Origin of the sequence: Achromobacter pulmonis, from assembly GCF_021733725.1 — a bacterium.
GTDB classification, from domain to species: domain Bacteria; phylum Pseudomonadota; class Gammaproteobacteria; order Burkholderiales; family Burkholderiaceae_B; genus Achromobacter; species Achromobacter pulmonis.
Genome location: NZ_JAIFOT010000001.1, coordinates 626,303 through 680,396 on the forward strand (window position 1 = coordinate 626,303; position 54,094 = coordinate 680,396).

Below are 54,094 nucleotides of genomic sequence, written 5' to 3' on the forward strand. Positions count from 1 at the left end.
TGACCGCCGTCCATGACAGCCACGCAGCTGTTGGTCGTGCCCAGGTCGATGCCAATAATTTTGCTCATGGTCGGGTTACCTTGGATAAATCTGTGAAATTAGAGAGAAATTTCCTGTCCCCACATAACTGGGGCTGCCTACAGGGTTTTTCAAGACACCTGGCTGGAATTTTCCGCCGGCGCTTCCTGCAGGCGCCGGACCGCCGCCGTGAACTGGGGCAATCCGGGCCAACCGGTAATGCGTCCGAGCCGCTTTCCGGCTCGGTAGAACACAAAAGTGGGGACGCCATGCAGGGAAAAGCGGCGGCCCAAGGGTTCATCGGCGTACACGTCGGCCTCGAACCAGCCAAGACCCAGGTCCAGCAGGGATTCCTGGTGCAGCAACGCCGCCTGCTTGAAGAGATTGCAGTTATAGCAATCCTGGCCCCACAGGAATACGCAGCGCAGGTCCGTCCCCGGCGCCTCGACCACGGCGGCATCGAAGCCCGCGGTGTCGACATGCCGCATGCCGAACACCGCGAAAACCTGGGCCGGGTCGAACCTGGGGCCGGTCATGGCGCGCCGTCCGTTCAGCCTTGGCCGGCGGACACCACCACCAGGGCCGGACGCAGGGTGCGGTCGGCGATGGCGTAGCCCTTCTGCAGCAGCTGGATCACCGTATTGGCGGGCTGCTCCGACGGGACCGAGGAAATCGCCTGGTGCAGGTGCGGATCGAACTTGTCACCCTGGGCCGGCGCGATTTCCTTGAGCAGGTTGCGCTCGAAGGCCGCCGCCAGCTGCTTGAGCGTGACTTCGACGCCCTCGCGCAGGGTTTCGACGGTCTGGTCGGCCTGGGCCAGCGCGGCCTCCAGGCTGTCCTTGACCGGCACCAGGCTTTCGGCGAACGACTCGATACCGAACTTGCGCGCCTTGGAGACTTCTTCCTGGGCGCGGCGGCGCACGTTCTCGGCGTCGGCGCGAATGCGCAGAAGCTGGTCCTGTTGCTCGTTGACGGTAGCCTGGGCCGCGTCCAGCTGGGCCCGCAATTCGTTCAACTCGGCCTGTGCCGCGTCCTGGGCCGCGGGGGCCGCATCGGCGTCTTCGCCGAATCCGGGCGTCTGATCTACAGGCTCGTTGGGTGCCGTCATGGGGAATCCTCCAAAAAGAATGGCTTTCGCAACCATGAATGGGGGCCAATACCCCTATTTCAAGCCCGGGAAAGCAAATATTCCCCGTCGCGGGCCACCGTTGCGGCGGGACCAAACCTACGGCCAAAAGCGCTCAACCTCCAGGAAATTCCCCTCGACCTCCGGGATCCGGGCGCAAAACGGCGCCCGTTCCGATCATCGACAGGTCACTTCTTACCCGGCTGGGCCGGGGCCGGCGCGTCGCTGGCGGGAAAGGAGTCCTTCAGGGCCCGGTCGACCTCGGGATCATCTTCGGGTTCAGGATTGATCGCGATGGGGTCGCTGGCCGGAAAGGTCTCGGCCAGCGCCTCGTCCAGCTCGTGCTCGACCTGATCCTCGTCCACCGGGGTACTGACGTTCCCCTTTTTCACAATCTTGTCCGTCTTGGGATCATGCTGCATGCGCCCTCTCCTTCAAGTCCGTGGATGTGTGGGCCACCCCTGCAAGTGTCGTTCCACCAGGCTGGCCAACCCCGCGATCCAGGCCGGATCGTCATTCAGCGCCGGGATGTAACGGAACTGCCGGCCGCCCGCGCCGAGAAAGGCGTCGCGGCACTCCAGGCTGATCTCTTCCAGGGTTTCCAGACAGTCTGCCACAAATCCCGGACACACCACATCCACCTCGGTAACGCCCGAGGCGGCCAGCGCCTTGAGGGTCGGCTCGGTGTAGGGCTCAAGCCAGCGGGCGGTACCGAAACGACTCTGGAAGGTCACTTCGATCTGCTCGCGCGGCAGCGACAGGCGTTGCGACAGCAGCCGCGCGGTCTCCATGCAATCGCGGTAATACGGGTCGCCCAGTTCGATGGAATAGCGCGGCAGGCCGTGGAAACTCATCACCAATCGCTGCGGCTTGCCATGTTCACGCCAATAGGCCTCGATACGGGCGGCCAGCGGATCGAGGTAGGCCGGTTCCTCATGGAAACGCTTGGTGAAGCGCATTTCCGGCTGGTCGCGCAGCCGGCCGGCGTGATGCGTCACGGCATCGACCACGGTGGCGGTGGTGCTGGCGGCATATTGCGGATACAGCGGCACGGTCAGGATGCGTTCGCACCCCTGCGCCCGCAGGCGCGAGATGGCATCGGGAATCGACGGGTTGCCGTAGCGCATACCCAACTCCACCACCGCCTCGACCCCGGCGGCAGCCAGCGTGGCCCGCACGCCCTCGGCCTGGCGCTGGCTGTAGACCATCAGCGGCGAGCCGCCTTCGAGCCAGATGCCGGCATAGCGCGGCGCCAACTTCTTGGGGCGCAGGGTCAACACCAGGCCGTGCAGGATCGGCTTCCAGAGATAGCGCGGGATCTCGATCACACGCGGGTCCGAGAGGAATTCGCCGAGGTACTTGCGGATATCGCGCTTGGTCGGGGTATCCGGGGTACCCAGGTTCACCAGCAGCACGCCGACCTTGGCCGCCGCGCGCGGCGGCGGGTCTTCGTTGAAGGGGTCGTCCTGCTCGGTTTCGGGCAGGTAGCGTTCAGGCCAGAGATACTTGAACAGGCGAAGAAACACAAAAACTCCCCTTCCTCCGCCAGGAGGATGTCGGTTCGAATGGAACTACTGGTTGTGACTGAGGGCGTTGGACAGCAGCCGTGCCGTGATGTCCACGATAGGAATGACGCGCTCGTAGGCCATGCGGGTCGGACCGATCACGCCAAGCGTGCCGACCACCTTGCCGTCCACGCCATAGGGCGCGGTGATCACCGAGACTTCTTCCATCGGCACCAGCTGGGAATCGCCGCCGATATAGATCTGCACGCCCTGGGCGCGGCTGGACACGTCGAGCAACTGCAGCAGATCGGTCTTCTTTTCGAACAGCGAGAACATCTTGCGCAGCCGGTCCATGTCGGAGGCGATGTCGGTGACGTCGAGCAGCTTGCGCTCGCCCGAAATGACCACGGCGTCGCCGTCCTCGGCCGCCTCGGCGCTGGCCTCGACCGCCGCCTGCATCAGGCGCGAGATGTCCTCGCGCAACTGGGCCAGTTCGGTGGACAGGGTGCGCCGCACCGCGTCGAAGGACTTGCCGGCGAAATGCACGTTGAAGAAGTTGCCGGCCTCCAGCAGCTCGGCCTCGGCATAGTCGCGCTGCACGAACAGGATGCGGTTCTGCACGTCGCCGTCGGGGGTGACGATGATCAGCAACACCCGCTTGTCGGACAGGCGGATGAATTCGATCTGGCGAAACACCTGGGCGCGCTTGGGCGTCAGCACCACGCCGGCGAACTGCGTCAGGTTCGACAGCAGCGCCGCCGCCGCATTGACCGCGCGGGTGGGCTCGGCCGCCGCCAGCATGTCGCCCATGTTATGCGGTTCAAGCTGATAGGACTGCACCGCCAGCAGGGAATCGACGAACATGCGATAGCCGCGCGGCGTCGGAATACGCCCCGCCGAAGTGTGCGGACTGTGGATCAGCCCCAATTCCTCCAGGTCCGCCATGACATTGCGGATAGTGGCGGGCGACAGATCGAAGACTTTCGATAGCGTCCGCGAGCCGACTGGTTGCCCATCGGCGATGTAGCGTTCTATCAACGCCTTCAGTAAAGCGCGTGCGCGGTCATCCATACCCCGTATTTTAGGGAATCTTTTCCAATTAAGGCGATTTTTGTCCCGCAAGCCGATATGCGGCCCCATATAATCGGCCAACGGGCCCGATTCCGGGCCGATTCCGTTTTTTGATTCGCCTCGCCACCATGCACTTTCCTATCGTCGCGCTGATCGGCAGATACCAGGACGCCGGCCTGGCCACTCCGTTGAGGGCGCTTGCGCACGCGCTCACGCAGGCCGGGCGGCAGGTGCTGGTCGACGCCGACACGGCCCGCAATACCGGCCTCACGGAATATCCGGTCGCCACCTACGAGCAGATCGGCAAGGATGCCTCGCTGGCGGTGGTCATGGGCGGTGACGGCACGGTGCTGGGCGCCGCCCGCCATCTCGCCCCCTACGGCGTGCCGGTGGTCGGCATCAACCACGGCCATCTGGGCTTCATTACCGACATCCCGGTGCAGGACGCGCACGGCGCCCTGACGCGCGTACTGGAAGGCAACTTCCAGATCGAGGAACGCATGCTGCTGGAAGGCAGCGCCTGGCGCGGCGATCAGCAGATGTACGCGGCCTCGGCGCTGAACGATGTGGTGCTCAACCGCGCCGGGCGCGGCGGCATGATCGAAGTGCGGGTCGAACTCGACGGCGCCTTCATGTACACCCAGCGCGCCGACGGCCTGATCATCGCCACCCCCACGGGCTCGACCGCCTACGCGCTGTCGGCCAACGGTCCGATCCTGCACCCCGGCATGAACGCCATGGTGCTGGTGCCGGTGGCGCCCCAGACCCTGTCCAACCGCCCCATCGTCATTCCCGACACCGGCGTGCTGAACATGACGCTCACCGCCATGGGCCGCGTCGAGGTCGGCGCCAGCGTGCATTTCGACATGCAGACCTGGTCCGACCTGCAGCCCGGCGACCGCATCGTGGTGCAACGCGCGCCGTACACCATCCGATTCGTGCACCCGGAAGGCTACAGCTTCTTTTCCACCCTGCGCCGCAAGCTGCATTGGAACCTGATGCCGCAGGCCACCGACAACGTAGAGTAGTAAGCGCCCCGCCATGCTGCGCACCCTGCACATCCGCGACTTCGTCATCGTCGAGCAGACCGAAATCCATTTCGGCCCCGGCTTCACCGTCTTCTCCGGCGAGACCGGGGCGGGTAAATCCATCCTCATCGACGCGCTCGCCCTGGCGCTGGGCGAACGCGGCGACGTCAGCGTGCTGCGCGAAGGCGCCGCGCGCGCCGACATCACCGCCGTCTTCGACACCCCGCCGGCCCTGCGCGCCTGGCTGGCCGAACGCGAATTCGACGCCGACGAAGAACTGGCGCTGCGCCGCGTGATCGACGCGCAGGGCCGCAGCCGCGCCTACATCAACGGCACGCCCGCCACCGTCACGCAATTGCGCGAACTCGGCGACAGCCTGGTCGACATCCATGGCCAGCACGCGCACCAGAGCCTGATGCGGCCCGAGGCCCAGCGTGACCTGCTGGATGCCCACGGCGGCCACGGCGAACTGCGTCAGGCGGTGGCGCACGCCTGGAAGCAATGGCGCGGGTTGGCGCGGCAGCTGGAACTGGCCGAAAAGGACGCCGCCGGCCTGGCCGCCGAGCGTGAGCGGCTGCAATGGCAGGTCGACGAACTCGATCGCCTTGGCCTCGCGCCGGATGAATGGGATGCGCTGCAATCTGAACACACCCGCCTGTCGCACTCGCAGTCGCTGCTGGATGGCGCCACGCAGATCCTGGACGCCCTTGACGGCGAGGGAGATTCGGCCCATCACCGCCTGACCGCCGCCAACCATCGCCTCCAACAGATGCTGCGGCACGACCCCGGCCTGCAGGATATCCACGACGAACTCGAATCCGCGCGCATCGCCATTAGCGAAGCCGTATCCGACCTGAACAACTACGTCAGCCGCGTCGATCTCGATCCGCAGCGGCTGGCCGACGTCGAGGCGCGCCTGAGCGCGGTATTCGAAACCGCCCGCAAGTTCCGCGCCGAACCCGAGGCCCTGTGCGAATTGCGCGACGGCCTGCACGCCGAACTGTCGGCCCTGCAGGCGGCCGCCGATATCGACGCGTTGCGCGCCCAGGCGCAGACGGCGCAGGCGCAATACGAAGCCGTCGCCGCCAAGCTCACGACGGCGCGCCGCAAGGTCGCCAAGGATCTCGGCAAGCAAGTCACGCAGGCGATGCAGACGCTGGCCATGCAGGGCGGCAAGTTCGAACCCACACTGGCGGCGGCCGCGCCATCGGCCCATGGCACCGAGCAGGTGGAATTCCTGGTGGCCGGCCACGCCGGCACCACGCCACGACCGCTGGCCAAGGTCGCCTCGGGCGGCGAGCTGTCGCGCATCTCGCTGGCGCTGTCAGTCATCGCCAGCCGCGCGGCGCGCGTGCCCACCCTGATCTTCGATGAGGTCGACAGTGGCGTTGGCGGCGCCGTGGCCGAGGCCGTCGGCAAACTGCTGCGCGAACTGGGCGAACGCCACCAGGTGCTGTGCGTCACCCACCTGCCGCAGGTCGCGGCCTGCGGCAACAACCAGTTCCTGGTCAGCAAGACCGAATCGCGCGGCACCACGCGCTCGCGCATCGAGGAGCTGGACGACAGCGCCCGGGTCGAGGAAATCGCCCGCATGCTGGGCGGCATCAAGCTCACCGCCACCACTCGCGAACACGCGCGGGAGATGCTGGAAAGCGTCGGCCGCGCGCCCGCCTGAGGCGGGGCGCAGGCGTCATCCGTTCCCCCCACCGCCCTTGCCGGGCGCGATCTCCTGCACCGGGATTGCGTCCGGGAATAAAAAAAGCCCCTTCTTGAAGAAGGGGCTTTTGCCTTCACCGGACCGCGGCGAGCGCTGCCACGGTCCGGCGCGACGGCCGCTCAGCGGCCTTTCAGGCAGCTGCCGCAGATGCCGTACAGCACCATGGCGTGGCTTTCCAGCGCGAAACCGTTGTCCTTGGCGATCTTCTGCTGCCGCTTTTCGATATCCGGATCGGAGAATTCGACCACCTTGCCGCAATTGGTGCAGATCAGGTGATCATGGTGGTCGCCGTCGTTCAGCTCGAACACGGCCTTGCCGCTGTCGAACTGGCTACGGGCGAGGATGCCGGCCTGCTCGAACTGGGTCAGGACGCGATAGACGGTGGCCAGGCCGATTTCGACGTTTTCGCCGATCAGGGCACGATAGACGTCTTCGGCGCTGAGGTGGCGCTGGTCCGACTTACGGAAGATATCAAGAATTTTCAGGCGCGGGAAAGTCGCCTTCAAACCCATGTTTTTCAGTTCGCTTTGGTCGCTCATGGTGTAATCGCTCTCCGTCCGCGTGGGCATGGGCAAGGATACTCGGTCACCGCGAGCCGGCTCCCCCAGAATTCCTGCCGCCCCGCAGAACTATCCTTATGAAACCTTTATGATAACGGTTTTGTCTGCTTCCAAATAATAGGGGCGCGTAGTGTCCATGATTGCACGAATTCCTTCCCGCTCGCTCAAGACCGGTTTGGCCATCGCCGCCCTGGCCGTCGCCCTCGCCGGCTGCACGGGGGACAAGTGGGGCTTCCCCTACAAGGCCGGTGTCCAGCAAGGCAACTGGATCACCCAGGAGCAGGTCGCCCTGCTGCAGCCGGGCATGACGCGCGAACAGGTCCGCTTCGCCCTGGGCAGCCCCACCCTGACGAGCGTGCTGCACGCCAATCGCTGGGACTACCCCTACTACTACAAGCCCGGCTACGGTAAAGCCCAGGAACGCAAGTTCACGGTCTGGTTCGAGAACGACCGGCTGACCCGCTGGGAAGGCGACAAGCAGCCCGACCTGCAGCCCTATCAGTTGAACACTCCCAGCGCCGCCGCCGACGAAAAGGCCGACAAGCGCCTGAGCGAAGACGAAGCCCGGCTCAAGCAGGAAGAAGATCAGAAAAAGCGCGACGCCGCCGCCCCCACCAGCCCGATGAACCAGTACCCCGGCCAGCCCGGCAACGCGCCCGAGCCGCTGCGCTAACCCCAAGGACTTTCTTCATGCGTATTGCTATCGCCGGCGCCGGCGGCCGTATGGGCCAGATGCTGATCGACGCCGTCCTCAACGCCGACGGCCTGCAACTGACGGTTGCCCTCGGCCGCAAAGGTTCAGCCTCGCTGGGCCAGGACGCGGGGGCTCCGCTAGGCCAGCAGACCGGCGTCGCCATCACCGACGACCTGGCCGCGCTGGCCAACGCCGACTGCCTGATCGACTTCACCCGCCCCGAAGGTACGCTGGAACACCTGCATGCCTGCGCCCGGCTGGGCGTGAAGGCCGTCATCGGCACCACCGGCTTCGATGACAACGGCCGCGCCGCCATCGAAGTGGCCGCGCAGAAAACCGCCATCGTGTTCGCTCCCAACATGAGCGTGGGCGTGAATGCCACCCTCAAGCTGCTGGACATGGCTGCCCGCATCCTGAATTCGGGCTACGACGTCGAGATCTTCGAAGCCCACCATCGCAACAAGGTCGACGCCCCCTCGGGCACCGCGCTCAAGATGGGCGAGACCATCGCCTCGGCCTGGGACGTCGCCCTGCCCGACGTGGCCACCTGGAGCCGCCACGGCGATACCGGCGTGCGCAAGCCGGGCACCATCGGCTTCTCGGTGCTGCGCGGCGGCGATATCGTTGGCGACCACACGGTGTCATTCTGCGGCATCGGCGAACGCATCGAGATCACCCATCGCTCGGCCAGCCGCGCCACCTACGCCGAAGGCGCGGTGCGCGCGGCGCGCTTCCTGCAAGACAAGCACAATGGCCTGTACGACATGCAGGCGGTGCTGGGACTCTGATGCCGCCACGCCAAGAAAAGGACCCGCGAGGGTCCTTTTTTTGTTGGGCATCCCGCTCACACCATCACGGGTTCCGGCTCCAGCGCCACGCCGTAGCGCTCGGCGACCGTGTCCTGAATCGCGCGCGCCAGCGCCAGGATGTCGGCAGCGGTGGCGCCGCCCCGATTCACCAGCACCAGCGCCTGCCGCTCGTGCACGCCCGCCGCGCCCAGGCTGCGGCCCTTCCAGCCGCACTGGTCGATCAGCCAGCCGGCGGCCAGCTTGTAGCTGCCGTCCGGTTGCGGATACGACACCAGCCCGGGATGAAGCGCGGCAAGCGCATCGCGCCGCGCGGCCGACACAATGGGATTTTTGAAGAAACTGCCAGCGTTGCCGGTGACCGCCGGGTCCGGCAGCTTGGCGCGCCGGATCTCGCAGACCGCCTCGAAAATGGCCCGCGCCGACGGCTCCCCCGCCAGGCCGGGATAGCGTTGCAGGTCCGGATACGACAGCACCGGCCGCCAGGGCCGCGGCAGGCGCAAGCGCACCGCCACGATCACCCAACGGCCGGGCGGCTGATGCTTGAAGACGCTATCGCGATAGGCAAAACGGCAATCCGCCGCGCTCATGTCGACATACCGGCCTGCCTGCACATCCCAGGCCGTCAGGCTATCGAAGCGGTCGGCCAGCTCGACCCCGTAGGCGCCGATGTTCTGCACCGGCGCCGCGCCGACCGTGCCCGGGATCAACGCCAGATTTTCCAGGCCATCCCACCCCTGCTTCACGCACTCGGCCACGAAACCGTGCCAGGTTTCGCCGCCGGCCGCCTCCACCAGCCATGCGCCGGCTTCTGCCCGCAGCAGGCGCACACCGCGCAAAGCCACGCGCGCCACCAGGCCCGGCACGCTCTCGGGCAGCACCACATTGCTGCCCCCGCCCAGCACCAGCAGCGGCTCGTATTGCGCGGCAAGGGCGGACAGCCCCGGCAATTGCGCCACATCCTCAAGCGTCACGCAGGCCCGGGCCGTGGCGGCCAGGCCCAGGGTATTCAGGACGGAAAGATCCCGCGTCGAGGGGATCAAGGCAGGCGTGCTGGCAGAGGAATTTGACATGGATACTACCGGGTATGCTATATTTTCTGTCTTCGCTCATATTACTTGATTGAGCTTGGCAGCCAGATTCGCCAGGACGCCCGCAAGGGTTGACGCGGCAACGCAAAGCTCAGCGCGATCCGCCTGTCCCGGCAACTGCCCGCGGCAAGCACGATCGAAAAAAATCATGTAGAATGCGCGCCTTCTGATCGATAACCAAGTTGATCAGGCAATCGCGAAAGCGGTTGGCAATAAGAAATGGTTTGCATCTGGCAAGCGTGGAATTTCCACCCGCCAGCCCTTGCGGACCCATGCGGGAGTAGCTCAGTTGGTAGAGCGCAACCTTGCCAAGGTTGAGGTCGCGAGTTCGAGACTCGTCTCCCGCTCCAGATTCTATGGACAGTGTTCTTACACTATCCATGTTGCAAGAAAGGGCCCGCGGGCCCTTTTTTCATTTCCGAGCCGGTCATGAACGGCTCGCTCCTGGGTCGCCCGCAGCACGGCACCATCAGCTGGTTCATCCACTGCAGCGAAGACTCGGCCGCCGAAGGCTTCTACCCGCCAATCCCCGCCGCGCACCTGGCGACGCTGCCGCCGCGGATCGTCGACTACCTGCGCCTGCCCCCCAGGCGCGAAGTTCATCATTGACGACCAGGGCTACGAAGACGCATGGATGGATGCCTGGATGGCAACCTCGGCCACGGCGTCCGTCGCGCCCGCGAAATACGCTGCTATCGCCGCCTGGGTCCGCAGCCGCGCCGCCTCCAGGGCCAGCCCGCCCATCGCAGTGCCCTCCACCGAGAAGAACGTCAGGCGCTTCAAGCCGATCGTGGCAAGCGCCGCCTTCAGGTAGGGCGTCAGGAAATCCGGCTGGCGCGCCTCGGCTCCGGAGAACAGGCCGCCGGACGACACCGCCACGAAGACCGGCCTGTCCGCCAGCACGCCCACCTTGCCTTCGCGCGTCACGCTGAACGTGCTGCGCACCCGCACCACATGATCGATCCACGCTTTCAACCCCGACGGCACCGTGTAGTTGTGCATCGGCGTGGCGATGACCACGTAGTCGGCCTCGGCCAGGGATTGGATCAGTCGATCGGACTGGCGCAGCGCGCCGCTCGGATCGCCGTCGGGGTCAGCGGGCGAACCCAACGCGCGGGCATACTCGGCATCCACGTGCGCCAGAAGATTGGCATCGATCTCGATAACATCGCGGCCGCGTTCGATATCGGCACGCGCCAAGGCATCGACGATGAACTGCGACAGCCGATGGCTTTCCGATTCCGTGCCGCGCGGGCTGCAGGTCAAACGCAGGACGCTCATGCCGCTTGCTCCCCCAGCGCCTTGCTGAAGCGCATCGCGCCGGTCAGCAACCCCTGCCGGAAGTAGAAGCGCTGCGCCAGCGCGTTGGCCAGCCCAGTATCCAGCACCAGCTTAGCGCAGCCGGCCGCGCGCGCCATCCGCTCAAGCGCCTGCAGCAGGCTGGCGCCATGACGCGTGCCGCGACTCTGTTCGGTGACGACCAGGTCGTCGACGTAGAGGAAGCGGCCGTAGATCAGGTTTTCCTGGAAGCGATAACCGGCCAGCGCGACGGGCGCATCGCCCTCCCACACCGCCAGCAGGGCGTAATGTTCGGCGCGCATGCGCGCAACGCGCTCGACGAAATCGGGCGCGCCGGCCAGGTGCGGGCGCAATTCCCGCATGACCGGAAAGCAGGCGCGCAGCGCCTCGTCGGTCTCGATAGGGCGGATGTCCGGTTGACTCATGAGGATCCTGTCTTGAAAGAAACCGCCCGCCGCAAGGGCGGGCACAAGCATGATGCTAAGGACGCCATGCCATAATTTGAAGAACCATAAATTGATCTTCTAACTAGGCCATGACGCCCGCCTCCCTCGCCAATCTGCCGCCCGCCACTTCCGACGACGATCCGCTGTACCGGCAGGTCTATGAGCGCTTCCGCGGCGCCATCGCCCAGGGCACGCTCAAGCCCGGCGACCGCATTCCATCCGCGCGCGCATTGGCCAAGGACCTGGGCGTGGCGCGCGGCACCATCGAGATGGCCTACTCGCTGCTGCACGCCGAAGGCTATGTGCAGCCGCGCGGCCAGGCCGGCACCGTGGTCACGCCCGGCCTGCAGGCCCAGGCCGCGCCGCGCCCCTCGCCGCCCCCCGCCAAGACCGACCCCGACACATGGCGCCAGCCGCCGACGCTGCTGCCGTTCCAGATGGGGCTACCGGCGCTGGATGCCTTTCCGCGCAAGATCTGGGCGCGGCTTGGCGCCCGCCACCTGCGCGCCACGCAGGCGGCCGACCTGTCCTACCCGCCCGCCGATGGCCTGCCCGCGCTGCGCAATGCGATCGCCGCGCACCTGCAGGTCGCGCGCGGCATCCACTGCACGCCGGCGCAGGTGTTCATCACGTCCGGCTATCGCGAAAGCCTGAACCTGGTGATCCAGGCGCTGCTGCAACCCGGGGACCAGGTCTGGGTGGAAGACCCAGGTTACCCCCCCACGCGAGAGCTGCTGAAGCACTCGGGCCTGGCGTCGGCGCCGGTGGAAGTCGATGCCGAGGGCATCATGGTGTCGCGGGGTATCGCGCAGGCGCCGCATGCGAGCGCCGCGATCGTGACACCCGCCCACCAAAGCCCGCTGAGCGTGACCCTGTCGTTGACGCGGCGCCAGGCGCTGCTGGAGTGGGCCGGGCGCCATCAACGCTGGATCGTCGAAGACGACTACGACGGCGAATACCGCTACGTCAGCCGGCCGCTGCCGGCGCTCAAGAGCCTGGACCGGCAAGGCCGCGTGCTATACGCGGGCACGTTCAGCAAGGTCATGTTTCCCGGCATCCGCCTCGCGTACCTGGTGGTGCCCGAGGCCCAGGTGCGGCGCTTCGAGGATGTCAACCGCGTGCTCGGCAATGGCATCCCCGGACTGACCCAGGCGCTGGTCAGCGCCTTCATGCTGGAGGGTCATTTCGCGCGCCACATCCAACGCATGCGGCGGCTCTATGCGGAACGCCGCAACGCCACTGCAGCGGGGCTGGCCAAGGTATTCGGCCCCGCCATGCCGATCGATCCGCAACCGGGCGGCATGCACCTGCTGGTGCGGATGCAGGGTCACCAGACGGATCGCCCGCTGGCGCAGCGCATGCTCGAGCACGGCATCTACGCACACGCCCTGTCGCGCTGGACGAGCGCCGCGCCATGCGGCGCCGGCCTGCTGATGAGCTTCACCAACATCGAGTCGCAGGAACGCGCCGAGCAGCTTGGCCGCCGCATCCTGGAACTGATGTAGCGACGGCGCCGCCCACGGGCGAGGCGCCGCCGCCGCTTGAATCCGCCTATTTCAACCCGGCCTTGTCCAGGCCGAACGCCTCGTCGGCGGAACCTGGCTCGGTACGGAAAGCGACGTTCAGGCGGTTCCAGCCGTTGATGCCCACCACCAGGAAGGTCAGATCCGAGATTTCCTCTTCGGACAACTGGCTACGGACCTGCTGGTACACCGCGTCCGCCACGCCGTGCGGATGCAATGTGGTGAGCGCCTCGGTCCATTCCAGCGCGGCGCGCTCGCGCGGACTGAACAGCGGGGATTCACGCCAGATCGCCACATGGTGCAGGCGCAGCTCACGCTCACCGCCGATCCTGGCCTGCTTGACGTGCATGTCCAGGCAGAAACCGCAGCCATTGATCTGCGAGGCGCGGATCGTCACGAGGTCATTGAACTCCCGGATGACAGCCTTCTTTTTCAGCGCGGCGCTAAAGTCGAGGTAATGCTTGGACAGGTCGGCGGAGACCTGGAAATAATTCAAACGCTGGGTCATGTTGCGTACACCTTTGTGGAATGGATTGCGGACGACATCGCCGCATACCCTCATGGTGCCGCCAGGAGCCCCGATGAAAAAGCGCCATGAATCGGCATTTGGCCTGGGCCATATTGCCTGGGCAACACCGCCCGGGTCGCGATGCGGGCACGCCCGCTTGCTCCGGCGTCGAATTAAGGTATACTCTCGCCTCTTCGCAGTACGCAGTATCCGCGCGGGAGTAGCTCAGTTGGTAGAGCGCAACCTTGCCAAGGTTGAGGTCGCGAGTTCGAGACTCGTCTCCCGCTCCATCCGATGTGCCGTTTTCTTGAACGCGCCGCATCGTTGGATCCGCCAGCCGGATGTCTTATTGACCGGATCGCCCGGCATCATCGGCGCCGCTTTCTTCAACGACGGATTCCCGTCGTCTCCCCTCCCCAGTTCTGCTTTGCCGCCTTGCGCCTCGATGCCCGCATCGCCATCAATGCCACGCACCTTGCCCGCGCAATCTCTCGGCCCATTGCAAGGGAATCCGGGGCCCGCGCATCGTTGCGGCGACTTTTTTGCGAGACCTGCCGACAGGCCCGCACAAGTCCTAAAAACTGTGTATAATCGCTGTCTTTGGTGGACACGGCCTCTTTCAAAAAAGCGGCTAGTTCAAAAAGCGACTAGTGGGATCTGATCCCCGGTTCATCAAACGCAGTGCCCCGCGGGAGTAGCTCAGTTGGTAGAGCGCAACCTTGCCAAGGTTGAGGTCGCGAGTTCGAGACTCGTCTCCCGCTCCAAATACAAAAAGGAAGCACCGGCCTATACCGCGCTTCCTTTTTTCTTGCAGTACTGGCGCAATGGCAGAGTGGTTATGCAGCGGATTGCAAATCCGTGTACGTCGGTTCGATTCCGGCTTGCGCCTCCAGTATCTCCCCCCCTGCATCTCGTTACCCATCCCTACGCCCGGTCAATCGATTGATTGCTAAGGTGACGCCGTTTTCATTTGACGCCGACTCCATGCACAACAATCACTCATCGCGCCGCGGCCGCCCCTCCCTGCTCGCCCTGTCCGCCGCCACATTGATGGCGCTGGCGCCCTGGGCCGCCGAAGCGGATTCCGATCGACATCACCACCGCCATGGACATGGCCGCGGCGAGTACAAAGAGAAGTACTGGGACGGTGCGTGCAAAGTCGAGCGCAAGTGGAAGCGCAACGGCGAATACACCGAAAAGCGCAAATGCCGCGATGATTACCGCTACGGCTACGCGCCGCAGCCGGTGCTGGTGCCGGCCATGCCCGCGCCCGCCATCGTCATCAATCCGCCTCCCATCATCATCCGCCCCTGAACATGGATCCTTCGGTCAAAGACGCCATCGCCCGCTGGCCCGACGTGCCCGCGGTGTTCGGCTGGCTGTCGCTGGATCCGCGCGGCCGCTGGCGCCTGCATCCACAAGGACTGGCGGCACAGGGCGGCGCAGGCGAGCCCATCACCAATCCGCAGATCCTGGGTTTCATCAACCGCAACTACGAACACGACGACGCGGGCCGCTGGTTTTTCCAGAACGGTCCGCAGCGCGTGTTCCTGCGGCTGGACGCGGCACCGTATGTGCTGCGGCTGGACGACGAAGGCCGCGCGCTGCGCACCCACACCGATGAACCGGTAACCGCGATTGCCAGTTGGTGGCTGGATGACACCGGGCAGTTGTATGCCATGACCGCGCAAGGCGGCGGCATCGTGCTGGATCGCGACCTGGCGCCGCTGATGGAGCGGCTGGCCACGCCGGACGGCAAGCCGCTGCTGGCGTCGCTGGAACAGTTGGCGCCGGCGCGCCCCCTGGATGTCACGCTGCCCGGCATCTACGGCACGGCGCCGCTGCGCCTGCTCGAGCGCGGCGCCGTGCCCCTCACGCTGGGCTTCCAGGCCAACCCTGAGGCCTAAGGCCCACCGAAGGGGCGTGGCGGGCCTTGCCTGCCCGCGGCGGCCACGCCTCGGCCGCGATGACGCCCGCTCCTGCGGACTGCGTGATGCGCGAGACGCTCAGCCGCCGCGACCGCGCTTGAGCAGCGCGTACTTGCCGTCCCCCAGCAGCGCCAGCACGGCGGCCGCCACGGCCAGGAAAATCGGGTATTCCCAACCGCCGCCCGGGTTGCTGAAACCCCAGCCATTGCCAAAATGCACCGTCGACGCCACGAACAGTTGCACCGCGGCGATCACCGCGATCCAGCGCGGCCATACGCCGAGAATCAACAGCACGCCGGCGCCGATCTCAAAGAAGGTCACCGGATACGCCAACCAGCCGGCAAAGCCGATCTTGGCGAAGAACTGCGCGGTGCCGGGCAGCGTGAACACCAGCAACTTGGTCAGGCCGTGGGCCAGGAACATCACGCCCAGCGCGAGGCGGAGCAGGAGCGCGGCATACGGCGCGGTACGGGTATCGATCATTGCATTCTCCGTGAGCGAATCGCCCAGGACGGGAAGATTCTTCATGGCCGCTATTCTTGCGATTCCAAAAACAAAGATAAACCTGCAAAATCGCAACTTATTGTTCCCCTTTAAGAAACAATCATGGATACCCACACTGCCATGCAGACCTATGCCCGGGTCGTCGAACTGGGCTCGTTCGCGGCCGCCGCGGACAAGATGGGCCAGGCACGTTCCGTGGTTACACGGCAGATCGCCTACTTGGAAGAAAAGTATGGCGTGCGGCTGCTGAATCGCACCACCCGCAAGCTCAGCATGACCGACGCGGGTCGCGCCTTCTATGAGCGCGTGCGCCCCATCCTGGCCGAAGTGGCCGACCTGGAACTGTCGCTGCAGGCCGAAGGCCAGGTGCCCAGCGGCCGCCTGCGCGTCAGCGCCCCGGTGTCGTTCGGCATCCTGCACCTGGGGCCGGCCATCGCCGAATACCTGCTGCGCTATCCGGACGTGATCATCGACCTGGACCTGAACGACCGCGTGGTCGACCTGGTCGAGGACGGCTACGACGTCGCCGTGCGCATTGGCCCGCTGCAGGATTCCTCGTTGGTGGCCCGGCCGTTGGCGCCGCAGCAACTGCTGGTGTGCGCGGCACCGGTCTATCTGGAACGTCACGGCGTGCCGCGCACCCCCGAAGACCTGAAGCTGCACCGCTGCCTGCACTACGCCTACGCCAGTACCGGCAACGAATGGCATTTCGAGAAGGACGGCGTCACTCATCTGGTGCGGATCAATGCCGCCCTGCGCGCCAACAATGGCGATGTGCTGCGCACCGCCGCGCTGGCCGGACACGGCGTGATTCTGCAGCCGGAGTTCCTGGTGGGCGAGGACGTGCGCAGCGGCCGCCTCACCGCCCTGCTGCCGGACTACACCCATACCCCGATTTCCATGTACGCCGCGTATCCGCACCGGCGCTTCCTGTCGCCCAAGGTGCGCTCCTTTGTCGAGCACTTGGAAGCCCGCTTCGGCAGCGGAACGCCGATGGCGCCCGCCCGCCGCGCCAGCCGGCGCCGCAGCCGTTAGAATCGTATCCATGACCGCCAAATCGCCCCTCGAATACTTCCCCGCGCCGCGCCGTGCCAACTTCTGCAGCCAGTGCGGCTCGCCGGTGAACCGCCGGGTGCCCGAGGGCGACAACCGCGAGCGCGACATCTGCGACCACTGCGGCGCGATCCACTACCAGAACCCGCGCCTGGTGGTGGGCACGGTGCCGGTGCTGGACAACCGCGTGCTGCTGTGCCGACGCGCGATCGAGCCGCGCTACAACACCTGGACGCTGCCGGCCGGCTTCATGGAGCTGGGCGAGAGCACCGCGCAGGGAGCCGGCCGCGAAACGCTGGAGGAATCCGGCGCGCGCATCCGGCTGGGCGATATCTACACCATCATCGACGTGCCGCAGATCGAGCAAGTCCATGTCTTCTACCTGGCCGAGGTGCTGGGCCCCGAGCTGGATCCCGGCCCGGAGAGCCTGGAGGCCCGCTTCTACGACGAGGCCGAGATTCCCTGGGACGACCTGGCGTTCCGCACCGTGGCGACCACGTTGCAACGCTACTTCGAGGACCGCAAGCGCGGCACATTCGGCCCTCACCACTACACCCTAGAATCGCACCGTTGAAGCTGCCCTGGCTCGCCGCCGACACGCCGTTTCCGCCAGCCGAGTTCGCCCTGACCGATCCGGACGGCCTGCTGGCGGCTGGCGCCGACCTGTCGGCGCCCCGCCTGATCCAGGCCTATTCGAACGGCATCTTTCCGTGGTATTCCGAAGGCGAACCCATCCTGTGGTGGAGTCCCGATCCGCGCATGGTGCTGGCCTGCCAGGACTTCGCGCCCTCGCACTCACTGCGCAAGCTGCTGCGCCAGATCGCACGCCAGAAACACGACGCCGCGCCGCGCGTCCAGGTGCGGGTGGACACGGTCTTCAGCACCGTGATGGCGCAATGCGCCGCGCCGCGTGACGGCCAGCCGGGCACCTGGATTACCGCGGCGATGCGCCAGGCGTATGCCGCCTGGCACCAGGCCGGCTACGTCCACAGCATCGAAACCTGGATCGACGGCGAACTGGCGGGCGGGCTGTACGGCATCAGCCTGGGCCGCATGTTTTTCGGTGAATCGATGTTCACGCTGGTGCCCAATGCCTCGAAGATCGCGCTGGCCTACCTGGTGCGCTACCTCAGCACCCAGGGCGTGCAGTGGATCGACTGCCAGCAGCAGACACGCCATCTTGCCAGCCTGGGCGCGCGGCCCGTGCCGCGCTCGCACTTCCTGGCGCATGTCCGCGCCGCCTGCGCCGAGCCCCCCCTTGCCTGGGCACCGGGCTGGCTCGACAGCAGCGGCCGGCTGACGCCGCTGACGGCGGCGCGAACCTGACGCCTCCCCAAGAGGATGTCCCGGTCCACATGTGATCGCAGGTTAGGCGTTAATATGTACCTGTCTCCGTCACGCACTGGCCGGGACGCCACATGAGCCAGCTAAAAGAACTCCCCTTCTCCACGCTGCAGTTCTACGCAACCGCGCCGTATCCCTGCAGTTACCTGCCGGATCGCCAAGCGCGGTCGCAGGTTGCCGCGCCCGGCCACCTGATCAATGCCGGCACCTATTCGCAACTGGTCGAACAGGGTTTTCGCCGCAGCGGGCTGTTCACCTATCGACCGCACTGCGACAACTGCCGCGCCTGTGTGCCGGTGCGCGTCGACACCGCCGGCTTCGCCCCCAATCGCAGCCAGCGCCGCGCCTGGCGCGAGCACCGCGACCTGCAGTCATTCGTGGCCGAGTTGGCCTGGTCTCCCGAACACTACCGGCTCTACACCCGCTACCAGCAGGGCCGCCATCCGGGCGGCGGCATGGACGAGGACAGCCGCACCCAGTACGCGCAATTCCTGCTGACCAGCCGCGTCAATACCCGCCTGGTGGAATTCCGCGATCCGGACGGCGTGCTGATGATGGTCTCGATCATCGACGTGCTCGACGATGGCCTGTCGTCCGTCTATACCTTCTACGATCCCGACGTGCCGGGCAGCCTGGGCACCTACAGCATCCTGTGGCAGATCGAGCAGTGCCGCACCCTCAACCTGCCCTGGCTCTATCTGGGCTACTGGATCGAGGACAGCCGCAAGATGTCGTACAAGGCCAGCTTCCACCCGGCTCAATACCTGATGGACGGCACCTGGGGCGAACGTCCTGCGCCCACCCCGGGCCCCGCCTGAAGCGCGCCAGCGCGTCGCCGCGGATGTCGGGGCCCAGACCCTTTACAATCCCGCTCCATGTCGATCCTCTTCCACGCCTATCCCCTGGCCCGCCCGGCGCTGTTCGCCATGGACGCGGAAACCGCCCACGAAGTCACCCTGTCGGGGTTGCAGCGGGCCTATGATTGCGGCGCCACGCGCAAGCTGCTGCACGCGCAGCCGAAGGCGCCATGCAGGCTGATGGGAATGCAGTTGGCCAACCCCATCGGGCTGGCGGCCGGACTGGACAAGAACGGCGCCTATATCGACGCGCTGGGCAATCTGGGATTTGGCTTCATCGAGGTCGGCACGGTGACACCCCGCGCGCAGCCGGGCAACCCCAAGCCCCGCATGTTCCGCCTGCCGCGGGCCAATGCGCTGATCAACCGCCTGGGCTTCAACAACCAGGGGCTGGACGCGTTCCTGGCCAACGTGCAACGCAGCCAATGGCGCAAGCAGGGCGGCATCCTGGGGCTGAACATCGGCAAGAACGCCGACACGCCGATCGAGCGCGCGGCCGACGACTACCTGATCGGCCTGGCGGGTGTCTATCCGCATGCCGACTACGTGACGGTGAACATCTCGTCGCCCAACACCAAGAACCTGCGCGCGCTGCAGGGCGGCGATGAACTGTCGGCGCTGCTGGCGCAACTGGCGGACAAACGCCATGCGCTCGAAGACCAGTACCAGCGCCGCGTGCCGATGGCGGTGAAGATCGCCCCGGACCTGACAACCGAGCAGATCGATGCGATCGCCGAGGCCCTGCCGCGCCACGGCATCGACGGCGTCATCGCCACCAACACCACGCTGTCGCGCGAGGCCGTCACGGGCATGGCGCACGCCGACGAGGCCGGCGGCCTGTCCGGCGCGCCGGTGCATGAGCTGTCGCTGGCGGTGATCCGCCGCCTCAGGCAGCAATTGGGCGACAGCCTGGCGATCATCGGCGTGGGCGGCGTGCTATCGGGCCGGCAGGCCCGCGAAAAGATCGAGGCCGGCGCCGACGCGGTGCAGCTGTACACGGGCTTGATCTACCGCGGCCCCGCCCTGGTGGGGGAATGCGTGCGGGCGGTGGCCCGCCGGGCCTGATCGCCCCCTGCCGCCCGAAGGGCCGGGATACTTGGCCGCGAAGACCGCCTGGCGGGCCTTTGCAGCCCGGGCAGCCCCCTGCCGCCGGCCGGACGCGCCGCGCAGGAACAGGCAAAAAAAGAGGCCACCCGAAGGGTGGCCCTAATTCCAGCTCTGCTCTGTCACTCAACAGTACTACATAACTGCGATTTGCGCAGCCCTGCGCGCGCGAATACTCAGGCGCTGCGACGGCTGCGGCTGGCGACCTTGGTGGCGGCGTCGGCGGCATCCGTCGCGGCCTTGAAGGTCGCGTTGGCGGCGGCATTCATGTTGGATTCGGCGACTTCAGCGGCCTGCTTGGCGGCCTTGGTCAGCGAATCGTAGGCGCTGTTGGCGGTGGCCAGCGACGACTTGATCAGGGCGACGGCGCTTTCCGAACCCGTGGGGGCGTTCTTCGAGAACTGCTCGACGGCGTCGCTCAGTTGCTGTTGGCCTTCGGCGATTTGTTCTTCGGTCAGCTTGACCAGGTTGCCTTGCACGCCGGCAACGATGTCGTACACGTGCTTGGTGTAGGCCAGGGCCTTTTCGGCGCCCGGCTGCAGCAGGCCGGAGGCGAACGCCGCGGCTTCCTGCGGGTCCTTCACTTCAGCGGCTTGTTGCGACTTCTGGGCGACTTCGTCCAGGGTGGCGCGCACGACCTTCAGGTTCAGCTCGACCAGTTTTTCGAAACCGGCGAACACGGCCGACTGGGCGGCCACGAAAGTATTGATGCCGGCTTTTTGACGGTCCAGGACTTGTTGCGGGATAGCGCTCATAGAATTGCTCCTTTTAGGGGTCGCCGGAGGCTGTCCGGCAGGTAAGGATGGTGTCTGCGACGAAATAAGGAACGTGCGCGGAAACTGGTACTACAAGCTACCGCCGGCCCGTTTGATGCACTGCACAATTGACATTCTACGGGCCTGAAAATCGTTGTCAAGCAATATTGGTGCAACGCAACAACTATTTGCACATTAACAGTGCAAGCCCCGGACCGGGTTTGATCCAGGACAAGGATTTCCCAGGATCCGGGAAATACCGGACATGACGGCGTATCAATTCTTTTCTACACTGCTTGCACGCTGATGACAGACAAATACAAACAATAAGTCAGCGGTCAAAAACACATCGCAGCAAGCAAAACCCTGCAATTGGAGACTTCATGACCCTCATCCCCCGCACGCTATCGGCCCTGCTCGCGGCCAGCGCCATGCTCGCGGCCGGCGCCGCCCACGCGGAATTCCCGGAACGCCCCATCAACATGGTGGTGCCGTTCGCCGCAGGCGGCCCGACGGACAACGTCGCGCGTTCGCTGGCTGAAGCCATGCGGCACTCGCTGGGCCAGACCGTCGTGGTCGAAAACAAGGGCGGCGCGGGCGGCACGATCGGCACCACGCAGGTGGCCCGTTCGCAGCCCGACGGCTATTCGGTGCTGCTGATGCATGCCGGCTTCTCGACCGCGCCCTCGCTGTACAAGAATCCGGGATACGACCCCTACAAGAGCTTCGAGCCGATCGGCCTGGTCGTCGATGTGCCCATGACCATCATCGCGCGCGCCGACTTCCCGCCCAACACCATCCAGGAACTGGCCGAGTACGTCAAAAAGAACAAGGACAAGGTTTCGCTGGCCAACGCCGGCATCGGGGCCGCCAGCCACCTGTGCGGCACCATGCTGGTCGAAGCGCTGGGCGTGCAGCTGCTGACCATTCCCTACAAGGGCACGGCCCCCGCCATGAACGACCTGCTGGGCAAGCAGGTCGACATGCTTTGCGACCAGACCACCAACACCACGCAACAGATCGACGGCGGCAAGGTCAAGGCCTATGCCGTCACCAGCCTCAAGCGCGTGCCCACCCTGCCGAAGCTCCCGACCATGGACGAATCCGGCTACAAGGGCTTCGAGGTCGGCATCTGGCATGGCATGTGGGTGCCGAAGGGCACGCCCAAGCCGGTGGTCGACAAGCTGGTCAAGAGCCTGCAGGCTGGCCTTGCGGATCCGAAGTTCCAGGAACGCATGAAACAGCTGGGCGCCACGGTGCTGACCGCCGACGCCAATCCCCAGGCCCTGGAGGCCAAGGTCAAGCAGCAAGTGCCGCAGTGGGCCGAGCTGTTCAAGAAAGCCGGCGTCGAACCGCAGTAACCTGACCAGGCCCCGCCCTGGCGGGGCCTGTCGTGTCCTTCGGCAGGATGGACGCCCGGCGCGCCTCAGGGGCGCAGGGCTTCCGCCGCCATGCCCAATCCGTTGAAACCGCTGGACACCGAGGGTTCATAGCCGAGCGCCTCGGAAATACTCGCGGCGGTATCGACCAGGGCCTTGATCCAGTCGTCCTGCAGACGTTCCGCCGGCGCCGAGATCGACAGACCCGCCACCAGTTTGCCGGTGTCATCGAAAATACCGGCGGCGATGCATCGCACCCCAAGCTCCAGTTCCTCGTTGTCGCGCGCGTAGCCATGGCGGCGCACCAGCGCCAGCTCGCGCTCGAGCCGGTCGAGATCGGTCAGGCTGTTGCGGGTATGCCCGGCCAGGCCCGTGCGCAAGGCGTACGCGCGCACCTGACGCGTATCGGCAGTGGACAGGAACAGCTTGCCGGTGGAGGTCAGATGCAATGGCGCACGGCCCCCGATGGCGCGCACCACCTGCATGCCCGAGCGCTCGCTCCAGGCCCGGTCGATATAGACGATTTCATCACCCTGCTGCACCGACAGGTTAATGGTCTGGCCGGTCAGCTTGTGCAGCGAGCGCATCGCGGCGATCGCCGCTTCGCGCACATTGAGCCGTCCCTTGACGAGCGACCCCAGCTCCAGCAGGCGCATGCCTAGCTGGTAGAGGCCATTGTCCACCCGCTCGACGTAGCGCCCCACCACCAGGTCATTCAGGATGCGGTGCGCGGTGGACGCGTGCAGGCCCGTGGTCGCGGACAATTCCTTGAGCGTGACGGGATCAGGCTGCGCGGCCAGCGCGTCGAGCAGGCGCATGGCGCGCTCGATGACCTGGATGGCGATGGGACTGCCCGCGGCGCCATCGGTTTCGGCTTCCTGGGCATTGCGAGTGAAAGAAGGACGGGACATGGGACCAACAGTGGCTAGCGCCGCGCCGCCGAAAGAGACCTTACTTGCGGCAACGCAGCAAACAGTTCTTTCCCGTATTGTGAAATTTACCGGGCCATTTGGCAATCGTTTTTTTGCCCATCGGACTGCCGAGGCGCTTGACCAGGGCCATGCCTATCCATCAGATTCCCGGCGGCGCCAGCTTGCCTCCCAGGCGCAGCACTTCCGCCCGCAAGAAGGCCAAAGCCTCGGCCGCCCCCTCGGGTTCGCCCTTCACGCCCAGGTCGATATGCGGCGTGCCGCCGGCCTCGCCCACGCTGGGCAGGCTGAAGGCCCGCACACCCGGCCAGCGCGTTTCCACGGTTTGCATGGCCGGCGTGATGCGCGACTCGGGCATGCCGAACACCAGGAAGGAATGCTCGGCGTGACGACGGATATGCTGCAACGCACGATAGCGTGTATCGAGCGTCCACTCGAGCATCGGCCACGCCATCACGGGAAATCCCGGCACGAATGTGTGATCCTGGATGAAGAACCCGGGGATGCGGTTGTACGGGTTCGGCACGATCTCGGAGCCCTCGGGGAACATGCCCATCTGCAGCCGCTGCTGGTTCTCGGGCGCACTCATGTCGGCCGTGCCCTGCCCCTTGGCCGCCATCTCGGCCGTGCGCAACGCGATCGCCTGCTCGGCCTCGGGGTGCAAGGCCAGCGCCCGTCCCAGGGCGGCGGCCGCGGCCTGCCGGGTGTGGTCGTCGGGCGTGCCACCGATGCCGCCGCAAGAGAACACCACGTCGCCACTGGCGAAGCTGCGCCGATAGGCGTCCACCAGGGTGTCGCGGTCATCCGGCAGGAATTGCGCCCATCCCAGCTGCATGCCGCGGGCGCCAAGCAATTCGACCACCTTGGAAAAGTGCTTGTCCTGCCGGCGGCCAGAGAGGATTTCGTCGCCGACGATGATGAGGCCGATGCGGCGGGAGGCGGGTTCTGCTGCCATGTCCGGTTCCAGAGAGTGGGATTGAATGAGCGCGATACCGCCTCAGGCGACATCGATGGTGCGTTCCTGGCGCAGGCGCTGGAGTGCGTCCAGTCCATAGTGCGCATAGACCAGCGCCGAAAACACCGGCAGGACGATCCAGGCCGGTGGCAACAGGTTGAGCAGGGCACAGATCAGGCCGATGATCCAGAACCCGCCATTGTGGCGTTCGAGGATCAGTTTGCGTTCGGTGGGGCTGGCATGCTCGACGATGGCGTCGACCCGCATCATGCGCGAGAAGGCGAACGTCCACCAGAAGACCGGCAGCACCAGGGCCATGGGCGGCACCAGCCAGAGCGGCAGGGTGAACAGCCAGCCAAGCACGAACGCGCCCGACACCCAGACCGCGTTCCAGACACTGACGGCGGTGGCCAGTTTGCCCTGATGACGCAGGCTCGCGTATTCGCGCTGGCTCACGTGGCGCAGCACCAGCGGCATGACGAACACCGCTGCGATCGCCAGGCCCAGCACACCCGACAGCGGCAACAGGATCGATACCGCGACCAACGGCACCAGATAGAGCTTGAGCGAGAACAAGCCCATCGCCAGCAACCATTCGTCGGTGCGGTTGATGAAGTCCCAATGCGATGCCTGAGCGGCCAGCCAGTCGGTGAGCGGTGTCCAGAACAGCCAGAACAGCAGTAGCGCGCCGAGCAGCGCAATCAGGAAGGGCAGCAGCAGCGCAAACAGCATCGTCGGGTGGCACTGCGACACCAGGGCGCGCTTGAAGGCCTGCGCCACGCCCCCGGTGCTGCGAGCGAAGCGGCTGGTGCCGGTGGATTCGGAGTCAGGACGCAGGACAGGCATGTAGGCAGGAATGGCGGGTGATCATCCCGGGTATGATAGTCAAACCTGCTTTCCCGCGCTCGTATGACATTACTGGTACCCGGCTCCGATCTCACCGCCCTGCGGGCACAACTGGCCGCCTCGCCGCAAGCCTGGCTGGTCGCTTGCTTCTGCGCCGCGTGGTGTGACACCTGCGAAGAATACAAACCCAAGCTGCGGGCGCTGTCCAGCGCCCGGCCCCAGCATGTATTCACCTGGATCGACATCGAAGACCACGCCGAGCTGCTGGGCGAAGTCGACGTCGAGAACTTCCCCACCCTGCTGGTCCAGATCGGCGGGCGGGTCGTCTTCTATGGCCCCATGCTGCCCCACATCGGCCATCTCGAACGCTTGCTCGACAGCCTGGACGAGCACAGCGCGCCCGTGACGACAGCGCTGCCGGATCTACCCCGGCTCCTCGCCGCCTGAGGCCTCCAGCCGCAAAAAAAGCGCCGTGCCTGGCGCTTTTTTCATGGTCGTGGATGACGTCAACGATGCCACCACGCAGGCGTGCCCGCTACTTGCGGCTGCCGCCCAACAGCACGGCCAGTTGGCGCTTGGGCGCAGACGAATTGCCATTCTGGCGCGGCGCCTGCTCTTCGACCTGGGCCGACGCTGCCGAAGGCTCGTAGGGCTTGAGGAAGAAATCATCCACCGGTTGGCGCGTCGTGCCACCGCCCGAGCGGCGATCCGACGAACGGCCACGCTCGCGGCCGCCATCGCGCGACGACGGGCCGCGCTCTTCGCGCCGGCCGTGGCTGCGGGCGACCAGATCGGCCGGCAGTTCCAGGGTACCGCGCGGCACTTCGCGCTTGATCAGCTTCTCGATGTCCAGCAGGAAACGCTCTTCATCGGCGGTGAACAGCGCGATGGCCTCGCCCGAGGCGCCGGCGCGGCCCGTGCGGCCGATGCGGTGCACGTAGTCTTCAGCGTTGTACGGCAGGTCGTAGTTGATGACGCAAGGCACGCCGGCCACGTCCAGGCCGCGCGCCGCCACGTCGGTGGCCACCAGCACTTCGAGTTCGCCGGCCTTGAAGGCCTCGAGCGCTTTCATGCGGTCGGCCTGGGTCTTGTCGCCGTGGATCGATTCGGCCTTGACGCCGTCGCGCTCGAGTTCGCGCGCCAGGCGCGCCGTGCCGATCTTGGTGTTCGAGAACACGATGACCTGATTCAGGCCGCGCGACTTCACCAGGTGCACCACCGCCGCGCGCTTCTGGTCGCCGCTCATCTTGTAGGCGATCTGCGTGATGGTGTTGGCCGTGGCGTTGCGCGCCGCGACTTCGATTTCCACCGGATGGTTCAGGTACGAACGGCCGAGCTTGCGGATTTCGTTGCTGAAGGTGGCCGAGAACAGCAGGCCCTGGCGCTGCGCGGGCAGCAGCCGGATGATGCGTTCCAGGTCGGGCAGGAAGCCCATGTCCAGCATGCGGTCGGCTTCGTCCAGCACCAGGATGCCGACTTGGCTCAGATTCACGTTCTTCTGCTCGACGTGGTCCAGCAGGCGGCCGGGCGTGGCCACCAGCACTTCGCACCCGCGACGCAGCGCTTCTTTCTGCGGACCGATATCGACGCCGCCGAACACCACCGCGGAACGCAGCGGCGTCTGCTTGCTGTAGCGCTTGACGCTTTCGTATACCTGGTCGGCCAGCTCGCGCGTGGGCGTCAGGATCAGCGCGCGCACCGGATGGCGCGCGGGCGAGGCGCTGGTGTTGGCCAGCGGCATCAGGCGGTGCAGGATTGGCAGCGTGAACGCCGCCGTCTTGCCGGTGCCGGTCTGGGCCGCGCCCATGACATCGCGCCCTTCGACCACGACGGGAATGGCCTGCGCCTGGATCGGGGTGGGCGTGGTGTAGCCGGTTTCGGCGATCGATTGCAACAGCAGGGGATGCAGCCCGAAGTCGGAAAACGTGGGCGTGGGCGCCGCTGCTGCGGCGGTGGGTGCTGCGGATTGAGTGGATTCAGTCATCAGGGTTAGGCAAGTACCGGGACCAGTGAAAAAGAACAAAACGAGAGTGCTGCGAGCACTGCACTGCATATGCATCGGGACAACCGGAACGCGCGCCACGCTCGCGCGGCCATGTGCGAACCACCTCGAGACGCATGCGCATCGCGGGTAATCAGCACCCTGCCTTGCTGGCCAGGTGGCGCATTCTGGTTTCGATACTTATGAGGGCAGTACCAGGCCCGGATTGCTGTGGATAACTTGATTTTAGCGCAGCCGGGCGCCGGGGCGGTCAAGCCAGTGCCGGGGGGCGACTCCTTTGGCCTGGCGGAAGCTCTTGCTGAAATGGCTGAGGTTGCCGAATCCGGTGGCCAGCGCGGCATCGGTGACCCGGTATCCCGCCTCCAGCATGGACGCCGCGGCATCCAGCCGCACCGCCTTCAGGTAGGCGTGGACGGAGCGTCCGGCCACCTGGCGAAAGCCCGCCTTGAGCTTTTTCTCGCTCAGGCCAACCTCGCGCGCCAGGCGCAGCACCGTCCATTCCTCGCCGTAGCGGGCCTCGATCAGGCGCCGGGCCTGCGCCAGCTGGCGCCGCTCGCGGGCCGCCACCGGCGTCTCTCCGGCCGCGCCGCTCATGGTTTCCAGCACGATGGCCAGGGCCTCGAGCGCCTTGGCGCGCATGTACAGCCGGCGCGCGGTGGCGTCTTCGTGGCGGCAGTCCAGGACGTCGGCGGCCAACCGCAGCAGGCCGGGCGGCGCCGGAAAGCCGGCCATCAACGAACCGGCCGCCGGCACGCTGTGATCCAGCACGAACGCGCCGCGCAGGGCCGCCAGCGGCCGGCCCCCGGCGCGTAACAGCCCGGCGGATGAATAACGGATGTCCACCAGGCGGACGGCTTGCCCGCCCGGCATCTGGAAACGGCCCCGCGCCCCGCGTTCGCCCGTCTGCACCACGGCCATGCCGGAGCCGACGTTCAGCGGCACCCCGCCGTCGATCGACATGCAGGCCCGGCCTTCCAGGAAGACGGCGATGCAGAACATGGGCGGGCCCTCGGCGGCGACGTCCAGGCCGACTTCCGGCGCGCCGTTCCAGACCGACAGGGTCAGGTCTTCGTCGAACGCCTCCACCCGTGACAGCGCCGCCCATGCAGCGGGAATCGGCGCGGCGGGCAGCAAGGGGTGGCCGCAACGGTGTCCCGGCCAGTCGGTCGCGGGCGCCAGCACGCCAGTGGCGAAATCCAAATTTAGACCCCGAATTGAACAGTGCGGGTACGGAAACCGTTAGTGCGCCCCGATCCCAATAACAATAATTCTCATTAATAATTCTACTGAAATCCCGCTTCGACGACATGACACTTTCGCTCCCCTTCCGCCACACCGCGCTGACGGCCGCCCTGTGCGCCCTGGCCGTTCCCGCCGCCGCGCAGTCCCAGTCCGTCAGCGAGCTGGCCCCCATCACCGTCACCGCGAGCAAGCAGGAACAGGCGCTGCGCGATTTCAATGGCGCCGCCGTGGTGGTGCCGGCCGACACCCTGCACGCCGCGCAGGTCGACAGCACCCTGCAACTGTCGCGCGTGCTGCCGGGCGTACAGATGTCCAGCAGCGGGTCGTTCCTGTTCCCCGTCATTTCGGTGCGCGGCATCACGTCGGCCCAGGACTTCTACAACCCCGCGCTCACCGTCTACGTGGACGGCGTGCCGCAGTTGCCCACCTTCGCCTCACAGCTGCTGACCGACGTCGAACGCGTGGAACTGCTGAAAGGCCCGCAAGGCACGCTGTATGGCAAGAGCGCGATGGGCGGCGTGTTGAACATCGTGTCGCGGCAACCGGACAACGATCCCTACTTCCGCGCCGCCGCCGGCGTCGCCAGCCGCGACGGTTACCTGTTCAAGGCCAGCGGCGGCGGGCCGCTGGTCGACAACCTGCTGTACGGCTCGGTGGCCGCCGCGGTCAACGACGCCCCCGGCCGGCTCGACAACCCGGTCACCGGCGCCAGCCATGTCGGCGGCACCTCGGCCAACGCGGGCGCGGCGCGTCTGCGGTTGGCGCCGGCCGGCAGCCCCTGGGAAATGGGCCTGGCGGTCAGCGGCGAATGCACCCGCGGCAGCCAGGACGTCTACGTGCCCTTCGACGATCCCGGCAGCCGGCAAGCCGCGATTTCCCCGGACATGCCTGCGTCGCTGGCCGATCCCTACCAGAAGCGCTGCAGCGGCAGCCAGGCGCTGACCGGCCGCTACGATTTCGATGGCTGGCGCCTGAATGCGGTGGCCGCCTGGCAGCAGTTGCACTACGACCGCCACTTCACCCTCGGGCCGACCTACACCAGCCAGCCCGAGCGCTGGCGCCAGCAGATGCAGGAACTGCGCCTGTCGACCACCGGCACGCACGCGGTCGACGGCGTCGTGGGCCTGTACCGCCAGCGGGTCACGCAGTCGCGTTCCGCGCTCAGCCAGATGCAGATGCCCGGGATGCAAATCGACGCATTCACGGCCGGCTCCCGCAACACCAGCGAATCAATCGCCCTCTATGGCGACGCCACCTGGCACGCCACCCACGCGCTCGATCTGTCGGCCGGCCTGCGTTATTCCCGCGACAAGGCATCCACCCGCTACGACGGCTCGACGCTCAATGGCGTGACCTACGGCCAGGACCCCTTCGGCGGCGCGGGCACGACGTCGGGCAGCACGGTGCTCGGCAAGCTGTCCGCCGGCTACCGCCTGTCGCCCGAATGGCGCGTGTACGCCAATGCGGCGCAAGGCTACAAGCCCGGCGGCTACAACCTGGCGCCGTCCAACCCGGCCGATGCGCGTCCCTTCGGCAAGGAACGCGGCGTCAGCTACGAAGCGGGCGCGCGCTTTGACGGCGATACGTTGCGCGGCGGGGCCGCGCTGTACCGCACCGACATCCGCGATGCGCAACTCTATGTCAGCGACCAGATCGGCTATCAGCACATCGAGAACGTCGGCAATACGCGCTCGACCGGCGTCGAGTTCGACCTGAGCTGGGACGTGACGTCGCAATGGACACTGGGGCTGGACGGTTTTCTAAACCACACCACGTTCCGCAGTTTCAACAGCGATGCGGTCTGCCCCGGCTGCGACGGCAACCGCGTGCCGTTCTCGCCGGGCTACGGCCTGAACGCCAGCGCCCGCGGCCACTTCGACGCGGGCATCGGCCGCCTCTCGCCGGCCCTGACCGTGCGCCGGATCGGCGCGCAGTTCTTCGACATCGGCAACAGCCTGCGCCAGGACGCCTACACGCTGGTCGACCTGAGCCTGGCATGGCGCATCCGGCCGCAGGTCGAGGCCACGCTGTACGTCAACAACCTGACCGACCGGCGCTACCGCACCTACGCCTTTGGCGGCGGCGCGCGCGGCAGCTACGCGCAGGTCGATCCCGGCCGCACCGTGGGCCTGAACGTCGCCTTCGAATACTGACGCCGGGACCCGACGCGATGCCGAACGCCTCCCCCGCGCGTCTGCCGACCGCGCGGGTCATTGCCGCCATCGGCGGCATCTGCATGGTCCAGAGCTTGGTCAGCGGCATCGCCTTCCAGGGCGTGCCGGCGCTGCTGCGCGACAGTGGCGCGCCGCTGGGCCAGGTGGGCCTGGCCTATCTGGCCTTCCTGCCGTGGGCCCTGAAATTCCTGTGGGCGCCGTGGATCGAGCGCTATCGCCTGCCCCAGGGCCAGGCGCTGCGGCGCACCCGGCGCATCGTGCTGCCGGGCCAATGGCTGCTGGCCGCGTTGCTGTTCCTGCTGGCCATCCTGGGCCAGCCGACCCTGCCCGTGCTGCTGGCCGTGCTTGGCCTGATCTCCCTCACCGCGGCCACCGTCGACATTGCCGGCGACGCCTTCGCGGTCGAGCAACTGGCGGCGCGCCGGCGCGGCTGGGGCAATGCGACCCAGGTCGGTTCCAGCTATCTGGGCATGTTCCTGGGGGCGGGGCTGTTCGTGGTGCTGGCGGACAGCCATGGCTGGCGCGTGGCGGCCGCCGTGATGGGCCTGCTGGTGCTGCTGCTGACCCTGCCGTTCGCCGGGCTGCGCGAGCCGGCCCGCGCGGCCGATGCGCCAGCGCACCGCCCCAGCCTGGCGCACGCGCTGGGCCGGCCAGGCGTGCGGCTTGGCCTGCTCATCACCGTGGTGTTCCAGGTCGGCTCGCGGCTCGCCGCCGGCATGACCTCGCCGCTGTTGCTGGACCGCGGCGTGCCGCTGGCCTCGGTGGGCTGGATCAACGGCGCCGGCGCGGTCGTCGCGGGACTGGCGGGCACCTTGCTGGGAGCGCTGGCGCTGCAACGCTGGCGGGCGCCGCGCGCGGTGGTCGCGGCCATGGCCCTGCAGGCGGCCGCGCTGATCCTGTTCGTGGCCGGCGTCGCCGCGCCCGGCCTGGGGTTGCCGGCCGCCGGCCCCGGCTGGCTGGTGGCGCTGGCGCTGCTCAAGGCGGCCACGGCCGCCACCGGTTTCGTCGCGCTGTACGCCTTTCTCATGGGGCAGGCCTCGCCGGCCCAGGCCGGCGTCGATTTCACGCTGTTCCAGTGCGCCGACGCGCTGGTCGCCATGGTCGGCGGCCTGGCCGCTGGCTGGCTGGCGCAGCACCTGGGCTATGGCGCCTGCTTCGGCATCGCCGCCGTCCTGGGCGCGGCCGGCCTGCCCGCCCTTTTCGTCCTGATGCGGCGCGCCGCGCCGCCCTCGTCTTCTGGAGAATGAACATGTCTGAACGCACCGTCGTCATTGCGGGCGCCGGCGTCGCCGGGCTGGCCTGCGCCTGGTGGCTGGCCCGGCAGGGCTGGCGCGCCGTGGTGGCCGAACGCGCGCCGCATCTGCGCGATGGCGGCTACATGATGGGCCTGTCCGGCCCCGGCCTGCTGACCGCCCGCCGCATGGAACTGGTGCCCGCCCTGCGCGCCGTGGAGCGCGAAATCGGCGAGAACGTCTATCGCGACCGCCGCGGCCGCGAGGTGATGCGGATCCGCTATCGCGAACTGCTGCGGCAACTGGACTGGATCACCCTGCGCCGCACCGATCTCGTGCAGGTGCTGCACGCCGCCGTGCGCGACCACGCCGAGATCCGGCTGGCCACCACGGTGGCGGGCTGTAGCCAGGATGCCCATGGCGTGGACGTGACATTGTCGGATGGGTCCCAATTGCGCGCCGATCTGCTGATCGGCGCCGATGGCGTGCGCTCGCCCCTGCGCGCCCAGGTCTTCGGCGCCGAAGCGGCGGCGCCATCGCCGCTGGGCTACCGTTATGCGGCCTATGACGTCGACGACGACACCGGCATGGCGCGCGACTTCGTGTCCTATGCCGCGCCGGGCCATCAGGTCGAATATCATGGGCTGGGCGGCGGCCGCAAAGCAGCCCTGCACGTCTGGCGCAGCCACGAGACCGGCTGGGTCGAGGCGCCGCGGCGGCTGGGCCTGCTGCGGGAACTGGCGCGCACCACCCACGCGGAAGTGGGCCGGCAGCTGGACACACTGACCGCCGACACGCCGATCGTCATGGATGACCTGGCGCTGGTCGAGCTGCCGCGCTGGCATCAGGGCCGCATCCTGCTGGCCGGCGACGCCGCCCATAGCCTGTCCCTGATTTCTGGCCAGGGCGCGGGGATGGCATTGGCCGGCGCCTACGTGCTGGCGCAGGAACTGGGCAGGCTGCCGATCGAACAGGCCCTGGCGGCCCATGAGCGGCGGCTGCGCCCGGTGATCGACAGCCTGCAGCAGCGCAGCCGCAAGCTGGCGCCCGTCTACGTGCCGGCCTCGGCATTCGCCTTTGGCCTGCGCAATACGGCCTTGCGCCTGCTGCCCAGGCTGATCCTGAAACGCTATTTCCTCAGCGGGCTGAAATCCGAAATGGAAGCCGCCGCGGCGCTCGGCTGACCGGCCTCAACCCGCCAGCCAGCGCAGCCCCCACAGCACCAGCATGCCGACCACGATGACCAACACCGCGCTGCGGGTGCGCAGAAACACCAGAATGGCGACGATGCCAGCCACCAGCTTGTAGTCGAACAGCGGGCCCAGCCCGGCCTTCCAGGGCAGCAGGTCGGGCACCACGATGGCGGTGAGCGCGGCGGCGGGCGCATAGCGCAGCGCGCGGCGCACCCCATCGGGCAGCGGGATGTAGTCGCCGAACAGCATGAAGCCGGCGCGCGTCAGCACACTGCACAGCGCCAGCAGCAGGATCGCCGAATAGACGTAGATTTCGGACGGCCAGAATGTCATGTGCGCGCCTTGAAGAAGCGTTCGGCCCACATGCCGGCCACCACGCCCGCGATGACCGCGGCCGCCAGGCCCAGGCGCAGCGGCAGCACCTGGCCGGTCCAGGCGACCACGCCCGCGGCCAGCATCGACACCAGCATGGGTTTGGAATTGGCCAGCGGCACCGTAATGGCCAACAGCGCCAGCACCGCCGCGAAATCCAGCGACCAGGCCGACGGCACCATGGTCCCCAGGTAGATGCCGATGATGGACGAGGTCTGCCAGACCAACCAGCCCGGCGCAATGGTGCCGAGGAAATACCACAGTTGTTCGCGGGTGCCGCGCTCGGCGGCGTCACCGAAGCGCGGCATGAACAGCACGAAGCCCATGTCGGTGGTGAAGTAGCCCAGCCCCAGCCGCTTGGGCCAGGACAGGTGGCGGAAATAGGGTTGCAACGCCGCGCCGAAGATCAGGAAGCGCAGATTCACCACGCAACCGGCGGCAAAGACCAGCCAGAGCGGCGCGCCGGTGGCGATCAGTGGCAGGGACGTGAGCTGCGCCGATCCGGCGTACAGCAGCAGGGTCATGGCCAATGCCATGGATTCGGTCAGGCCCGACTTGACCATGGCCACGCCGGTCACCAGCCCCCAGGTGGCGGTGGCGATCAGGGCGGGCACGATGGCGTGGACCCCGGCGCGGAAAGCGGCGATGCGCTCCTGGCGGACCTGCCGCGGATCTTCGGATTCGGAAAGCGCAGACTCAGAGGACAACGGCGGGCCCCTGGGGATTCGGACAGGACGACATGGAAACTCTGTGGGAAAGGAAACGCACGACAACCTGTTCGCCCGCCGGGCCCGTCGGCGCCCGAGGGCACCGCGCCGGTGCGCGAATAGCGCGTTATTGTAACCTCGCCGCTTGATACAATACGGCCCTCGGGTTTAGACAGGGAGCAGACCATGTCGATGGCTGACCGCGATGGCTTCATCTGGTATGACGGCAAGCTCGTGCCCTGGCGCGATGCGACCACGCACGTCCTGACGCACTCCCTGCACTACGGCCTGTCGGTATTCGAGGGCGTGCGCGCCTACCGCTCCGAGATCGGCACCGCCATCTTCCGCCTCGAAGACCACACCAACCGTCTGTTCAACTCGGCGCACATTTACCAGATTCCGATGCCGTTCGATCGCGACACGATCAACGAAGCCCAGCGCGCGGTGGTGCGCGAGAACCAGCTGGAATCCTGCTACCTGCGCCCGCTGGTGTTCTACGGCCCCGAAAAGATGGGCGTGTCGCCCAAGGGCGCCAAGGTGCACGTGGCCATCGCCGCCTGGCCCTGGGGCGCCTACCTGGGCGAAGAAGCCCTGTCGCAGGGCATTCGGGTCAAGGTATCGTCGTTCGCCCGCCAGCATGTCAATGTGACCATGCCGCGCGCCAAGGTCGCCAGCACCTACGCCAACTCGATCCTGGCCAATACCGAGGCCCTGCAGGACGGCTACGACGAGGCCCTGCTGCTGGACACCGAGGGCTTCGTGGCCGAAGGCTCGGGCGAAAACCTGTTCCTGGTCAAGGATGGCGTGCTGTGCGAGCCCGAAATCGCCTCGGCGCTGACCGGCATCACCCGCTCCACCATCCATGCGCTGGCGGCCGATTTCGGCCTGCGCGTGGTGACCAAGCGCCTGACGCGCGACGACGTTTACATCGCCGACGAAGCCTTCTTCACCGGCACCGCCGCGGAAGTCACGCCGATCCGCGAGGTCGACAACCGCCAGATCGGCTCGGGCCGGCGCGGCCCCATCACCGAGAAACTGCAGAAGGCGTTTTTTGACATGGTGAATGGCCGCAACCCGAAGTACCATCACTGGCTGAGCAAAGTCTGATTCGCGCCGCCCTGCCCTGGCAGGGCAGCATTACTGCCCCAACCTACCGTATCACCGGTATTTTTTATTCAGGAAATTCCATGACCGCCGCTGCCCCGGCCGCCGCCCCCCACGAAGTCATCGAAGTCGGCGCCGAAGACCTGCCTGTGTTCTGTCCGGGTCCCAAGGCCCCGCTGTGGAGCATGCACCCGCGCGTCTTCCTGGACGTCGCCCACAACGGCTCGGCGCGCTGCGCCTATTGTGGCGCCGAGTATCGGCTCAAGCCCGGCACCGTGCTGCACGGCCACGGCCACTGAGAAGACCCGCCGCCCAATAGCCATCCGTTCCGCCACCATGTTCGCCACGCCCGAAGAAGCAGAACACGCCTTCTATGAAGCCCTTGAGCAGGGGGACACCGTCCGCCTGATGCAGGTGTGGGCGGACGACGAGGAAGTCGTCTGCATTCACCCGGGCGGCCTGCGCATCGTCGGCCACTCGGCCGTGCAGGAATCCTGGCAACACGTGCTGGCGAATGGGCCGTTGCACATCCGGCCGCTGCGCCCGCTGGTCATGCTGAGCATGATGTGCGCGGTGCATGTACTGGTCGAGCAGGTCGCGGTGCGCACACGGGAAGGCACGCAGTTCGCCAACTGCTACGCCACCAATATCTATCACAAGGGCCCCACCGGCTGGCGCATGGTCATGCACCACGCCTCGTCGGCGCCCACCGAAGCCGGGGTGCTCGACTTGCACGACGTGCCCGACATGCTGCACTGATCGGGTCGACTTTGGCTGCTGCTCGCTTCGACACAACGCCCTGCCCTGTTCCCTCCTGGCTGCCCGGAGGCGATGCCCAGACGGTCTACGCCGCGCTGTTCGCGCAGTACCACCGCATCGCCTTCGTGCGCGACCGGGTCGAAACGCCCGACACCGACTTCGTCGATTTCGATTGGACCGGGCCCGGGCTGTTCCCGCACAAGGCCGCCGACGGCGCGCCCGTGAGCGGCCAGCGGCCGGTCGCCAACGGCAAGACCGCGGCCGCGCGCTGGATGACCGAAGCCGACTGGAAATCATTGCCGCAGACGGCCGACACGCCGGCGCTGCTGCTGTTCCATGGCCTGGAAGGCGGCAGCAACAGCCGCTATGCCCAGTCCATCGCGCACCACTTCCGGGCGCGTGGCTGGATCGTCGTCATCGCCCACTTCCGCGGCTGCTCGGGTGTGCCCAACCGCCTGGCGCGGGCGTATTATTCCGGCGACTCGGCCGAGGTCGGCTTCCTGCTGAACACGGTGCGCGACCGTATCCCGCACGCGCGCTGGCACGCGGTGGGCGTGTCGCTGGGCGGCAATGCTCTGCTGAAATACCTGGGCGAACACCAGGAAGACACCGGCTGGCTGACAGCCTGCGCGGGCGTGTCGGTGCCGCTGGACCTGGTGGCCTGCGGCAAGACGCTGTCGACCGGGTTCTTCAACCGCAAGGTCTACACCGGCCATTTCCTCAAGACGCTCAAGCACAAGGTCCTGGAGAAGGCGCACCGCTATCCCGGCGCCATCGACGTGATGCGCATCGCCCACGCGCGCGACCTGCGCGATTTCGACGACGCCTACACCGCGCCCATGCATGGGTTCCGCAATGCGCTCGATTACTGGACACGGGCCTCAAGCAAGCCCTGGCTGCCACGGATCGCGGTGCCGACGCTGGTGCTGAACGCGCTGAACGATCCATTCATTCCCGCCAGCGCCCTGCCCAAGCCGGACGAGTGCTCGTCCAGCATCCTCTTGCACCAGCCGACCGACGGCGGCCACGCGGGATTCCCGACGGGGGCGTTTCCGGCCCACCTGGGCTGGCTGCCGCAGCGGCTGGGCCGATTCTTCGAGACCGGCCTGTAGTCGTTCGCCAGGCGCGGCCTGCGCACCGGTTCCGGCGCTGGCGCGGGCCCGGCTCGCCCCGGCAGCGCCCACGCGCGCACCGGCGCCGCATCAACCCGACTTGAAACGCTCCAGCAACTGGCGCTCTTCGGCCAGCCGGTCCTTGACTTCCTTGATCTGCACGTCGATCTGCGATTGCTCGTAGAAATCGGTGGACATGCCGCGCGCCTGCTGCAGCTGCGACTCCGCCGCCGCGAAGGCGCCTGTCATCACGTAATAGCGCGCCAGGTCGCGGCGCGCCTGCACCGGCTTGCCGGTGCGCTCTTCGCTCTGCGCCAGCATCTGGTAGAGGCTGGGCTCGTCCGAGCCCCACTGCTTGATCCTGGCGCGCAGATACTCCTGGGCCTCGGCGTGGCGGCCATTGGCCTGCAGCGCCGAGGCGTAGGCGATGCCCAGCGCCCGCTGCCCGGGCCAGCGCCGGATCGCGGCCTGCGCCAGGTCCTGGGCCCGCCGGTAATCCTTGCGCGCCAACGCGATATCGACGGCAAGCTTGGCCATCTGCGGCGAATCGCGACCGTCGGCGGCGGCCTGCGCGAGCTGGCGCTCGGCTTCGTCCAGGCTGTTGCGCTGGAACGCCTGCAGGGCCAGGCCGTAGTACGCGGCCGAACGGCGCACCCCGGACAGGGCCTGGGCCTCGTCCTGCAACTGCTGTCCGGCGGTGCGCAGGCTGACCGCATCGCGCCCTTGCACCACGCGCATCTTGGCGCGGATGTACCAGAAATCATCGCTGTCGACATGGCGAGATGGCGGTAGCGAACGCACCCGGTTCTGCACATCGGACATACGCTCGATGGACAGCGGGTGGGTACTGGCCCACGAGCCGCCGCCGGCGCCTTCGTTCAGGCGCGAGGCGCTCATGAGGCGCGAGAACATCTGCGCCATGCCTTGCGGGTCATAGCCCGCCTTGGTCAACATGGTGAAGCCGGCGCGGTCGGCCTCGCGCTCGGCATCGCGCGAGAAGCCCAGCTGGCGATTGATGGCGGCGGCCTGGCCGAACGCGGCCACGCCCATCGCCAGGTTGCCGCCACCGCCGGCCAGCGCCGCCAGCAGCGCGCCCGCCAGGCTCGCCAGCATGACCATGCTGTTCTGGCTCTGCTGCGTCATACCGCGCGCGATGTGCCGCTGGACCACGTGGCCGATTTCGTGCGCCAGCACCGCCGCCAGTTCGGATTCGCTGCCGGAGGACACGATCAGCCCGGTGTTGACGCCGATGAAGCCGCCCGGCATGGCGAACGCGTTGATCTCGGGGTCGCGCACGCCGAACATCTCGACATCGGGCACCGCGCCGGGCGAGAACGCCGCCAGCTTGCGCCCCATGGTGGTGAGGTACTGGCTGAGTTCGGGATCATCGACGTAGGTCGGATCGCGCCGCCCCTGCGACATGATGGCTTCGCCCAGACTGCGCTCCAGCGCGGGCGACAGGTCCGCGGCGGAAGCCGCGCCCATCGAGGGCAGGCCCACCGGCTGGGCCCAGGCCGTCACGGGCAAGGCTGGCACCGCCAGCGCGACACAGATTCCGATGGTCGCGCCTCGCCGCGCAATCGAGCAAATGGATGGCATTTTCCTGCGGTTCATGAGCCTATGATAGCGATGCGCTTAAAATGTTTCATCGATACCCCAAACGAGGTTTCAATGCGTCCCGTCCGTAAAGCCGTTTTCCCTGTCGCCGGCATGGGCACGCGGTTCCTGCCCGCCACCAAGGCGATGCCCAAGGAAATGCTGCCCGTGGTCGACAAGCCGCTGATCCAGTACGCCGTCGAAGAAGCCGTGGCCGCCGGTATCACCGACCTGATCTTCGTTACGGGTCGCAACAAACGGGCCATCGAAGACCATTTCGATTCCGCGCCCGAGCTGGAATCCGACCTCGAAAGCAAGGGCAAGCACGAGCTTCTCGCCATGGTGCGGGGCATTCTACCCGCCCACGTCAATTGCCTCTATATCCGCCAATCGGCGCCGCTGGGTCTGGGCCACGCGGTGCTGTCGGCCGCGCCGGCCGTGGGCGACGAGCCCTTCGCCGTGCTGCTGGCCGACGACCTGATCGACGCCGACACGCCGGCCATGAAGCAACTGGTGGACATCGCCGTGGCGCAGAACGCCAGCGTGCTGGGCGTGCAGGATGTGCCGCGCGAAGACACGCGCAAGTATGGCATCGTGGCCACCCGCGATGGCGAGGGCGATGGCCGTACCGAGCGCGTCACCCACATCGTCGAAAAACCCGATCCCGCCGCCGCCCCGTCGACCCTCGCGGTGGTGGGACGCTACGTGCTGGAAGCGGCGATCTTCGACCACCTGCGCTCGACCAAGATGGGCGCCGGCAACGAGATCCAGCTGACCGACGGCATCGCCTCGATGATGCGCGAACGCGCGGTGTATGCGCATCGCTACGAAGGCACGCGCTATGACTGCGGCAACAAGGCCGGGATGTTCCAGGCCACCGTGGCGCTCGGCAAGAAATACCACGGCCTGCTGCCGGAATGACACGGCGGCCGCAAGCGGCCGCCTGCCCCCCTGCCCGCCGCCAGGCCCTGGTGGCAGCTAGACCGACGCCGCCCGGCGCGCCCTGGCACGTGCCAGGGCATCGCGGTCGGCCTTGCGCAAACGGCCTTTGGCCGATAAACGCATCAGCGTGCCCAGCGCCACCATCAGCCCGATCACCTCGACCAACGCGGCGGGAATCCACATGGTCAGCCCGCCGATGGTCTGGTCGGTCTGCGCCGACATGGCGATGGCCCGGCCGCACAATTCGAACAAGGGATAGATATCGCTTTCGGTGAAGGCGATGACGGCGCCCGCCACCATCTGCGGCAGCATCGTCAGGATCGGTGATATCACGCGCCCGCCCGGCGTCATCGCGGCCGGCGGCGCAGGGCGGCGGTCCAGGATCAGGTTCCAGTACATGAAGCCGCTGATCACCACCGACCAGTTCATCAGTCGGTACAACCGCCAGTCGAGCATGGAGTAGAACTGCACCGACGGGATCAACCAGACCAGCACCAGGAACACGAACAGCGCCGGCACGAGGATCTTGTGGGTCAGCGCCGCCACGGTGGCGCGGCCGGCGCCGGTGCGCAGGAAGTCACGCAGGCGCACGCGCCAGCGCAGCGGCAGCCCGGCCCGCATGACCTGCCCGGGAAACGCCGCCATCACCAGCAAGGGCCCCAGGTGGTGCAGCACCAGATGCTGGATACGGTGGATGAAAAACATGCGCTCGGCGTAATAATCCAGACGGGTGTGCAGCGACAGGTACAACAGCACCATGCCCACCCAGAACAGCACGCGGCGCGCCGCCGTCACGTGGTGCACGCGCTGCCCGCGCACGAACAGCACGATGGCCACCAGAAAGGGGGCCACCAGCGTGGGAGAGAACTCCCAGGGTATGAGCCATTCGAGACTGTCCATGCGGGTCATCCGGAAAATGCCGACGGGGCGCGCCCCGGCCCTGCCGGGCCTGAACGCGCGGCCGGGTCGATTGTAGTGGACCCGGCCGCCCTTCGCGCCTCAAAACCGGTGCGCAATGCCGGTGCCGAAGCGCGTGGTGTGGGAATGCCCCGGGTCGAACTGGTTGTCCAGGGTGTAATTGGACGCGTAGCCGGCGAACGCATAGAGCGTGGTGCGCGGCGACAGGTCATACGTATAACCCAATGTCAACACTTGCGCATTGCGCGCCGTCGAACCGTCCTCCCATTTCCAGTCGGGCTGCGCCAGCGACCACTGCGCCACCACCGCGCCATGGCCCACCGGCACGCTGGCGCCCAGCAGCCAGGCATTGACGCGACCGCCGCGCACGAAGGCCGCCGGCCCCAGGTTCTGGCCCAGGTTGTCCGGATCGCCCCCGTCCAGACCGACGTAGCCGTTGCGCTGGCGCGACCAGGCCAGCGACACCTTGACCACCTCGAAATCGTAGGCGATGCCCAGTTGCAGCGCCTGCGGCTGTCCGTCGCTGCCCGCGGGCGGCTCGGCCAGGCGCATCCGATCCCAGGTGGCGACCGCCAGCCAAGGCCCTTCCTCGTACTTCACGCCCAGGCTGAGCGCGCGGTTGTTGGCCGCCGTCTGGAAGCGGCCACGGTCGTCGGCATCGAAGGCGTAGCCGATGCCGGCCTGCAAGCCGTTCCAGGTGGGGGTGTAGTAGTTGATCAGGTTGCTGAACTGGTAGTTGTCCGAAGCCTTGAAAGTGGCGCCCATGCCCATTTCCTTCCAGGACGCCAGTTCCAGCGCATTGCCGTAGGTCTTGCCGACGGTGTACTGGCGCCCCAGGCGCAGGTCGCCATAGCGGTCGTGGGCCAAACCGACCCAGGCGCCATAGTTGAACAGGCGCGCATCGTCGGCGCGCTTGCCGGTGGCCGGGTCGAAGCCGCTTTCAAGCTGGAAGCGGGTATGCCAGCCATCGCCCAGGTCCTCGCTTGCGCGCAACCCCCACAGGGAATCGGTCAGGCCGCCACTGAGCATGCCGGTATGGCTGCCCTGCCCCGAGATATGCGTGGTGGCGATACCGGCGTCGACCACGCCGTAGAGCTGCACCCCCGGAGGGTCGGCGGCCGCACAGGCGCCCGGCAGCCAACAGGCCGCGCCCGCCACCATGGCGGCGGCAACAGTCGAGATTTTCATGCTGTTCTCCAGAAGCCGCGGCGGGCTGGCCCGCCGCGGTACATGTCAAGAATGCCTATTGCCAACCATAGCGGCGTACCCAGAGGCCCTTGAGCAATTGGGTCAGCGCGCAGTAGCCCAACAGGATGCCCGCCAGCCAGGGGAAGTAGCTCCACGGCAGCGCCTGCAACTGGAAATATCCGGCCAAGGGCGAGAACGGCAGGAACACTCCCAACCCCACCACCATCGCCGTCATCGCCATCAATGGCCAGGCGGCCCGGCTCTGCAGGAACGGCACCTTGCGTGTGCGGATCATATGCACGATGAGCGTCTGCGACAACAGGCCCTCGACGAACCAGCCCGATTGGAACAGGGTCTGGTGCTCGGGCGCATTGGCCTGGAACACGTACCACATGAGCGCATACGTGGCGATATCGAAAAGGGAACTGATCGGCCCGAAGAACACCATGAAGCGGCCAAGCCCGGCGGGATCCCATTGCTGCGGCTTTTTCAGCAGCTCCTCGTCCACGTTGTCGAACGGAATCGCGGTCTGCGAGATGTCGTACATCAAGTTCTGCAGCAGCAGGTGGATCGGCAACATCGGCAGGAACGGCAGGAAGGCGCTGGCCACCAGCACCGAGAAGACGTTGCCGAAATTGGAGCTGGCGGTCATCTTCAGGTACTTGAGCATGTTGCAGAAGGTCTTGCGGCCCTCGATCACGCCGTCCTCCAGCACCATCAGGCTCTTTTCCAGCAGGATGATGTCGGCGGCCTCCTTCGAGATATCGACCGCCGAATCCACCGAGATGCCCACGTCCGCGGCGCGCAGGGCCGGGGCGTCGTTGATGCCATCGCCCATGAAACCCACGGTATTGCCCTGGGCGCGCAACATCCGCACGATGCGCTCCTTGTGCGCCGGGGTCAGGCGGGCGAACACATTGGCCTCGCGCACCGCCACGGCCAGCCGGCCGTCATCCATGGACTCGATGTCGGCGCCCAGGCAGACCTTGCGCACGTCGAAGCCGACTTCGCGGCACACTTTCTGCGTCACCAGTTCGACATCGCCGGTCAGCACCTTGACCTCGATGCCGGAGTCGCGCAGGGCGGCCAGCGCCGGGCCGGTGGATTCCTTGGGGGGATCGAGGAAGGCGATGTATCCGACCAGCACCAGGTCGGCCTCGTCGGCCACGCCATAGGCCTGCTGGGTGGGCGGCAACTCGCGCACGCCCACCGCGATCACCCGCAGCCCGTCGCGGTTCAGGTCGGCGGTGACGCCGCGGATGTCGGCACGGCGCGCGTCGGTCAACAGGTGGACGTCATTGCCGACCCGCAGCCGGGTGCAGACCGACAGCATTTCCTCCAGCGCGCCCTTGCAGATCAGTTCATGATGCTCGCGGCCGTTCTCGGTTTCGCTGACCACCACCGACATGCGGCGACGCGAGAAGTCGAACGGAATTTCGTCGATCTTGCGGTAGCGGGCGGCCAGGTCGAGTTTGCGCTCCACCTCGGCGTGGCGCAGCACGGCCACGTCGAGCAGGTTCTTCAGGCCGGTCTGGTAGTAGCTGTTGAGATAGGCGTAGGCCAGCACATCGTCGCTGGTGGCGCCGTATACGTCGGTATGGCGTTCGAGCGCGATGCGGTCCTGGGTCAGGGTACCGGTCTTGTCGGTGCAGAGCACGTTCATGGCGCCCAGGTTCTGGATCGCGTCCAGCCGCTTGACCACGACTTTGCGCCGCGACATCCGCACCGCGCCCTTGGCCAGCGTGGCGGTGACGATCATCGGCAGCATTTCCGGCGTCAGGCCGACGGCGATGGCCAGCGCAAACAGCAAGGCCTCGAGCCAGTCGCCCTTGGTGAAGCCGTTGATCAGCAGCACGATCGGCGCCATCACCAGCATGAAGCGGATCAGCACCCAGCTGACGCGGTTGATCCCCTGCTGGAACTGCGTCGGCATGCGCGAGGCCTGGGTCACGCGTCCGGCCAACTGGCCGAAATAGGTGCCGGCGCCTGTGGCCACCACCAGCGCGCTGCCTGAACCGCTGACCACGTTGGTGCCCATGAAGGCCATGTTCTCCAGTTCCAGCGCGTTGCCCGTCTGGGCCCGTGCCTCCGCGTACTTCTCCACCGGCAGCGATTCCCCGGTGAGCGCGGCCTGCGCCACGAACAGGTCCTTCGCGCCCAGGATACGGCAATCGGCCGGGATCATGTCGCCGGCGGACAGCAGCACCACATCGCCGGGCACCAGCTCCGCCAGTGGCACCTCGATCTGGCGCGAACCCGAGCCGTGCAGTGTGGCGCCGAAGAAGCGGCGGGCATCCCCCTCGGCCATGCCGGCGGGATCGCTGCGCAGCACGGTGGCGGTGTTCTGCACCATGGCCTTGAGCGCTTCGGCGGCGCGATTGGAACGGCGCTCCTGCACGAAGCGCAGCAGCGTCGAGATCGCCACCATCGAGCCAATGATGATGACGCCCTTCCATGACGGGTCGTCGGGTCCGGCCATGTACACGTCGGTGACCCAGGACAGCAAAGCCAGTCCGGTCAGCAGCAGGTTGAAGGGATTGCGGAACGATTGCCAGAGGTGCGCATACCAGGTCAGCGGCTTTTCGTGGTCGACGTCATTGGCGCCGTAGCGGGCGCGGGCCTCTTCTGCCTGGGCCTGCGAGAGTCCGCCGCGGCTGCTGCGGAACAGAGAGAACAGCGCCTCGACATCCCGCTGGGCCACATCGAGCATGCGGCGATTGGCGCGGCGCGCGGCGTCGGAGCTGTCGGCGGCGGCTTGCGCGCCGCCCTGCTCCAGCAGGGGAGAACGCCGGAAATGGCGCCCCGACCGCCGCAGCCCGGCGGCGGAGGAGAAAAAGGTCTTGAGGAATGTGAACATCGGAGTGTTCCCGTTATTGGTGTTGTTGGGGAAGACACGGACGACAGACGCCAGGCGCCGCGCGCGGGCAGCACGGGGCCGCGGCCCGCACGGAGGCGGGCCGTTGCCGCCCCGTACGGGCGTGCGCAGGCACCGGGGCGATGTTGCCGGCGTCCGGATCGCGTCGAGGCGCGCCGGGTGCGGGAAGCGGAACGGGAAACTAGCGGGAGAACCGGGACCGGCGGCAGTGACGCGCGTCGAGCGGGCCAGGCCGGGGGTTCGGGGCTGCGGATTCCGTACTAGACCGGGTGAGTGTCCGGCCAGTCGGCTCGCAAAGGAGGAGACAGGTCAGACAGGCAGGCCGGTACCGCGCGCAGGGCGCAATCGAGGCTCGGGGTCTAAGGCACTGGGCATGGTCTCTCCTTGGGATGACGGGCGGATTCAGGCCGCCAGCGGTTGCGCGCCGAAATGCACATGGCGCACGGCGGGGTTGGCGCTCAGCCGACGGGCTTGCGACATCAGTTCGCCACGCAGCTCGGGCGGGCAATTCACGGTAATGCAGGCCGACGCCATGCCGGGGTCGCGCCCCTGGTCGATCTGCACTTGCGAAACATCGAGCCCGGCGGCGCTGAAGTCCAGGCAGATCTGCTTGCGCAGCGCGCCCAATTCATTACGCGGGCAGATGACCGTCAGGCGCGACGTGCCGCGGCGGCGGCCCAAGGCGGTGGCACGGTCGACGCCGGCGCGGCGCAGGAACAAGTCGAAGAAACGCATAGCGACCTCCATTGCGAATGGGGAGCGGCTTTCGCGTATACGCGCGCACGCAAGTCCACCGCGCCTGACGCGCACGGAAGAGACGTGCACGACCACAAGCGCTGCGACTGGCGGCGGTTCTGGCGGATTATGTTGGGGAGCATCCCCGCAAGCCGTTGGCTTGCGCTGTCGCCGGGCATAAGGCCCCGGACCTGGGATAAAACCGCAACCTGCTCAACAGGCTGCGGCAGACGGAGTTCTGCGTGGACCTGTCAAACAGCGGCGTCGATACAAGATCGACTACTTTCGCCGGAATCGGTATTCACGAAGACTGCTCCTGGGATGGATAACGGGCACGATTTTACGCGGGTTTCCACTGATGGACAAGGTTTTCCGGCACAAAAATTGCTTTTTGTGCAACCCGGCGCGAGGCCTCGCGCCGTCATGCCGTCACGCGTAGAAATGCCAACCCAAGTAGGCCGCGAACAGCGCGTAGAAGCCGCCCGCCGCCGACAACGCCGGCACGCTCATGCCGGCACGGCGGAAGCGCAGCCACAACAGGCCGATGGACAGCATGGTGAACAAGCCCGCGGCCAGCAGCGGGCCGTCGAGCAGCCAGGGGGTCAGGAAGATGCCGAGGGCGCTGGGGATGGTGGCCTGAATCATCATGGCGCCCGAGATATTGGCCAGCGCCAGGCGTTCCTTGCCCTGGCGCACCCAGATCAGCGCGTTCATGATCTCCGGCAGTTCCGTGGCAACGGGCGCCAGCAGCAGCGCGGCCACGTGCGGCGAGGCGCCCATGGCGATGCCCAGCAGTTCGATCTGGTTGACGAACACGTGCGACGCGCCGGCGATCACGATCAGCGCCAGCAGCGTCTGGGTCACGGCCCAGAACATCGAGGGATTGTCGTCGCGGGGACGCAGCTTGAGCGGCTCCAGGTCCTCGCAGTCCAGGCATTCCTCGTCATTGCTCAGCTCGCGCTTGACGTACAGGCCGTAGGTGGCCAGGAACAGGATGCCGAGCCACGGCTTCCAGGCGAAGGCCAGCAGGCCCAGGCCGACCTTGAAGACGAAGATGCCCATGAACCAGGCCTGGTCGCGGGCCAGCCGGCGCTGGTCCGCGTTGATACAGTTGGCCTGGGCAGGCTGGCCGCGACGGGCGCGCCACAGGGCGAAACCGACCACCGCGTAGGCCAGTGTCGCCAGCACCAGCGGGCCGCCCATGGCGGCGCCGACGCCGATGTCCTTCTGTTCGGGCGTATCGCCGAACACCACCGCCATGAAGGTCACGGCGCTTTCGGGCAGGGCGGTGCCGAATGCGGCCAGCACGGTGCCGGTCGCGGTGGCGCCGAGCTGGAAGCGGTGTCCGACCCATTCGACGCCATTGACGAAGAATTCGCAGGCGAGATAGATCACTGCCGCGGACAGGAAAAACAGGAACAGGGTAAGCAACATGGGGACGAGCCGGACGAGCAGAAACCAATTGGCGCGACGCAGCGGCTCGCCCGGCCAGGGTGAACGCTACGCGGCCAAAGGTCTCGCCTGGCTGATCCATGCGCGGGCGGACCGCGGCATGGAGACCGTTAGCGCCATGGCGTTCTGGCGACCGCTGCGCGGTACCGAACCACCAAGTCTGTTGACGCTAACTCCTTTGGGGACAAAGGATGGCTACTCCCCAATGACAGAGCCGCGATTGTAGCAGTCCATCGGTGACAGTCCAGTGAATCCATGTGTCGGGTGGGGGAATGCGCGCGGGCTGTCGCATCGGCGGCACGGCGAGTAAAGTAAGTGGCACCACAGCTTCCCGCCGGGCCTTGCGCCCCCCTTGCCCATGAGCCTGCCTCCCACCGATATCGCCCCTTTTGCCGCCCGCCGCCAGCGCCTGATGGCGCGGATGCGCGCCGACGGCGGCGGCATCGCCGTCCTGGCCACCGCGCCCGAAGCCATCCGCAACCGTGACGCCGAATACCCCTACCGGCACGACAGCGACTTCTTCTACCTCACTGGTTTCACCGAACCCGGCGCCTGGCTGGTGCTGATCGCCGGGGCCACCGACCGCGCCCTGCTGTTCTGCCGGCCTCGCCATATCGAGCACGAGATCTGGGAAGGCCGGCGCTTCGGCCCGGAAGCGGCGGCCGAGCACTTCGGCTTCGACGACGCGCATCCTCTGGACGCGCTGGACGAACTGGTGCCCAAGCTGCTGCTGGACCAGCCGACCCTGTATGCGCCGCTGGCGGGCGACAAGCGCAGCGACGGCCGGCTGCACCGCTGGCTGGCGGCGGCGCGCGAAGCCAGCCGCGGCGGCCACCAGCCGCCCGCGCGGCAACTGGACATCCGCCCGATCCTGGCCGAGATGCGGCTGATCAAGGACGCCAGCGAAATCGCCGCGATGCGGCGCGCCGCCAAGATCTCCGCTGGCGCCCACGCGCGCGCCATGCGGGCCACTCGCGCGGGCATGCGCGAATACGAACTGGAAGCGGAACTGCTGTATGAGTTCCGCCGCCACGGCGCCCAGGCGGTGGCCTACAACAGCATCGTCGCGGCCGGCGCCAATGCCTGCGTGCTGCACTACCCTGCCGGCGAAGCGGTGCTGCGCGACGGCGACCTGGTGTTGATTGACGCCGGCTGCGAAGTCGACAGCTACGCCAGCGACATCACCCGCACCTTCCCGGTGAATGGCCGCTACAGCGGCCCCCAGCGCGCCCTGTACGACCTGACGGTGGCGGCCCAGGAGGCCGCGGCCCAGGCCACCGCGCCGGGCCGCGGCTGGAACGACGGCCACGAGGCCGCGGTCCGCGTGCTGGCGCAGGGCATGCTCGACCTGAAACTGCTCAAAGGGTCGCTGGACGGGGTGATCGAGTCGGGCGACTACAGCCGCTTCTATATGCACCGCACGGGCCACTGGCTGGGGCTGGACGTGCATGACGTGGGCGACTACCGCCAGCCGGGCGCGGCGCCAGGCGCCGAGCGCCCCTGGCGCAAGCTGGAAACCGGCATGATGCTGACGATCGAGCCGGGCATCTATGTCCGCCCGGCCGATGACGTGCCCGAGGCCTATTGGAACATCGGCATCCGCACCGAGGACGATGCGCTGGTGACGGACGAGGGTTGCGAGCTGATTACCCGCGGCGTGCCGGTGCAGGCCGGCGAAATCGAGGCGCTGATGCGCGAATAACCCATCGGCACGCGGGGCCGCGCCGCTTGCCGGGCGCGGCGCGCCTCCCGCCGGCCCGACCCCGGCCTACAGCGCCAGCCCATCCAGCCAGCCCATCGCCACCCACACATAGACCACCACCATCGCGATGGCGAACATGGACACGGTGGCGCCGACCAGGCAGGCCAGGATGGCGACCAGCACCGGCCCCCAGCCGGTCTTCGGGGATGGCGGTAGCCCGGGGTTGTAGCGCCGGTCGAATTTCTCGTCCGGCATCAGCGAGAACACCGCGCTCTCGATGAAACCGTCGATCATGGGAATGAACAAGAGGAAGAAGGCCGGGTTGTCGTACCAGACGGGGTAGTAGCGCAGCGCGCAGAACAGACTGAGCAGCGCCAGCGTCGTCACCAGCCAGGCATGGCGCCGCCCCAGGTACCACCAGTGCGCGCCGAGCCAGCCGAACAGACAGGCCAGCAGGCCGACGGCGACCTTGCCGCGAGGGCGGCGCGCGACGGTGGCGGACAGCGAAGAAGAAGCCTCAAGCTGCGTCATATCGATCAACCGGTAATGGGTCCCGGGCGCCAAGCCGCGCCGGCAGAACCGGATTGTAGTGGACAGGTAAAATCCCGGCATGACTCTCTCCGCCTTCGACATTGCGATTCTCGGCGCCGGCCCCGTGGGGCGTGTCCTGGCGTTGATGCTGGCGCGCGTGGCGCCGGACCCGTCCCGCATTGCCCTGCTGCAGGGCGCGGCGGCTGCGCCCGCCGCCGTGCCCGCCACCGACCCGCGCGTGCTGGCCATGAACCATGGCAGCCGCGTGCTGCTCGAATCGTTGCATGCCTGGCCGGCCAGGTCGGCGGACATCCTCAACATCCACGTCTCGCAGCGCGGCCGACTCGGCCGCAGCGTGATCCGCAACACCGATTTCGACGTACCGCAGCTGGGCTGCGTGGTCGCCTACTCGGCGCTGCACGCCAGGCTGGAGGAATGCGTAGCCGCCAGCGGTGTCACGCTGCTGTCCGGGCCGCCGGCCGTGGTCGATGGCCAGGATGCCGACGGCGTGCGCATCAGCCAGGGCGAGACCGCGCTGAGTTGCCGGATCGCGGTGCAGTCCGATGGCGCCGGCGGCGGCGACGTGCGCCGCGACTACGGCCAGCACGCCCTGCTGACCACCGCCCACGCCAGCCTGCCGCGCCGCGGCTGGGCCTGGGAGCGCTTCACCGCCGAGGGGCCGCTGGCGCTGCTGCCGCACCCGCAGACCCCGGACGCTTATTCAGTGGTCTGGTGCAGCGCGCCCGAGCGCGCGGCCGAACTGGCGGCGCTGGACAATCTCGCCTTCTCGCAGGCCCTGAGCGCGGCCTTTGGCGATCGTCTCGGCCGCCTGACGTGCCAGGCGCCGCGCCACGTCTTCCCGCTGGCGCTGAACGCGCGCCGCGGCCTGGTGCAAGGCCGCGTAGCCGTGATCGGCAATGCGGCGCAGACGCTGCACCCGGTGGCCGGCCAGGGGCTCAACCTGGGACTGCGCGATGCCGCCCGGCTGGCCCAGTCTCTAGGCGGCTGGCTGGCGCAGCCGAACGCCACTCCGGCCCAGGCGCTGCGCGATTTCGCCCGCGCGCGCCAGGTGGACCGGCTCATCACCGCCAGTGTCACCGACCTGATGCCGCGCATCTTCGCCACCGGCCTGGCGCCGGTCGAGCATGCCTGCGGCCTGGCCCTGCTGGGCCTGGACCTGGCCGCGCCACTGCGGGCGCCGCTGGCGCGCCATCTGCTACAGGGTTTCCGGGTCTGATCCTGCCCTTTTTCGTCCGGCTGTTACCAAGCGGTTGCGGGACAAAAAAGAGGGTTCGATCGAGCCGGTTAAAATGTGAGCATGCGCATCGGCCCGTGGACTCTTCCCAACAACGTTCTGGTCGCGCCCATGGCGGGCGTGACGGACCGCCCTTTCCGTCAGCTCTGCAAGAAACTGGGGGCGGGTTATGCCGTCTCGGAAATGGCCGCCAGCAACCCCAGGCTGTGGGATAGCGTCAAGACCTCGCGCCGCCTGAATCACGATGGCGAGATCGCCCCCATATCGGTGCAGATCGCCGGGGCCGACCCGGCCATGATGGCCGAGGCCGCCGTGTTCAACGCCAACAAGGGCGCGCGCATCATCGACATCAACATGGGCTGCCCGGTAAAAAAGGTCTGCAACGTCGCCTCGGGCTCGGCCCTGCTGCGCCACGAGGACCTGATCGCCCGCATCCTGGAGGCCGTGGTCGAGGCCTGCGCGCCGCTGGGCGTGCCGGTCACGCTCAAGACCCGCACCGGCTGGGACCGCGACAGCCGCAACGCCCTGCGCGTGGCCAGGCTGGCCGAAAACGCCGGCATCGCCGCGCTCACACTGCATGGACGCACGCGCGCCGACCTCTATACGGGCGAGGCGGAATATGACACTATCCGCGCCGTCCGCGCCGAGCTGAAAATCCCGCTGATCGCCAATGGCGATATCGACTCGCCCGAAAAGGCCAGGCGCGTCCTGGATTACACTGGCGCCGACGCGGTCATGATCGGCCGGGCAGCCCAAGGGCGGCCCTGGATCTTCCGCGAAGTTGATCACTATCTGCGCACGGGCGAAATACTGGCCCCTCCCAGCTATGGGGAAATGCGCGAACTGCTGCTCGAACATCTCGACGACCACTACCGCTTCTATGGCGAACACACCGGCGTACGCACGGCGCGCAAGCACATAGGGTGGTATCTGGACGGCCTGCCGGGCGCGGACTCGTTCCGCGACCGCATGAACCTCATCGACAACACCCGCGACCAGTGGCGGGCGGTGTCGGAATGGTTCCTCAATCTTTCCCGTGACGGCAACCCCAACCCGGCGCCGGTCGCGAAAGCCCTGCTGGCGGCATAACCGCCTCAACACCAACATAAAAATATCTGTACTCCGATGAGCAAGAAAGATGTCCTGGAAGAATGCGTGCGCGCCAGCCTGGAGCGCTATTTCGAAGACCTGGGTGAATCCGAGCCCCACGACATGTGGGACATGGTGATGCGCTGCGTGGAGCGCCCGGTGCTTGAAGTGGCGTTGGAACGGTCTGGCGGCAATCAGTCGCGGGCATCCGAAATGCTGGGCATCACCCGCAACACCCTGCGCAAGAAGCTGCTGGCCCACAACATCCAGGTATAGAGCATTGCCGCGCGGGCGGGCCGGCAGGCGCGCCCGCTTCACCGATTTCCCATCCCGACCTGAAGCGAGACAGGCGTACGCGCCCCACTCCCGTCCCTCACCATGAAAATCGAAACCGCCCTGCTTTCGGTGTCCGACAAGACCGGCATCGTTGAATTTGCCCGCGCCCTGGCCGCGCGTGGCGTACGCCTGCTGTCGACCGGCGGCACCGCCCGCCTGCTGGCCGACGCCGGCCTGACCGTCACCGAAGTGGCCGCCCATACCGGCTCGCCCGAGATCCTGGACGGCCGCGTCAAGACGCTGCACCCGAAGATCCACGGCGGCCTGCTGGCCCGCCGCGACAGCGCCGAGCACATGGACACCATCAAGGCGGCCGGCATCGATCGCATCGACATGCTGGTGGTCAACCTGTATCCGTTCCGCGAAACCGTGGCCAAGCCCGATTGCACGTTCGCCGACGCGGTCGAGAACATCGACATCGGCGGCCCGGCCATGCTGCGCGCCGCCGCCAAGAACCACGGCACCGAGGCCGGTGGCGTGACGGTGGTGATCGACCCGGCCGACTATTCGCGCGTACTGTCCGAAATGGACCAGGGCGGCGCCACCTCCTACGGCCTGCGCCTGGCGCTGGCCGCCAAGGTCTACGCCCACACCGCCGCCTACGATGGCGCCATCGCCGCCTACCTGACCAGCCTGACCGAGGCCGAGCCGGCGCAGGATGCCGTGCCGGCCCGCCAGGAATGGCCCGGCACGCTGACCCTGCAGGTCAAGCAACAGCAAGCGCTGCGCTATGGCGAGAACCCGCACCAGAATGCGGCGTTCTACGTCGACGCGCAACGTCCCGCCGGCCTGCTGGGCAACTACCGCCAGTTGCAGGGCAAGGAACTGTCGTACAACAACATCGCCGACGCCGATGCCGCCTGGGAATGCGCGCGCAGCTTCGAGGCGCCCGCCTGCGTCATCGTCAAGCACGCCAACCCCTGCGGCGTGGCCGTGGCGGCCGACACCCTGGGCGCCTACCAGCAGGCCTTCAAGACCGACCCGACCTCGGCCTTCGGCGGCATCATCGCCTTCAACCGCCCGGTCGACGCCGCCACTGCCGAAGCGGTCAGCGCCCAGTTCCTGGAAGTGCTGCTGGCGCCCGCCTATGACGGCGCGGCGCTCGCCATCCTGGCCGCCAAGAAGAACGTGCGCGTGCTGGAAGTGCCGATGGGCACGGGCCAGAACGCCTTCGACGTCAAGCGCGTCGGCGGCGGCTGGCTGGTGCAGACGCCGGATGCCTACAACGTGCCGCGCGACGCCCTGAAAGTGGTCACCAAGCGCCAGCCCACCGAGCAGGAAATGAACGACCTGGCGTTCGCCTGGAAGGTCGCCAAGTACGTCAAGTCCAACGCCATCGTGTTCGTCGGCGGCGGCATGACGCTGGGCGTGGGCGCCGGCCAGATGAGCCGCATCGACTCGGCCCGCATCGCCTCGATCAAGGCCGAGAACGCCGGCTTGACGCTGAAGGGCTCGGCGGTGGCCTCGGACGCCTTCTTCCCGTTCCGCGACGGCCTGGACGTGGTGGTGGCCGCGGGTGCGACCTGCGTGATCCAGCCCGGCGGCAGCGTGCGCGATGACGAAGTCATCGCCGCGGCCGACGAGCACGGCATCGCCATGGTGCTGACCAGCACCCGCCACTTCCGCCACTGATGCGCGTCCTCGGCATCGATCCCGGCTTGCGCCGCACCGGCTTCGGTGTGATCGATGCCGACGGCCCGCGCCTGCGTTACGTCGCCAGCGGCACCATCGTGGTGCCGCCGGCGCTGACGCTGTCCGAACGCCTCAAGGTCATCCTGGACAATCTGCGCCAGGTGGCGCGCGACACGCAACCCGACGTGGCCGCGCTGGAAATCGTCTTCCTGAACACCAATCCGGCCTCCACCCTGCTGCTGGGCCAGGCGCGCGGCGCGGCGCTTTGCGCGCTGGCCGACAGTTCGCTGGCGGTGCATGAGTACACCGCGCTGCAGATCAAGAAGGCGGTGGTGGGCACCGGCCGCGCCGCCAAGGAGCAGGTGCAGATGATGGTGCAGCACCTGCTGGCGCTGGACGGCACGCCCGCCCCCGACTCGGCCGACGCCCTGGCCTGTGCCATCTGCCACGCCCACGTCGGCCCCTTGCAGGACAAGCTGACGCAACTGGGCACCCGCCTGAGCCTGGGCGGCAGAACCCGCATGCGCAACGGCCGCCTGCTCGGCTGAGGCGGGCCCGCCCCCCGGCGCGCGGACCCGTATAGAATCCCCGCATCCGCCGCGACTGACGCGGCCCCTCTTTTGCCAGGCCACTGCCACCATGATCGGACGCATCACCGGAACCCTGATCGAGAAACTGCCGCCCACTGTGTGCGTGGACGTCAACGGTCTGGGCTATGACATCGACGTGCCCATGAGCACGCTGTATTCGCTGCCGGAAACCGGCGCGCGCGTCACCTTGTATACGCACCTGACGGTGCGCGAAGACGCCCACATCCTCTATGGCTTCGCCACCGCCGGCGAACGCAGCGCCTTCCGCGAGCTGATCAAGGTCAGCGGCATCGGCGCTCGCACCGCGCTA

At 67.1% G+C, this 54,094-nt stretch carries 57 protein-coding genes, 5 tRNA genes, 1 pseudogene and 1 riboswitch (2 of these 64 cut by a window edge); of the genes and pseudogenes, 34 read left to right on the plus strand and 29 right to left on the minus strand.

From position 1 onward, the window contains the following. The 6 genes from dnaK to hrcA all read right to left on the minus strand — a co-directional run. Positions 1–68 carry the 5' portion of a molecular chaperone DnaK gene (gene dnaK, locus K2W61_RS02850; protein ID WP_175131285.1) on the minus strand. Its footprint begins 1,858 nt before the window's first position, so only the first 68 of its 1,926 coding nucleotides appear in the window; the start codon lies at positions 66–68; its stop codon lies off the left edge, out of view. Positions 69–149: 81 nt separating this feature from the next. Further along, the gene (locus tag K2W61_RS02855; RefSeq protein WP_236755033.1) at positions 150–554 is read right to left on the minus strand and encodes a thioredoxin family protein; all 405 of its coding nucleotides are present in this window, start codon (positions 552–554) and stop codon (positions 150–152) included. A gap of 14 nt (positions 555–568) precedes the next feature. Next, positions 569–1,126 carry a nucleotide exchange factor GrpE gene (grpE, locus tag K2W61_RS02860; RefSeq protein WP_175140947.1) on the minus strand — a complete coding sequence of 186 codons (558 nt, stop codon included), beginning with the start codon at positions 1,124–1,126 and terminating at the stop codon, positions 569–571. A 206-nt stretch (positions 1,127–1,332) separates the two neighbouring features. Then, positions 1,333–1,566, minus strand: a complete 234-nt coding sequence (locus tag K2W61_RS02865; RefSeq protein WP_175131282.1) for a hypothetical protein — start codon at positions 1,564–1,566, stop codon at positions 1,333–1,335. Between the two features lie 12 nt (positions 1,567–1,578). Beyond that, on the minus strand, positions 1,579–2,670 hold the full coding sequence (gene hemH / locus K2W61_RS02870) for a ferrochelatase (RefSeq protein ID WP_175140948.1): 1,092 nt from the start codon (positions 2,668–2,670) through the stop codon (positions 1,579–1,581). Between the two features lie 45 nt (positions 2,671–2,715). Next, complete coding sequence (gene hrcA / locus K2W61_RS02875; protein WP_006389041.1) at positions 2,716–3,720, minus strand: heat-inducible transcriptional repressor HrcA; 1,005 nt, start codon at positions 3,718–3,720, stop codon at positions 2,716–2,718. 128 nt (positions 3,721–3,848) lie between these two features. Here hrcA and K2W61_RS02880 point away from each other — a divergent pair, with 128 nt between their 5' ends. Together K2W61_RS02880 and recN are read left to right on the plus strand one after the other, a co-directional pair. Further along, positions 3,849–4,748, plus strand: coding sequence for an NAD kinase (locus K2W61_RS02880; RefSeq protein ID WP_175131280.1), 900 nt, complete (start codon positions 3,849–3,851; stop codon positions 4,746–4,748). A gap of 13 nt (positions 4,749–4,761) precedes the next feature. Further along, positions 4,762–6,423, plus strand: coding sequence for a DNA repair protein RecN (gene recN, locus K2W61_RS02885; RefSeq protein ID WP_175140949.1), 1,662 nt, complete (start codon positions 4,762–4,764; stop codon positions 6,421–6,423). Between the two features lie 161 nt (positions 6,424–6,584). Here the strand turns inward: recN and fur are convergent, their stop codons facing one another. Next, entirely contained in the window at positions 6,585–7,004 is a 420-nt protein-coding gene (fur, locus tag K2W61_RS02890; RefSeq protein WP_006223539.1) for a ferric iron uptake transcriptional regulator, read from the minus strand. 157 nt (positions 7,005–7,161) lie between these two features. Here fur and K2W61_RS02895 point away from each other — a divergent pair, with 157 nt between their 5' ends. Further along, positions 7,162–7,698: an outer membrane protein assembly factor BamE gene (locus tag K2W61_RS02895; RefSeq protein ID WP_175131278.1), complete on the plus strand. Its 537-nt coding sequence runs from the start codon at positions 7,162–7,164 to the stop codon at positions 7,696–7,698. A 17-nt stretch (positions 7,699–7,715) separates the two neighbouring features. Further along, complete coding sequence (gene dapB / locus K2W61_RS02900) at positions 7,716–8,507, plus strand: 4-hydroxy-tetrahydrodipicolinate reductase (RefSeq protein WP_175131277.1); 792 nt, start codon at positions 7,716–7,718, stop codon at positions 8,505–8,507. 56 nt (positions 8,508–8,563) lie between these two features. Here dapB and murB read toward each other — a convergent pair whose 3' ends face one another. Next, positions 8,564–9,598 carry a UDP-N-acetylmuramate dehydrogenase gene (gene murB, locus K2W61_RS02905; protein WP_236755034.1) on the minus strand — a complete coding sequence of 345 codons (1,035 nt, stop codon included), beginning with the start codon at positions 9,596–9,598 and terminating at the stop codon, positions 8,564–8,566. Positions 9,599–9,890: 292 nt separating this feature from the next. On the opposite strand from murB, the gene K2W61_RS02910 reads away from it, so the two are divergent. Next, positions 9,891–9,966 (plus strand) — tRNA-Gly (locus tag K2W61_RS02910). Between the two features lie 79 nt (positions 9,967–10,045). Continuing rightward, a complete protein-coding gene (locus K2W61_RS02915; protein ID WP_175131275.1) occupies positions 10,046–10,225 on the plus strand; it encodes an immunity protein Imm33 domain-containing protein in 180 nt (59 codons plus the stop codon). 9 nt (positions 10,226–10,234) lie between these two features. Here the strand turns inward: K2W61_RS02915 and K2W61_RS02920 are convergent, their stop codons facing one another. Together K2W61_RS02920 and K2W61_RS02925 are read right to left on the minus strand one after the other, a co-directional pair. Beyond that, positions 10,235–10,897: an FMN-dependent NADH-azoreductase gene (locus K2W61_RS02920; protein ID WP_175131274.1), complete on the minus strand. Its 663-nt coding sequence runs from the start codon at positions 10,895–10,897 to the stop codon at positions 10,235–10,237. Continuing rightward, complete coding sequence (locus K2W61_RS02925) at positions 10,894–11,340, minus strand: GNAT family N-acetyltransferase (RefSeq protein ID WP_175131273.1); 447 nt, start codon at positions 11,338–11,340, stop codon at positions 10,894–10,896. Before K2W61_RS02925 ends, K2W61_RS02920 begins: the two co-directional genes overlap by 4 nt. A 110-nt stretch (positions 11,341–11,450) precedes the next feature. On the opposite strand from K2W61_RS02925, the gene pdxR reads away from it, so the two are divergent. Next, a complete protein-coding gene (pdxR, locus tag K2W61_RS02930) occupies positions 11,451–12,866 on the plus strand; it encodes a MocR-like pyridoxine biosynthesis transcription factor PdxR (RefSeq protein ID WP_175131272.1) in 1,416 nt (471 codons plus the stop codon). A 46-nt stretch (positions 12,867–12,912) separates the two neighbouring features. Here the strand turns inward: pdxR and K2W61_RS02935 are convergent, their stop codons facing one another. Beyond that, entirely contained in the window at positions 12,913–13,392 is a 480-nt protein-coding gene (locus K2W61_RS02935) for a carboxymuconolactone decarboxylase family protein (RefSeq protein WP_175131271.1), read from the minus strand. Between the two features lie 214 nt (positions 13,393–13,606). On the opposite strand from K2W61_RS02935, the gene K2W61_RS02940 reads away from it, so the two are divergent. From K2W61_RS02940 to K2W61_RS02960, 5 genes are all read left to right on the plus strand, one after another. Beyond that, a tRNA-Gly gene (locus tag K2W61_RS02940) sits at positions 13,607–13,682 on the plus strand. A gap of 398 nt (positions 13,683–14,080) precedes the next feature. Beyond that, a tRNA-Gly gene (locus K2W61_RS02945) sits at positions 14,081–14,156 on the plus strand. Between the two features lie 54 nt (positions 14,157–14,210). Beyond that, positions 14,211–14,284 (plus strand) — tRNA-Cys (locus K2W61_RS02950). A 92-nt stretch (positions 14,285–14,376) separates the two neighbouring features. Continuing rightward, on the plus strand, positions 14,377–14,706 hold the full coding sequence (locus K2W61_RS02955) for a hypothetical protein (protein ID WP_175131270.1): 330 nt from the start codon (positions 14,377–14,379) through the stop codon (positions 14,704–14,706). A gap of 2 nt (positions 14,707–14,708) precedes the next feature. Continuing rightward, positions 14,709–15,299, plus strand: a complete 591-nt coding sequence (locus tag K2W61_RS02960; RefSeq protein ID WP_175131269.1) for a DUF2946 family protein — start codon at positions 14,709–14,711, stop codon at positions 15,297–15,299. Positions 15,300–15,398: 99 nt separating this feature from the next. On the opposite strand, the gene K2W61_RS02965 is transcribed toward K2W61_RS02960, so the two are convergent. Continuing rightward, positions 15,399–15,803: a DoxX family protein gene (locus K2W61_RS02965; protein WP_175131268.1), complete on the minus strand. Its 405-nt coding sequence runs from the start codon at positions 15,801–15,803 to the stop codon at positions 15,399–15,401. A gap of 123 nt (positions 15,804–15,926) precedes the next feature. Between K2W61_RS02965 and K2W61_RS02970 the strand changes: the two genes are divergently transcribed. From K2W61_RS02970 to K2W61_RS02990, 5 genes are all read left to right on the plus strand, one after another. Then, a complete protein-coding gene (locus K2W61_RS02970; protein ID WP_175131267.1) occupies positions 15,927–16,859 on the plus strand; it encodes a LysR family transcriptional regulator in 933 nt (310 codons plus the stop codon). A 10-nt stretch (positions 16,860–16,869) separates the two neighbouring features. Beyond that, complete coding sequence (locus K2W61_RS02975) at positions 16,870–17,451, plus strand: NUDIX hydrolase (protein ID WP_175131266.1); 582 nt, start codon at positions 16,870–16,872, stop codon at positions 17,449–17,451. Beyond that, complete coding sequence (gene aat, locus K2W61_RS02980) at positions 17,448–18,203, plus strand: leucyl/phenylalanyl-tRNA--protein transferase (protein WP_175131265.1); 756 nt, start codon at positions 17,448–17,450, stop codon at positions 18,201–18,203. The genes K2W61_RS02975 and aat overlap by 4 nt, the downstream gene beginning before the upstream one ends. 92 nt (positions 18,204–18,295) lie before the next feature. Beyond that, a complete protein-coding gene (locus tag K2W61_RS02985) occupies positions 18,296–19,039 on the plus strand; it encodes an arginyltransferase (protein WP_175131264.1) in 744 nt (247 codons plus the stop codon). 57 nt (positions 19,040–19,096) lie between these two features. Further along, positions 19,097–20,143, plus strand: a complete 1,047-nt coding sequence (locus tag K2W61_RS02990; protein WP_175131263.1) for a quinone-dependent dihydroorotate dehydrogenase — start codon at positions 19,097–19,099, stop codon at positions 20,141–20,143. Positions 20,144–20,358: 215 nt separating this feature from the next. Here K2W61_RS02990 and phaP read toward each other — a convergent pair whose 3' ends face one another. Continuing rightward, on the minus strand, positions 20,359–20,937 hold the full coding sequence (gene phaP, locus K2W61_RS02995) for a TIGR01841 family phasin (protein WP_175131262.1): 579 nt from the start codon (positions 20,935–20,937) through the stop codon (positions 20,359–20,361). Between the two features lie 383 nt (positions 20,938–21,320). Between phaP and K2W61_RS03000 the strand changes: the two genes are divergently transcribed. Continuing rightward, positions 21,321–22,298, plus strand: a complete 978-nt coding sequence (locus K2W61_RS03000) for a tripartite tricarboxylate transporter substrate binding protein BugD (protein WP_175131261.1) — start codon at positions 21,321–21,323, stop codon at positions 22,296–22,298. Positions 22,299–22,363: 65 nt separating this feature from the next. On the opposite strand, the gene K2W61_RS03005 is transcribed toward K2W61_RS03000, so the two are convergent. The 3 genes from K2W61_RS03005 to K2W61_RS03015 form a co-directional block, all read right to left on the minus strand. Continuing rightward, positions 22,364–23,227, minus strand: coding sequence for an IclR family transcriptional regulator (locus tag K2W61_RS03005; protein WP_175131260.1), 864 nt, complete (start codon positions 23,225–23,227; stop codon positions 22,364–22,366). 160 nt (positions 23,228–23,387) lie between these two features. Continuing rightward, positions 23,388–24,200 carry a competence/damage-inducible protein A gene (locus K2W61_RS03010; protein ID WP_175131259.1) on the minus strand — a complete coding sequence of 271 codons (813 nt, stop codon included), beginning with the start codon at positions 24,198–24,200 and terminating at the stop codon, positions 23,388–23,390. A 42-nt stretch (positions 24,201–24,242) separates the two neighbouring features. Continuing rightward, positions 24,243–25,046, minus strand: coding sequence for an EI24 domain-containing protein (locus tag K2W61_RS03015; protein WP_175131258.1), 804 nt, complete (start codon positions 25,044–25,046; stop codon positions 24,243–24,245). 63 nt (positions 25,047–25,109) lie between these two features. Between K2W61_RS03015 and K2W61_RS03020 the strand changes: the two genes are divergently transcribed. Then, positions 25,110–25,493, plus strand: a complete 384-nt coding sequence (locus K2W61_RS03020; RefSeq protein ID WP_175131257.1) for a thioredoxin family protein — start codon at positions 25,110–25,112, stop codon at positions 25,491–25,493. Positions 25,494–25,581: 88 nt separating this feature from the next. Here the strand turns inward: K2W61_RS03020 and K2W61_RS03025 are convergent, their stop codons facing one another. Both K2W61_RS03025 and K2W61_RS03030 read right to left on the minus strand, forming a co-directional pair. After that, positions 25,582–27,030: a DEAD/DEAH box helicase gene (locus K2W61_RS03025; RefSeq protein WP_175131256.1), complete on the minus strand. Its 1,449-nt coding sequence runs from the start codon at positions 27,028–27,030 to the stop codon at positions 25,582–25,584. Between the two features lie 243 nt (positions 27,031–27,273). Further along, a complete protein-coding gene (locus K2W61_RS03030) occupies positions 27,274–28,248 on the minus strand; it encodes a helix-turn-helix transcriptional regulator (protein WP_236755035.1) in 975 nt (324 codons plus the stop codon). Between the two features lie 107 nt (positions 28,249–28,355). Here K2W61_RS03030 and K2W61_RS03035 point away from each other — a divergent pair, with 107 nt between their 5' ends. The 3 genes from K2W61_RS03035 to K2W61_RS03045 are packed head-to-tail and all read left to right on the plus strand — an operon-like array spanning position 28,356 to position 32,880. Beyond that, positions 28,356–30,443, plus strand: coding sequence for a TonB-dependent receptor (locus K2W61_RS03035; protein WP_175131255.1), 2,088 nt, complete (start codon positions 28,356–28,358; stop codon positions 30,441–30,443). A gap of 17 nt (positions 30,444–30,460) precedes the next feature. Then, positions 30,461–31,711, plus strand: a complete 1,251-nt coding sequence (locus K2W61_RS03040; RefSeq protein WP_236755036.1) for an MFS transporter — start codon at positions 30,461–30,463, stop codon at positions 31,709–31,711. Between the two features lie 2 nt (positions 31,712–31,713). After that, complete coding sequence (locus K2W61_RS03045; RefSeq protein ID WP_236755037.1) at positions 31,714–32,880, plus strand: FAD-dependent monooxygenase; 1,167 nt, start codon at positions 31,714–31,716, stop codon at positions 32,878–32,880. 6 nt (positions 32,881–32,886) lie between these two features. On the opposite strand, the gene K2W61_RS03050 is transcribed toward K2W61_RS03045, so the two are convergent. Beyond that, on the minus strand, positions 32,887–33,222 hold the full coding sequence (locus tag K2W61_RS03050) for an AzlD domain-containing protein (RefSeq protein ID WP_175131252.1): 336 nt from the start codon (positions 33,220–33,222) through the stop codon (positions 32,887–32,889). Beyond that, positions 33,219–33,968 carry an AzlC family ABC transporter permease gene (locus K2W61_RS03055; protein ID WP_175131251.1) on the minus strand — a complete coding sequence of 250 codons (750 nt, stop codon included), beginning with the start codon at positions 33,966–33,968 and terminating at the stop codon, positions 33,219–33,221. The genes K2W61_RS03050 and K2W61_RS03055 overlap by 4 nt, the downstream gene beginning before the upstream one ends. A 186-nt stretch (positions 33,969–34,154) precedes the next feature. Between K2W61_RS03055 and K2W61_RS03060 the strand changes: the two genes are divergently transcribed. The 4 genes from K2W61_RS03060 (at position 34,155) to K2W61_RS03075 (ending at position 36,943) form a co-directional block, all read left to right on the plus strand. Further along, positions 34,155–35,075 (plus strand): branched-chain amino acid transaminase, encoded by a 921-nt coding sequence (locus tag K2W61_RS03060; RefSeq protein WP_175140958.1) that lies wholly within the window; start codon positions 34,155–34,157, stop codon positions 35,073–35,075. A gap of 80 nt (positions 35,076–35,155) precedes the next feature. Further along, positions 35,156–35,371 carry a zinc-finger domain-containing protein gene (locus K2W61_RS03065; protein ID WP_175131249.1) on the plus strand — a complete coding sequence of 72 codons (216 nt, stop codon included), beginning with the start codon at positions 35,156–35,158 and terminating at the stop codon, positions 35,369–35,371. Between the two features lie 37 nt (positions 35,372–35,408). Beyond that, positions 35,409–35,831 (plus strand): YybH family protein, encoded by a 423-nt coding sequence (locus K2W61_RS03070; RefSeq protein WP_025136834.1) that lies wholly within the window; start codon positions 35,409–35,411, stop codon positions 35,829–35,831. 11 nt (positions 35,832–35,842) lie between these two features. Then, entirely contained in the window at positions 35,843–36,943 is a 1,101-nt protein-coding gene (locus K2W61_RS03075; protein WP_175131248.1) for a YheT family hydrolase, read from the plus strand. Between the two features lie 90 nt (positions 36,944–37,033). On the opposite strand, the gene K2W61_RS03080 is transcribed toward K2W61_RS03075, so the two are convergent. Continuing rightward, the gene (locus K2W61_RS03080; RefSeq protein ID WP_175131247.1) at positions 37,034–38,557 is read right to left on the minus strand and encodes a M48 family metalloprotease; all 1,524 of its coding nucleotides are present in this window, start codon (positions 38,555–38,557) and stop codon (positions 37,034–37,036) included. A gap of 57 nt (positions 38,558–38,614) precedes the next feature. Between K2W61_RS03080 and galU the strand changes: the two genes are divergently transcribed. Beyond that, a complete protein-coding gene (gene galU, locus K2W61_RS03085; protein WP_175131246.1) occupies positions 38,615–39,460 on the plus strand; it encodes a UTP--glucose-1-phosphate uridylyltransferase GalU in 846 nt (281 codons plus the stop codon). 57 nt (positions 39,461–39,517) lie between these two features. Here galU and K2W61_RS03090 read toward each other — a convergent pair whose 3' ends face one another. From K2W61_RS03090 to K2W61_RS03115, 7 genes and pseudogenes are all read right to left on the minus strand, one after another. Beyond that, a complete protein-coding gene (locus K2W61_RS03090; protein WP_236755038.1) occupies positions 39,518–40,390 on the minus strand; it encodes a cytochrome c oxidase assembly protein in 873 nt (290 codons plus the stop codon). A gap of 90 nt (positions 40,391–40,480) precedes the next feature. Further along, the gene (locus tag K2W61_RS03095; protein WP_175131102.1) at positions 40,481–40,633 is read right to left on the minus strand and encodes a hypothetical protein; all 153 of its coding nucleotides are present in this window, start codon (positions 40,631–40,633) and stop codon (positions 40,481–40,483) included. Further along, positions 40,591–40,710, minus strand: a tRNA-Ser gene (locus K2W61_RS03100). The genes K2W61_RS03095 and K2W61_RS03100 overlap by 43 nt, the downstream gene beginning before the upstream one ends. Positions 40,711–40,846: 136 nt before the next feature. Further along, a pseudogene (locus K2W61_RS27840) lies at positions 40,847–41,587 on the minus strand (porin); the annotation flags it as partial. 55 nt (positions 41,588–41,642) lie between these two features. Continuing rightward, the gene (mgtA, locus tag K2W61_RS03105; RefSeq protein ID WP_175131244.1) at positions 41,643–44,444 is read right to left on the minus strand and encodes a magnesium-translocating P-type ATPase; all 2,802 of its coding nucleotides are present in this window, start codon (positions 44,442–44,444) and stop codon (positions 41,643–41,645) included. A gap of 420 nt (positions 44,445–44,864) precedes the next feature. Further along, complete coding sequence (locus K2W61_RS03110) at positions 44,865–45,197, minus strand: hypothetical protein (RefSeq protein ID WP_175131243.1); 333 nt, start codon at positions 45,195–45,197, stop codon at positions 44,865–44,867. Positions 45,198–45,626: 429 nt separating this feature from the next. Continuing rightward, entirely contained in the window at positions 45,627–46,631 is a 1,005-nt protein-coding gene (locus K2W61_RS03115) for a sodium:calcium antiporter (RefSeq protein ID WP_175131242.1), read from the minus strand. Positions 46,632–46,709: 78 nt separating this feature from the next. Next, positions 46,710–46,872: riboswitch (yybP-ykoY riboswitch) on the minus strand. 135 nt (positions 46,873–47,007) lie between these two features. On the opposite strand from K2W61_RS03115, the gene K2W61_RS03120 reads away from it, so the two are divergent. Next, positions 47,008–48,351: an aminopeptidase P N-terminal domain-containing protein gene (locus K2W61_RS03120; protein ID WP_175131241.1), complete on the plus strand. Its 1,344-nt coding sequence runs from the start codon at positions 47,008–47,010 to the stop codon at positions 48,349–48,351. A 66-nt stretch (positions 48,352–48,417) separates the two neighbouring features. Here the strand turns inward: K2W61_RS03120 and K2W61_RS03125 are convergent, their stop codons facing one another. Beyond that, positions 48,418–48,882, minus strand: a complete 465-nt coding sequence (locus tag K2W61_RS03125) for a TM2 domain-containing protein (RefSeq protein ID WP_175131240.1) — start codon at positions 48,880–48,882, stop codon at positions 48,418–48,420. 79 nt (positions 48,883–48,961) lie between these two features. Here K2W61_RS03125 and K2W61_RS03130 point away from each other — a divergent pair, with 79 nt between their 5' ends. The 6 genes from K2W61_RS03130 to ruvA form a co-directional block, all read left to right on the plus strand. Next, positions 48,962–50,119 carry a UbiH/UbiF/VisC/COQ6 family ubiquinone biosynthesis hydroxylase gene (locus K2W61_RS03130; protein WP_236755039.1) on the plus strand — a complete coding sequence of 386 codons (1,158 nt, stop codon included), beginning with the start codon at positions 48,962–48,964 and terminating at the stop codon, positions 50,117–50,119. An 81-nt stretch (positions 50,120–50,200) separates the two neighbouring features. Then, a complete protein-coding gene (gene dusB / locus K2W61_RS03135; protein ID WP_175131399.1) occupies positions 50,201–51,226 on the plus strand; it encodes a tRNA dihydrouridine synthase DusB in 1,026 nt (341 codons plus the stop codon). Between the two features lie 36 nt (positions 51,227–51,262). Further along, positions 51,263–51,502, plus strand: a complete 240-nt coding sequence (locus tag K2W61_RS03140) for a helix-turn-helix domain-containing protein (protein ID WP_006217670.1) — start codon at positions 51,263–51,265, stop codon at positions 51,500–51,502. A gap of 102 nt (positions 51,503–51,604) precedes the next feature. Further along, positions 51,605–53,194, plus strand: coding sequence for a bifunctional phosphoribosylaminoimidazolecarboxamide formyltransferase/IMP cyclohydrolase (purH, locus tag K2W61_RS03145; protein ID WP_236755040.1), 1,590 nt, complete (start codon positions 51,605–51,607; stop codon positions 53,192–53,194). Further along, positions 53,194–53,742 (plus strand): crossover junction endodeoxyribonuclease RuvC, encoded by a 549-nt coding sequence (gene ruvC / locus K2W61_RS03150; RefSeq protein WP_175131237.1) that lies wholly within the window; start codon positions 53,194–53,196, stop codon positions 53,740–53,742. The genes purH and ruvC overlap by 1 nt, the downstream gene beginning before the upstream one ends. A gap of 91 nt (positions 53,743–53,833) precedes the next feature. Beyond that, positions 53,834–54,094: the 5' portion of a Holliday junction branch migration protein RuvA gene (gene ruvA / locus K2W61_RS03155; RefSeq protein ID WP_175131236.1), read on the plus strand. It continues 312 nt past the right edge of the window; the window shows 261 of its 573 coding nt (coding positions 1–261); the start codon lies at positions 53,834–53,836; the stop codon falls past the right edge of the window.

What these genes read in the sequence shown, in the direction of transcription:
- K2W61_RS02855 (WP_236755033.1), bottom strand. Translation starts at nt 554, where the DNA reads ATGACCGGCCCCAGGTTCGACCCGGCCCAGGTTTTCGCGGTGTTCGGC.
- grpE (WP_175140947.1), bottom strand. Translation starts at nt 1,126, where the DNA reads ATGACGGCACCCAACGAGCCTGTAGATCAGACGCCCGGATTCGGCGAA.
- K2W61_RS02865 (WP_175131282.1), bottom strand. Translation starts at nt 1,566, where the DNA reads ATGCAGCATGATCCCAAGACGGACAAGATTGTGAAAAAGGGGAACGTC.
- hrcA (WP_006389041.1), bottom strand. Translation starts at nt 3,720, where the DNA reads ATGGATGACCGCGCACGCGCTTTACTGAAGGCGTTGATAGAACGCTAC.
- K2W61_RS02880 (WP_175131280.1), top strand. Translation starts at nt 3,849, where the DNA reads ATGCACTTTCCTATCGTCGCGCTGATCGGCAGATACCAGGACGCCGGC.
- recN (WP_175140949.1), top strand. Translation starts at nt 4,762, where the DNA reads ATGCTGCGCACCCTGCACATCCGCGACTTCGTCATCGTCGAGCAGACC.
- fur (WP_006223539.1), bottom strand. Translation starts at nt 7,004, where the DNA reads ATGAGCGACCAAAGCGAACTGAAAAACATGGGTTTGAAGGCGACTTTC.
- K2W61_RS02895 (WP_175131278.1), top strand. Translation starts at nt 7,162, where the DNA reads ATGATTGCACGAATTCCTTCCCGCTCGCTCAAGACCGGTTTGGCCATC.
- dapB (WP_175131277.1), top strand. Translation starts at nt 7,716, where the DNA reads ATGCGTATTGCTATCGCCGGCGCCGGCGGCCGTATGGGCCAGATGCTG.
- murB (WP_236755034.1), bottom strand. Translation starts at nt 9,598, where the DNA reads ATGTCAAATTCCTCTGCCAGCACGCCTGCCTTGATCCCCTCGACGCGG.
- K2W61_RS02915 (WP_175131275.1), top strand. Translation starts at nt 10,046, where the DNA reads ATGAACGGCTCGCTCCTGGGTCGCCCGCAGCACGGCACCATCAGCTGG.
- K2W61_RS02920 (WP_175131274.1), bottom strand. Translation starts at nt 10,897, where the DNA reads ATGAGCGTCCTGCGTTTGACCTGCAGCCCGCGCGGCACGGAATCGGAA.
- K2W61_RS02925 (WP_175131273.1), bottom strand. Translation starts at nt 11,340, where the DNA reads ATGAGTCAACCGGACATCCGCCCTATCGAGACCGACGAGGCGCTGCGC.
- pdxR (WP_175131272.1), top strand. Translation starts at nt 11,451, where the DNA reads ATGACGCCCGCCTCCCTCGCCAATCTGCCGCCCGCCACTTCCGACGAC.
- K2W61_RS02935 (WP_175131271.1), bottom strand. Translation starts at nt 13,392, where the DNA reads ATGACCCAGCGTTTGAATTATTTCCAGGTCTCCGCCGACCTGTCCAAG.
- K2W61_RS02955 (WP_175131270.1), top strand. Translation starts at nt 14,377, where the DNA reads ATGCACAACAATCACTCATCGCGCCGCGGCCGCCCCTCCCTGCTCGCC.
- K2W61_RS02960 (WP_175131269.1), top strand. Translation starts at nt 14,709, where the DNA reads ATGGATCCTTCGGTCAAAGACGCCATCGCCCGCTGGCCCGACGTGCCC.
- K2W61_RS02965 (WP_175131268.1), bottom strand. Translation starts at nt 15,803, where the DNA reads ATGATCGATACCCGTACCGCGCCGTATGCCGCGCTCCTGCTCCGCCTC.
- K2W61_RS02970 (WP_175131267.1), top strand. Translation starts at nt 15,927, where the DNA reads ATGGATACCCACACTGCCATGCAGACCTATGCCCGGGTCGTCGAACTG.
- K2W61_RS02975 (WP_175131266.1), top strand. Translation starts at nt 16,870, where the DNA reads ATGACCGCCAAATCGCCCCTCGAATACTTCCCCGCGCCGCGCCGTGCC.
- K2W61_RS02985 (WP_175131264.1), top strand. Translation starts at nt 18,296, where the DNA reads ATGAGCCAGCTAAAAGAACTCCCCTTCTCCACGCTGCAGTTCTACGCA.
- K2W61_RS02990 (WP_175131263.1), top strand. Translation starts at nt 19,097, where the DNA reads ATGTCGATCCTCTTCCACGCCTATCCCCTGGCCCGCCCGGCGCTGTTC.
- phaP (WP_175131262.1), bottom strand. Translation starts at nt 20,937, where the DNA reads ATGAGCGCTATCCCGCAACAAGTCCTGGACCGTCAAAAAGCCGGCATC.
- K2W61_RS03000 (WP_175131261.1), top strand. Translation starts at nt 21,321, where the DNA reads ATGACCCTCATCCCCCGCACGCTATCGGCCCTGCTCGCGGCCAGCGCC.
- K2W61_RS03005 (WP_175131260.1), bottom strand. Translation starts at nt 23,227, where the DNA reads ATGTCCCGTCCTTCTTTCACTCGCAATGCCCAGGAAGCCGAAACCGAT.
- K2W61_RS03010 (WP_175131259.1), bottom strand. Translation starts at nt 24,200, where the DNA reads ATGGCAGCAGAACCCGCCTCCCGCCGCATCGGCCTCATCATCGTCGGC.
- K2W61_RS03015 (WP_175131258.1), bottom strand. Translation starts at nt 25,046, where the DNA reads ATGCCTGTCCTGCGTCCTGACTCCGAATCCACCGGCACCAGCCGCTTC.
- K2W61_RS03020 (WP_175131257.1), top strand. Translation starts at nt 25,110, where the DNA reads ATGACATTACTGGTACCCGGCTCCGATCTCACCGCCCTGCGGGCACAA.
- K2W61_RS03025 (WP_175131256.1), bottom strand. Translation starts at nt 27,030, where the DNA reads ATGACTGAATCCACTCAATCCGCAGCACCCACCGCCGCAGCAGCGGCG.
- K2W61_RS03035 (WP_175131255.1), top strand. Translation starts at nt 28,356, where the DNA reads ATGACACTTTCGCTCCCCTTCCGCCACACCGCGCTGACGGCCGCCCTG.
- K2W61_RS03040 (WP_236755036.1), top strand. Translation starts at nt 30,461, where the DNA reads ATGCCGAACGCCTCCCCCGCGCGTCTGCCGACCGCGCGGGTCATTGCC.
- K2W61_RS03045 (WP_236755037.1), top strand. Translation starts at nt 31,714, where the DNA reads ATGTCTGAACGCACCGTCGTCATTGCGGGCGCCGGCGTCGCCGGGCTG.
- K2W61_RS03050 (WP_175131252.1), bottom strand. Translation starts at nt 33,222, where the DNA reads ATGACATTCTGGCCGTCCGAAATCTACGTCTATTCGGCGATCCTGCTG.
- K2W61_RS03060 (WP_175140958.1), top strand. Translation starts at nt 34,155, where the DNA reads ATGTCGATGGCTGACCGCGATGGCTTCATCTGGTATGACGGCAAGCTC.
- K2W61_RS03065 (WP_175131249.1), top strand. Translation starts at nt 35,156, where the DNA reads ATGACCGCCGCTGCCCCGGCCGCCGCCCCCCACGAAGTCATCGAAGTC.
- K2W61_RS03070 (WP_025136834.1), top strand. Translation starts at nt 35,409, where the DNA reads ATGTTCGCCACGCCCGAAGAAGCAGAACACGCCTTCTATGAAGCCCTT.
- K2W61_RS03080 (WP_175131247.1), bottom strand. Translation starts at nt 38,557, where the DNA reads ATGAACCGCAGGAAAATGCCATCCATTTGCTCGATTGCGCGGCGAGGC.
- galU (WP_175131246.1), top strand. Translation starts at nt 38,615, where the DNA reads ATGCGTCCCGTCCGTAAAGCCGTTTTCCCTGTCGCCGGCATGGGCACG.
- K2W61_RS03090 (WP_236755038.1), bottom strand. Translation starts at nt 40,390, where the DNA reads ATGACCCGCATGGACAGTCTCGAATGGCTCATACCCTGGGAGTTCTCT.
- mgtA (WP_175131244.1), bottom strand. Translation starts at nt 44,444, where the DNA reads ATGTTCACATTCCTCAAGACCTTTTTCTCCTCCGCCGCCGGGCTGCGG.
- K2W61_RS03110 (WP_175131243.1), bottom strand. Translation starts at nt 45,197, where the DNA reads ATGCGTTTCTTCGACTTGTTCCTGCGCCGCGCCGGCGTCGACCGTGCC.
- K2W61_RS03115 (WP_175131242.1), bottom strand. Translation starts at nt 46,631, where the DNA reads ATGTTGCTTACCCTGTTCCTGTTTTTCCTGTCCGCGGCAGTGATCTAT.
- K2W61_RS03120 (WP_175131241.1), top strand. Translation starts at nt 47,008, where the DNA reads ATGAGCCTGCCTCCCACCGATATCGCCCCTTTTGCCGCCCGCCGCCAG.
- K2W61_RS03125 (WP_175131240.1), bottom strand. Translation starts at nt 48,882, where the DNA reads ATGACGCAGCTTGAGGCTTCTTCTTCGCTGTCCGCCACCGTCGCGCGC.
- K2W61_RS03130 (WP_236755039.1), top strand. Translation starts at nt 48,962, where the DNA reads ATGACTCTCTCCGCCTTCGACATTGCGATTCTCGGCGCCGGCCCCGTG.
- dusB (WP_175131399.1), top strand. Translation starts at nt 50,201, where the DNA reads ATGCGCATCGGCCCGTGGACTCTTCCCAACAACGTTCTGGTCGCGCCC.
- K2W61_RS03140 (WP_006217670.1), top strand. Translation starts at nt 51,263, where the DNA reads ATGAGCAAGAAAGATGTCCTGGAAGAATGCGTGCGCGCCAGCCTGGAG.
- purH (WP_236755040.1), top strand. Translation starts at nt 51,605, where the DNA reads ATGAAAATCGAAACCGCCCTGCTTTCGGTGTCCGACAAGACCGGCATC.
- ruvC (WP_175131237.1), top strand. Translation starts at nt 53,194, where the DNA reads ATGCGCGTCCTCGGCATCGATCCCGGCTTGCGCCGCACCGGCTTCGGT.